Raw genomic sequence first — 57,671 nt, 5'->3', positions numbered from 1 at the left:
TGACGCGTGTGTCTGTGGTGACTTTCGCCTAGGGTGCGAACATGGCCTCCCGTTCGACTTCTCCTGCGCGCTCCCGCCCGGCCTCCGGTCGACCGGCGAACCGCCGCGCACCCGCCCGTCCCGCGAGCCGCAAGAAGGCCCCGGCCAAGGGCGGCACCCCCATGCCGGTGGCGGCCGTGCGCGGAGCCTGGATGGGCCTGGCCCACGCCACCGGAGGCACCGTCCGCAAGGTCTCCCACGCCGGACACGACCTCGAACCCGAGCACCGCCGCGACGGAGCCGGCCTCACCCTCATCGCCCTGGCCGTCGTCGTCGCCGCACGTGAGTGGTGGGGCCTCGCCGGCATGGTGGGCGACGCCACGCACGCCGTCGTCGCGGGCACCTTCGGCCGCGTCGCCTATGTCGTCCCGATCGTCCTGCTCCTCTTCGGCCTCCACCTGTGGCGCACCCCGCGCGAGCACCCCGCGACGAACCGCATGGCCATCGGCACCGCGCTCCTCGCCTTCGCCTCGACCGGCATCGTCCACGTCGCCGCCGGCATCCCGGAGCCGCCGGCCGGCGCCGACGGGATGCGCGCTGCCGGCGGCATCATCGGCTTCCTCGCGTCGAGCCCCCTCGAGACCGCGGTCTCCATCTACGGGACCATCCCGCTGCTCATCCTCCTCGGCATCTTCGGCCTCCTCGTGCTCACCGCGACGCCGGTGCATGAGATCCCGGACCGCTTCGACCAGCTGAAGGCCGCGCTCCTCGGCCACCCGGCACACACCGACGAGGACGATGCCGAGACTGACGCGTCGCCGGCCAAGAAGCCGCGCCGGAGCCGCGCCGTGCCCGACGAGCCGCTCGTCGGCGACGAGGCCTTCGAGCAGGCCGCGATCGTCGCCTACGAGGACCGCGTCGGCGGCAAGGGCCGCAAGAACCGTCCCGCCGACGCCGCACCCGTGACCGAGGAGGGCGGGCCGCGCCCCGGCGAGAAGCGACCCACGGCACCGGGCGTCCTCGCTCCTGGCGCGACCGCCAAGGCACCGCTGGAACCGACCCGGCTCGAGGCGCCGCCGACGACTCCGCTGCCGCAGCGCGTCGAGCAGCTCTCCCTCGCCGGCGACGTCACCTACACGCTCCCCGACAACTCCGTCCTCAAGCAGGGCGCGCCCCACAAGGAGCGCTCCGAGGCCAACGACCGCGTCGTCGAGGCCCTAACCACAGTGCTCGACGAGTTCGGCATCGACGCCCAGGTCACCGGCTTCACCCGCGGACCGACGGTGACCCGATATGTCGTCGAGCTGGGCCCGGGCATCAAGGTCGAGCGCGTCACCGCGCTGTCCAAGAACATCGCGTATGCCGTCGCGTCGGCTGACGTGCGCATCCTCAGTCCGATCCCGGGCAAGTCCGCGATCGGGATCGAGATCCCGAACCCGGACAAGGAGATGGTCTGCCTCGGCGACGTCCTGCGCAGCCGGGTCGCGCGCGACAACCACCACCCGATGGTCATGGGGGTCGGCAAGGACGTCGAGGGCGGCTACGTCATCGCCAACCTCGCCAAGATGCCCCACCTGCTCGTCGCCGGCGCCACCGGCTCGGGCAAGTCGAGCTTCGTGAACTCGATGATCACCTCGATCCTCATGCGCGCGACGCCCGACGAGGTCCGCATGGTGCTCGTCGACCCCAAAAGGGTCGAGCTCACGGCATACGAGGGCATCCCGCACCTCATCACGCCGATCATCACCAACCCCAAGAAGGCGGCCGAGGCCCTCCAGTGGGTCGTGCGTGAGATGGACGCCCGCTACGACGACCTCGCGGCCTACGGCTACAAGCACGTCGACGACTTCAACAAGGCGGTGAAGTCCGGCAAGGTCCAGCCGCTGCCGGGCTCGAAGCGGGTCATCCAGCCCTACCCCTACCTCCTCGTCGTCGTCGACGAGCTCGCCGACCTCATGATGGTCGCGCCACGGGACGTCGAGGAGTGCATCGTGCGCATCACGCAGCTCGCGCGCGCCGCCGGCATCCACCTCGTCCTCGCCACCCAGCGCCCCTCCGTGGACGTCGTCACCGGCCTCATCAAGGCCAACGTGCCCAGCCGCATGGCGTTCGCGACCTCGTCGCTCGCCGACAGCCGCGTCGTCCTCGACCAGCCCGGCGCCGAGAAGCTCCTCGGCCAGGGTGACGCGCTCTTCCTGCCCATGGGGGCCAGCAAGCCGATGCGCGTCCAGGGTGCCTGGGTCACCGAGACCGAGATCCAGGACGCCGTCGCGCACGTGACCGGCCAGCTGAAGCCGACCTATCGCGAGGACGTCGCCGTCGTCGCGCCCAAGAAGAACCTCGACGACGACATCGGCGACGACCTCGACCTGCTGCTGCAGGCCACCGAGCTCGTCGTGACGACGCAGTTCGGCTCGACGTCGATGCTCCAGCGCAAGCTGCGGGTGGGCTTCGCCAAGGCCGGTCGCCTCATGGACCTGCTCGAGTCCCGTGGCGTCGTGGGCCCGTCCGAGGGGTCGAAGGCGCGCGACGTGCTCGTGCGCCCCGACGACCTCGAGACCACGCTCGCGGTCCTGCGCGGCGACGAGATCCCCGACGACGACCCCGCCTTCGACAACGAGGCGACCGACGAGGTGCCCCAGGCTGGCGTTCCCTCGATCGACGCGCCGCCCATGTCGCCGGCGACCGCACCGACCCAGCAGGTCCCGACCGACCGCTACGGCCCCGATGCGGTCGCGGCCGGCCTCGAGAGCCGGCCCCAGGTGCAGGCCTGGGACGAGGACGAGGACGACAGCGAGGACGCGTGGGAGCTCACCGGTCGCCGGTGAGCTGTCCCTGCGACTGACCGACGTCGACGGCGGCTGGACCCGTGTCCGACGCCCCCGGCGCATCGCCGGCAGCAGGCGCCTCGCTCAGCGTCTGGGCGAGCTCGGCGACGAAGTCGCGGACGTCGTCGAATCCCGACACCGGCCCGCCCGCGAGGAATCCGTCGACGCCGAGGAGCACCGCGCTCGGTGATCCCGTGAGTCCGAGGGCTCGCCACGTCAGGCCTCGGTGGTCGACCAGGGTCAGCCGTGGGGTGCTCGGGAGGAGGGTCTCGACGAGAGGGACGGAGAAGACCATGCGCACGTCGACGAGCTGCAGCCCCTCCTGCCAGGCCTCGAGCTCAGTGATGATGCCCCGGGTCGAGACGCAGTAGCAGTTGACGAACACGAGCAGCTGGGCCCGCCGCGCCGAGAGCTCGAGCAGCGTGACGGGACCCGACGCGGGGTCGTGGAGCAGGAGCTCGGGCGTGGGGCTCCGGACGTAGTCGTCCTCGTCCACGGGGGACGGCTCGAAGGACTGACCGGGCGTGAGGGCATCGGCTCCCTCGAACGGCCCCGCCTGCTCGATCGGCGTTGACTGCTCGAACCTGCCGAGGACGAGCGCCGTCACCAGGCAGGCCAGGCCCGCAAGGGCGAGCCAGAGGCCGTCCTCGGCGGTGAAGTCCGCGACGAGCGACCACAGGGTGCGACCCGACCCCGCGAGGGCGAGGGCAGCGGCCGCGGCTGACACGAGGAGCGTGTTGCGCAGGAGGGTCCGTCCGGAGATGCGGTGGTCACCGGCCTGGCCGAAGCAGCCGCAGCTGGGCCGCGGGGTGATCGTCAGACCGCGCGCGATGAGGGCCCAGTAGGTGAGCATGAGGAGCAGGGTGGCGGCCGCGGCCACACCGAAGACCGGTCCCCACGGGGTGAGCAGGCCGGCGGCGAGTGCCAGCTCGATCCCCGGGACCGCCCGGGCCAGCGGTGCGGGGAGGACCCAGTCCGGAAGGTGCAGGTTGCCGATGATCCGCTGGAGCGAGGCGCCCTTGCCAAGCTTGGCCACGGCGCTGAACCCGAGGACGCCGACAAGGACGAGCGGCGCGATCACCCAGGCGGCATGGTGCATGTCGTCATCGTAGGTCGGAGCCCGTGCCCACGGAGGCGCTTAGAGTGACGCCATGGAGACCACTTCCTGGGACGACCTGCGAGAACCGCTGACCCGGACGCAGCGCTGGGCGGCAGTGCTCCGCAAGCAGCCGTCGGCGTTCCTCCTGGCGGTCCAGCTGCTCGTCATCGTGCTGCTGCCGTGGCTCCAGGACCTCGACTACGGTCGCGTGGCCCTCTCGGTCCTCAGTCTGTCCGCGCTCACCGTTGCCGTCTTCACCGTGCGGAGCACCCCGGCGCTCACGTGGCTCTCCGTCCTCATCGGTCTCCCGGCCGGGGTCCTCGAGGTCTGGACCGTCGTCTCACCTGACAACGCCGTCGTCGTCCCCCTTGCGCACACGGCGCTCTCGCTCTTCTACTTCTACACGGCCTACGGCCTGGTCGCCTACATGTTCGAGGACGCCTGGGTGACCAAGGACGAGCTGTTCGCCGTGGGGGCTGCCTTCACCGTGCTGCTCTTCGCGTTCGCCTATCTGTTCCTTGCGGTCCAGGAGCTGTGGCCCGGGTCGTTCATCGGGCACACGGAGGGGTCCGAGCGGACGTTCCTCGAGCTGCTCTACCTCTCCGGCGCCAACCTCACGAGTGTCGGGCTCTCGGACGTCCTGCCGGTCGGGTCCCAGGCCCGTGCCGTCGCGATCATCGAGCAGCTCGCGGGCGTCATGTATGTCGCCATGGTGATCTCGCGCCTCGTCGCGCTCACCGTCATGCGCAACCGGGGCTGAGCGGCTCAGACGCCGTCGAGGTCCTCGATCCGAGCAGTGCTGGGAGCGCGTCCGCTCAGGTCGCGTGCGGTCGCCTCGACACCCTCGAGCACGCGCAGGGCGTTCCTCCACGTCAACCGGCCGAGGTCGTCGTCGGACCAGCCGCCCTCGGCCAGGGCTTCGAGCAGCAGGGGGTAGCAGGACACGTCCTCGAGACCCGTCGGCAGCACACCCACACCGTCGTAGTCGCCGCCCAGACCGATGTGCTCGACCCCGGCGACCTCGCGGACGTGCTCGACGTGCGCGACGACGTCGTCGAGAGTCGCCTCCGGCTGCGGATGCGTCACGCGATGGCGCTCGAGGAACGGCGTGTATGCCGTGTGGTCGGCCCAGTGGACGCCCTCGACCGCCGCTGCGTCCGCCGCTTCCAGGTCCCACTCGCGCACGGCGGGGGAGACGAACTTCGGGACGAAGGTGACCATGCAGAGCCCACCGTTGGCGGGGAGCTGGGCGAGGACGTCGTCGGGGACGTTGCGCGGGTGGTCGCAGACGGCGCGAGCCGAGGAGTGCGAGAACATCACCGGCGCGGTCGTGGTGGCGAGGGCGTCGCGCATCGTGTCGGCCGAGACGTGGGAGAGGTCGACGGCCATGCCGACGCGGTTCATCTCACGCACCACCTCGCGCCCGAAGGGGGAGAGGCCCCCGAGCACCGGCTCGTCCGTGGCGGAGTCGGCCCAGGGGACGTTGTCGTTGTGGGTGAGGGTGAGGTAGCGCACTCCCAGCGCGTGGAACATGCGAAGTGCTCCCAGTGAGGAGTCGATGCTGTGACCGCCCTCGGCGCCGATGAGCGAGGCGATGCGGCCGTTCGCACGCGCTGCTCGCACGTCAGCCGCACTGACAGCGAGAGCAAGCTCACCGGCATACCGGGTCGTCATCGTCCGGACGAAGTCGATCTGCTCGAGCGTCGCGGTGACCGCGCGCTCGCCGGCCCACTTGGCGTCGACGTAGACCGACCAGAACTGCGCACCCATGCCGCCGCGACGCATGCGGACGAGGTCGGTGTGAGTCGTGGCGAGCTCGGTGCCCAGGTCCAGGCGGTCGAGGTCGTAGGCCACCTGTTCGCGAGCCGCCCACGGGAGGTCGTTGTGGCCGTCCCAGACGGGTTGGCTCGCGAGCAGGTCGGTGATGCGCTGGCCGGTCGACGTCATCGCCCCAACCTAGGACACGTCGACCCGGCACCGTCGGGAGCGCAGCGCGCGCGCAACTAGAGTGGGCCCATGCCTTCACCCGACACGACCACGCGCTCGGTGGCCGTCGTCACCCTGGGCTGCACGCGCAACGACGTCGACTCCGAAGAGCTCGCGGGGCGCCTCCAGGCCGGTGGTTGGACCCTCGTCGACGACGCAGCCGACGCCGACGTGGCCGTTGTCAACACGTGTGGCTTCGTCGAGCAGGCCAAGAAGGACTCGATCGACAGCCTGATCGAAGCGTCCTCCCTCAAGGAGACCGGCCGGACCCAGAAGGTCGTCGCCGTGGGCTGCCTCGCCGAGCGCTACGGCCAGACGCTGGCCGACGAGCTGCCCGAGGCCGACGCCGTGCTCGGCTTCGACTCGTATGCCGACATGTCGACGCACCTGCGCACCATCCTCGACGGCGGCAAGGTGGCGAGCCATGTGCCCAGCGACCGTCGCAAGCTGCTGCCGCTCTCACCGGTGACGCGCCAGGAGGCGTCGGCCGACGTCGCCCTCCCGGGTCACGCGGCGCCTCGCGCCCGTCTCGAGACCGGCCCGTGGGCACCGCTCAAGATCGCCAGCGGCTGCGACCGGCGCTGTGCCTTCTGCGCGATCCCGATGTTCCGCGGCTCCTTCGTGTCACGCCGACCCACCGACGTCATCGAGGAGGCCCGCTGGCTCGCCACCCAGGGGGTGCGCGAGCTCTTCCTCGTGAGCGAGAACTCCACCTCCTACGGCAAGGACCTCGGCGACCTGGCCCTCATGGACGCGCTCCTGCCCGAGCTCGCCGACCTCGACGGCATCGAGCGGGTGCGGGTGTCCTACCTGCAGCCGGCCGAGGTCCGGCCCGGCCTGCTGGACGCGATGGTGGCGATCCCCGAGGTCATGCCCTGGTTCGACCTGTCCTTCCAGCACGCCTCCGCGCCGCTGCTGCGTCGCATGCGCCGGTTCGGCGGCACCGAGGCGTTCCTCGGGCTCATCGAGGACGTCCGTCGGCGCTCGCCGCTCGCCGGGATCCGCAGCAACGTCATCGTCGGCTTCCCGGGTGAGACCGAGGCCGAGGTCGACGAGCTCGCCGAGTTCCTCACCGCAGCACGTCTGGACGTCGTCGGTGTCTTCGGCTACTCCGACGAGGACGGCACCGAGGGTGAGCTGCTGACCGGCAAGATCGCGCCCCAGGACATCGCCGACCGCGTCGACCGCCTCACCGACCTCATCGAGCAGCTCACCGCCCAGCGGGCGGAGGACCGCGTCGGCGAGAGCGTGCGGGTCCTCGTCGAGGGCGTGGACGACGAGAGCGGCGACGTGTTCGGGCGCGCCGAGCACCAGGGTCCGGACGTCGACGGGACCACCCGGGTCGTGGGCGTCGACGCCGCCATCGGCGAGACCGTCGTCGCCACCGTGGTCGCCACCGAGGGCATCGACCTCGTCGCGGCCCCGGCGTGAGGTCTGCGTCGTGACGCTTGCTCCGGGTGGAGCGCCGACCGCGGTGAGCACCTGGAACCTGCCCAATGGCCTGACCATGCTCAGGATCCTGCTCGTCCCCGTCTACGGCGTGCTCCTGCTGAGCTCGGACGGGACCGACCCGGCGATGCGCTGGTGGGCCGCGGTGGTCTTCGCCTTCGCGACGCTGACGGACCGCATCGACGGCGATCTGGCGCGCAGCCGCGGGCTCGTGACGAACTTCGGCGTGATCGCCGACCCCATCGCCGACAAGATGCTCATGAGCATGGCCTTCGTCGGCCTCTCGCTCCTCGGCGAGGTCTGGTGGTGGGTGACGATCGTCGTCCTCGTCCGGGAGTGGGCCATCACCGTCCTGCGGTTCTTCGTCATCCGTCACGGCGTCATGCCCGCGGGTCGTGGCGGCAAGATCAAGACAGTGCTGCAGAGTCTTGGACTGTTCTTCTTCAGCCTGCCCCTCGCCACGTTCCCCGAGCCCGACGTGTGGCGGTGGGGCGCCTCCACGCTGCTCGCGATCGCGGTGGTCGTCACGGTGGGCACCGGGCTGGACATCTCGATGAAGGCTCTGCGACTGCGGCAGACCAGCGAGCGCGCCGCCATGAAGCGGGCCAGCCGTGCTGCCCAGGGGCGGGTGGGAACGCGCGCCGCCGGCCCGGGCGCCCTCGTCCAGGCCCTGGTCGACCGGGGCCTGACGGTCGCCACCGCCGAGTCACTCACCGGGGGGCTCGTCGCGGCGACGCTCACCGAGGTCCCGGGGTCGTCCGCGACCGTGCGTGGCGCGATCGTCGCCTACGGGACTGACGTCAAGAGCGAGCAGCTCGGGGTCGACACCGCACTGCTGAGCGCCGGCGGTCCGGTCCAGGCCGAGGTCGCTCGGCAGATGGCTGCGGGCATCTGTCGGGTGTTGGACGCCGACGTGGGGATCTCGACCACCGGCGTGGCCGGACCCGGGCCGCAGGACGGCGTTCCCGTGGGCACCGTCTTCGTCGCCGTGGCGCACCGGGGGACGGTGACCGTGCAGGAGCTGCAGCTCTCGGGCAGCCGCGAGACCATCCGGGCGGCCTCGGTCGTCGCGGCCCTCGACCTGTGCGCGTCGCGCGTCACGGAGGAGTCCGTGGCGGACGGCCCCTGAGCCGTTCCCCGACGGGGCGTGGGCGACACGCCGGGCCCCCCTCGCACCGCCACGCCGAACCACCAGGAGGAATAGGACTTCGTACGGAACACTTCGACGTGATGGGACCCATGCGATGTAGCGTGGTCACAGACGAGTTGCCCGGACGCCGAAGGGAGGCACCCACCATGATCCTGCTCCGACACGAGCTCGGTGAGGTGCTGCGCGAGCGGCGGCAGGAGCAGGGCCGCACCCTGCGCGACGTGGCTGCGGCCGGGGCCGTCTCCCTCGGTTATCTCAGCGAGGTCGAGCGTGGCGTCAAGGAGGCCTCCTCGGAGCTCCTCGGGGCGATCTGCGAGGCGCTCGACATCCCGATGTCGGTCGTCCTCGACGAGACCGCCCAGCGCGTGGCCCGCGTCGAGTCGATCACTGCGCCGGTGTCGCTGCCCGTGGGCGACCGGGCCTCCGTGGTCTCCGCCTCCGCGGCCTGACCGAGCCGCTGGGGTCGTCGCGGGGATCTCGGTTCCTCTCCCTCGTCTGTCTGCGCGTGCCAGAGTGTGGGGCACGCCCTCAGCGCCCACCGAACGACACGGGACGACCCATGCGACGAGTGATGCAACGATCCAGCCGGCTGGCATGGGCAGCGGTGGCTGCCCTTGTGGTGGCCCTGGGCGCCGGCACCGGCGTCGAGGCATCAGCACAGACCTCGACCGTCGGCACCGACGTGCGTACGGCGGCACCGACCGCGCTCGCCGTGGCACCGCTGTTCGGGTTCCAGCCGATCACCCCGACTCGCCTCTACGACAGCCGATCTCCGAGCAACAAGCTGGCGACGGGCTCTGTCCGGACGGTGACCGCCGGCGGTCGTGCCGGGATCCCGACGTCGGGTGTGGGCTCGGTCGCGCTCAACGTCACGGCGACCCAGCCCACCGCGTCCGGGTGGCTCAAGGTGTGGCCGGCAGACCAGGTCGCCCCCGCGACCTCGACGGTGAACTTTGCACGAGCGGCGACAGTCGCGAACACGGTGGTCGTAGGCGTGGACTCCCTGGAGCGGTTCAGCGTCGGGAACTACGGCGGCGGCTCGACGCACGTCGTCGTCGATGTCACGGGGTGGTTCCCGACGGGATCGGGAGTCACCCCCGTGTCGCCGAAGCGACTGCTGGACACCCGTGGCACCAGCCAGATCGGGCCCGGGCAGACGAGGTCCCTCACCGTGACCGGCATGGGAGCAGGCGTGCCCGCGGACGCGATCGCGGTGGCCCTCACCATGACCGCCACTCGATCGACAGCACCCTCGAGCTGGTTGACCGTCTACCCGTCGGGGTCGGCCCGTCCCGGGACGTCGTCGGTCAACATGAGCCGCGGACAAACCGTCGCCAACAGCCTGATAGCCACCGTCGGCTCTGCCGGCGCGATCCAGGTCTACAACGCGAGTGGCTCGACCGACGTCATCGTCGACATCACGGGCTACTTGTCACCGACGAGCGGCTACATCCCACTGACCCCTGTGCGGATCATGGACACCCGTGCCCCGTATGGCGACTACTACCGGACCGGGGCCACATACGGCGACGGATGGGTCGGCGAGATGCCTGCGGAGTTCAATGTCACGCAGGCCAGGAAGGGGTCGACAGCCAAGGTGCCCTTCGGCCCCGCGGCCGCCGTCACCAACGTCACGGTGACAGGTTCCTACGCCGGCGGCTACCTCACCGTGTGGCCGGCGGAGCAGCCGGCACCGGCCTCGTCGACGGTCAACTACGGTGCCGGCCAGACCGTCGCCAACGGGGCCATCGTCGGGTCACCCCTCGGTGGGATCCAGGCCAGGACGGCTGCAGACGGTGTGACCCACGTGATCGTCGACGTGTCGGGCTACTTCCCGGTCGACGGCGTCGGGCTGACCCTGACCGTCCCACGGTTCAAGGCTTACGCCAACGGTGAGGACCGCATCGCTGTGTTGTTCTGCGCCCCTGCCGGGTCGCCGGCGATGAACCGGGCGAGCCTGCTGGCCACGCTCAACGGCACCGTGCGGCCGTACTTCGAGTGGCTGAGCCGCAACCGCTACGTCCAGACGTTCACCGACGTCGGCGCTCCGGTGCTCACGTCGCCGTCCTCCGAGTCCTGCCTCGACGCGTCCTCGACGCGTCCTCAGGCCGCTGGCCGGGAAGCCGCTCTCAACGTCTTCTACCAGGCCAATGCCTTCGGTGCGTCCGGTCTCGCCGGACCCGGCTACGCCCGCAGCGGCACTGCGACCTACCCCTCCAACCTCCGCGACGGGGTGGTCACGTCGACGACGCTCGCGAAACAGGGTGAACCAGAGCCGTTCTTCGATGTCGTCGACCACGAGCTCGGCCACATGCTCTCGTGGCGCCATTCCTACTGGGACGACGGCACCTTCGACGAGTACAACAACGCCGTGGACCTCATGAGCAGAGGTCACCTCGGAGCCGCGGGCCAAGGTGCTCCGGATGCGACGCTCGCCGTGAACCGCCTGATGGCCGGCTGGATCGACCCGCCCGAGGTTCGGGTCCACAAGGTCAGTGGCACCACTGAGAGCGTCGCTCCCGTCGGGGTGAGTGGTACGCAGCTGATCGCGGTGCCGAGTGGCCGAGCAGGCAAGTTCGTGGCCATCGACGCGCGGGTGAGAACCGGCTATGACCAGTACCTCGACAAGGAGGGCGTCACCGTCCACCTGGTCGAGATGTGGCAACCGTTCATCGGTGACTACCCCGACATCCGCCTGTCCCAGGCTGTGGGACCGGGCAGCTCGCTCAACCACGTCATCGCCCCCGGACAGTCCCTCACGCTCGGACCTCTGAAGATCACCGTCGGTGCCAAGGCGGCGTCGGGAACGTTCCCGGTCACCGTGGTCGGGACGACGTACGACTTCCCGTCGCTGCAGGGGAGTGCTGCTGCGGGAGCCGCCCGCCCGAGCGACGCTCCTGGCGTGACCACAGGCATCCGACCGCCGGCCGTGTGGGAGTAGCGAGAAGGTGCTGACCGCGGGAACCGGGCGCCGACGAGCCTCAGGCCCGACGGTAGGGGGTCGAACGGCCGCCCGACGACCCGAGGGGCCGCTGGCGTCGGCCGTCGTCGTTGGGAGCGAGCCCGCCCTGGCAGGTCGGGCAGTAGAACATCGTCCGCTCCTGCCCCGCGGGGCCCGTCATGGCCACGCGCACGGTGTCTCCACAGCGTCGGCACGGGCGACCCGAGCGCGCGTGGACGAACATCTCCTCACCCTTGCGCCGGACACCGGTGGGCGCCTGGATCGCGTGGAGCCTGCCGGTGTCGAGCAGGCGCTGGGCGCGCTCGATGATCGCGACGACCCGCTCCCGGGGCAGCTCGGCCACCGGGCTCCACGGGTGCTGGCGCTCGATGAACAGGGTCTCCGCGGCATACATCGTGCCGATGCCTGCGAGGTTGCGCTGGTCGAGCAGGGCCGACCCGATGGGACCACCAGCAGCGACGACCCGCTCGGCGGCGCTCTGGAGGTCCCAGTCGGGACCGAGCGTGTCGGGTCCGAGGTGGCCGACGACGTCGCCCTCGCGGTGGGTCGGTAGCAGCTCGAGCAGGCCGAGCCGGAGGCCGAGTCCCGTCCAGGCGCTGGTGCCGATGGCCGCCCTCAGATCAGCGCGGCGCAGCCATCGGGCCGTATCGGCCGGCGACTCGACGCGCCACTGGCCCTCCATCTTGAGGTGAGAGTGGAGGGTCACCCCGGAGTCGAACCGGTGGAGCAGGTGCTTGCCACGGCTCACGACCTCGATCGTCGTCGTCCCGCGCAGGTCGGCAGTCGCGATCTCGGGGAAGCGCAGGTCACTCAGGGTGACCACCTCGCCGGCCAGCGCCCGGTGCAGGCGGGTCGCGGTGCGCCAGACCGTGTCGCCCTCAGGCATCGAGGTCCCTCGTGGTCATGGCGTCAACGCCTCAGCCGGAGGCCACGCGGCGTCGCGTGGAAGCCGGCCTGCGCCAAGGCATCGACGAGGGGATGGCCCGAGCCGAGCAGGGCGCCACCATCGGCCTTCTCGACAGTGAGCCGACCCAGGGCTCCCTCGCGCACGGCCAGGGCGAGGGCGTCGGCGGCGGCCTGGAGGATCGTGGGGTCGTCGGTCCAGGAGAGCAGGGTCTTGCCACCCCGCTCCACGTAGAGGACGAGGTCGCCGTCGACGAGAATGACGAGGGCGCCGGCCTTGCGGGCGGGCTGGTGGCCTCGTCGACCGGTGGTCCCCGCACCCTCAGCCTCATCGGCACCCTCGGCGACGGGCCGGTCGGGCCACGGCAGAGCCGCGCCGTAGGCGTTGGCCGGATCGGTGGCCGCGAGCACGAGAGCGGGCTGCGCGACAGGATCGGGGGTGGCGCCGAGCTGCCGGGCGTGGGCCCGCAACCGGTCGATGGCTCCGGTCGTCGCGAACTGGGCGGCCCCCAGGGACTCGACGAAGTATCCGCGCCGGACCCGGCCGGACTCCTCGGCGGCGGCGAGGACGCGGTAGACGGCGGCGAAACCACCGGTGACGTCCTCGGCGACGACGCTGCCCCGGGTGAGGACGCCGTAGCGGTCCTGGAGGACCTCGGCCGTGGCCAGCAGGCGCACGGTGGCATCCTGCTCGACCTCGGGCAGGAGCGCCCAGCGCCCTGCGACCACCGCAGGTGCGGTCCGTGCGACGGACAGGGGTCGGGAGGCACCCCGACGGCCACCGAGGGTTCCCAGGGAACCGGTGCGACCGGCATACCGGGTGGTGCGTGGGCCGGCGGCGGAGCGCTTGTGCGAGGTTCGGCCACCGGCGAGCAGGGCTCGCACGGGCGCGAAGGTGTCGCCGGAGACGTGACCGGACCACACGAGGGACCAGAGGTCCTCGACCACCTCGTTGTCCGTGCCCTCGACCGTGTCGGCCAGGGCGCGGAAGAAGTAGGCGCCACCCCCCGAGAGCACGTCCAGCAGGGACTGGGCCCGGTCACCGAGCTCGGTGCCGTCCGGAGCGGCCATGGTCACGTCGGCGTTCTCGGCGAGGTGGAGGGAGACCCAGCCGTCGTCACCGGGGAGCGACCCGTGACCGCGCCAGAGCACCTCGCCCACGCTCATGAGCTCGTCGAGGAGCGCGGGGGAGTAGCCGGAGACCCGAGCGGGCAGCACGAGCGACTCGAGGGCGCTGGCGGGGAGGACGGCCCCGGAGAGCTGCTCGACGGCGCGGATGAGGCCCTCACGACCACGCAGGCCACCGCCCACCGACTGCCACTGCGGCAGGAACCGGGCGAGCTCGACGGCCGCCACGGGCTCGACCTCGGCACGCAGGGCCGCCAGGGACCGGCGGCGCAACGTGCGCAGGACCTCGGCGTCGCAGTGGTCGAGACCGTGCTGCCCGCCACCGCTCTCGGTCGGGAGGAGCTCACCCTCGACGACGCGGCCGGTCGCGACGAGGCGGCGGAGCGCATCGAGGGCGACGGCCGGGCCCACGCCCCACCACTGCGCCACGGCCTGGGTCGGGAAGGGCCCGTGGGTGCGGGCATAGCGGGCCACGAGATCACCGAGCGGGTCGGGCACGGGCTCGAGGAACGTCTGGGGGACGCCCACCGGGAGCGAGACACCGAGCGCGTCGCGCAACCGCGAGGCGTCCTCGATCGCGGCCCAGCGCTCCTCCCCGGCGATCCGGACCCTGATGACTCGGCGACTGCCCTCGAGGTCGACGAGCCAGCCGCCGATGTCGCGGGTCGGCACGGTGTCGCGGGTGCGCCGCTCGATCTCGGCGAGCGACAACGGACCCAGGGTCCGCAGGAGGTCAGCCACGTCCTCGCCGTCGCGGCACCGGCGGTCCTCGGCGAGGCGCTGCAGCTCGGACTCGGTCCGGGCGATGGCCTCAGGGTCGAGGAGGTCACGCAGAGACAGACCCTCGCCGCGACCGAGCAGCTCGGCGAGGAGAGTGGGGTCGAGCGAGAGCGCGGCAGCGCGCTTCTCGGCGAGCGGGGAGTCGCCCTCGTAGAGGAACTGTGCGACGTAGCCGAACATCAGCGACCGGGCGAAGGGGGAAGGCTGCGTGGACTCGACGTCGACGAGCGTCACCTCACGAGAGGCGATCGAGGACATGAGTGCGGTCAGACCCGGCACGTCGAAGACGTCCTGCACGCACTCGCGCACCGTCTCGAGGACGATCGGGAACGAGGCGTACTGGCTGGCGACCTCGAGCAGCTGGGCCGCGCGCTGGCGCTGCTGCCACAGCGGCTGACGGCGGTCGGGGCGGCGCCTTGGCAGGAGCAGGGCCCGCGACGCGCACTCGCGGAACCGCGCGGCGAACAGGGCCGATCCGCCGATCTCACCGGTGACGAGGTCGTGGACGTCGTCGGGGTCCAGCCGGACGAGCTCGAGCAGCTCGGCCGCCGCCCCGCGCCCGGACGAACCCTCACCGTCGAACTCGAGGTCGGGGAGCCGGAAGACGATGCCGTCGTCACCGTGCATGGCCTGCACGTCGACCCCGAACCGCTGGCGCATCCGCGCCGAGACGCAGAGGGCCCACGGGGCGTGCACCTGGCCGCCGAAGGGGCTGTGCACGGCGACTCGCCAGTCGCCGATCTCGTCGCGGAAACGCTCGACGACGATGGTCCGGTCGTCCGGGACGTGGCCGGTCGCGGCCCGTTGCTCGTCAAGGTAGCCGACCAGGTTGTCGGTGGCCCAGGCGTCGAGCCCGGCGGCCGAGACCCGGGCGCGAGCAGCCGCGGGGGTGGACCCGGCGACCTCGCGGACGAAGGCGCCGACCGCCTTGCCCAGCTCGGCCGGCCGACCCAGCTGGTCGCCCTTCCAGAACGGCAGCTTCCCCGGCTGGCCCGGCGCCGGGGTGACGAGCACCCGGTCGTGGGTGATGTCCTCGATCCGCCAGGTGGACGTGCCGAGGGTGAAGACGTCGCCGACGCGCGACTCGTAGACCATCTCCTCGTCGAGCTCTCCCACGCGGCGACCGGTGCCCTCACCGGTGGCCAGGAAGACGGCATACAGTCCGCGGTCGGGGATCGTGCCGCCCGAGGTGACGGCGAGGCGCTGGGCTCCGGGTCGTCCGGAGAGGACCCCACCCACGCGGTCCCAGACGATGCGGGGGCGAAGCTCGGCGAACTCGTCGCTGGGGTAGCGACCCGACAGCATGTCGAGGACCGACTCGAGGATCGACCGGGGCAGGCCCGCGAAGGGCGCAGCGCGGCGGACGACCTGCTCGAGGTCGTCGACCGTCCAGTCGTCGAGCGCGGTCATGGCGACGATCTGCTGGGCGAGGACGTCGACCGGGTTGGCGGGCACCCGGAGCGACTCGATGGCCCCGGCCCGCATCCGCTCGACGACGACGGCCGTCTGCACGAGATCGCCCCGGAACTTGGGGAACAGCACCCCGCGCGACACGGCTCCGACCTGGTGGCCGGCGCGACCGACGCGCTGCAGGCCGCTCGCCACGGACGGTGGGGACTCGACCTGGATGACGAGGTCGATCGCCCCCATGTCGATGCCGAGCTCGAGGCTGGAGGTCGCGACGACGGCGGGAAGGCGACCGGCCTTGAGGTCCTCCTCGATGAGCTGGCGGTGCTCCTTGCTGACCGAGCCGTGGTGGGCGCGCGCGAGGACGGGCGCAGCCCCTGCGGAGGCGCCGGACTGGGCCATCATCTGGGCGGGGGTGCGCGAGGGCAAGGAGGAGCCGGTATGCCGTCTGCCCGCCTCTGCGACCGGCTCACCGTCGCCGTCGTTGGCCGCTGACCCGGCCACCTCGGCGGCAGCGGCCTCGAGCCGCTCCTCCCAGATCTCGTTGAGGCGGGCGGTGAGGCGCTCGGCCAGCCGCCTCGAGTTCGCGAAGACGAGGGTGGACTGGTGCGACGCGACGAGGTCGACGATGCGCTCCTCGACGTGCGGCCAGATCGAGGCGCGTCGCTCGGCGCCGGCGGCGGGTCCGCTCAGGTCGCCCTCGATGACCTCACCGAGGGAGGACATGTCGGGGATGGGCACGACGACGTCGAGGTCCCACTCCTTGGTCGACGGCGGGCGCACGACGTCGACGGGCCGGCCACCGGCGAGGTAGCGGGCGACCTCGTCGACCGGCTCGACGGTGGCCGACAGCCCGATCCGCTGCGCCGGTCGGTCGAGGAGCGCGTCGAGGCGCTCGAGCGACAGGGTCAGGTGCGCGCCACGCTTGCTGCCGGCGACGGCGTGCACCTCGTCGAGGATCACGGTCTCGACGCCGCGCAGGGCCTCGCGCGCCTGCGACGTGAGCAGCAGGAAGAGGGACTCGGGCGTGGTGATGAGGATGTCGCTCGGTGCCCGGGCGAAGGTGCGGCGCTCGGCGGCCGGGGTGTCCCCGCTGCGCACCGACACGGTGATGTCGGGCTGTGCCACCCCGAGCCTGGTCGCGGCGTGACCGATGCCGACGAGGGGGCTGCGCAGGTTGCGCTCGACGTCGACGGCCAGGGCCTTCATCGGCGAGATGTAGAGGACGCGGCAGCGCCTGAGCTTCTCCTCCGGCGGGGGCTCGGTGCCGAGCCGGTCCAGCGCCCAGAGGAAGGCGGACAGCGTCTTGCCCGAGCCGGTCGGCGCGACGACGAGCGCGTGGTGCCCCGAGCTGATCGCCTCCCAGGCCCCGGCCTGGGCCTGGGTGGGCGCGCTGAAGGAGTCGCGGAACCACGCCGCGGTGGCCGGGGAGAATCGCTCGAGAACGTCAGCCGTCATGAGGGGACCAGCCTCTCACCCGGTGCCGACAGCCGCGTCGGTTGCGGGTCGCTGTTCGCGGGGGCGCCTTGGCAGGTGGAGCCGGGTGAAGCGCTCGTCAGGTGTCGACGTTCTGTCCCGCACCACGGATGGGGCGGGCCTGGTCCATGGCGCGCCACTCGGGTTGCAGGCCGGAGACCGTGGTGGACACGAAGTACACAGCGCCGGCGACTCCCAGTGCCGGGGCGACGCCCATGGCCGCGACCGCCACACCGCCGACGACACCACCCACCGGGAGACCGGCCCAGGCCAGGGCGTCGGCGAGCGAACCCACACGACCGACGATGTGGCGCGGCACGCGCTCGAAGAAGAGCGCGCTGATCGTCGGGTTGACGAAGCCGGCACCGAGACCGGCGACGACGTTGGAGACGATGATGAGCCACAGGGGGGCATCAAGGGCCAGCACGAGGTAGCGCGGAGCTCCCGAGAGGGTGAAGCCGACGAGGTAGGCCGTGCGCCGGCTGAACCGACCGGCCATCGTCGTCGCGACGAGGCTGGCGGCAACGGCCGCTCCGCCGTAGAGCACCCCGACCAGCCCGACGAGTCCGGCGTCGTAGCCGTTGGTCAGAGCCCAGGTGGGAAGCATGACCCCGAGATAGGCGGCTTCGAGCAGGTTGGTCACGGTGATCATCGCCAGGATGGACCGCAGCAGCCGGTCCTGGCGCAGGAACGAGGCTCCGGCCCTCAGGCGGGAGAGGTAGGACCCGCCCTCGCGCGAGTCGCCGAGCGTGACCCGGGGGATGAACAGGGCGACGACCAGGGCGCTGAACAGGGCCGCCCCTGCCGTCACGGCGACGGTCTGGGCGGCACCGAACGCCATGACGAGGAGTCCACCGAGTCCCGCGCCGAGCAGCCCGCTCGCGCGGTCGATCGTGCTGTCGAGGCCGGTGAGGCGTTCGAGGGGGACGCCCGAGGCGTCCGCGACGGCGGGGATCATCGCGTTGCGCGCCCCGTCGCCGGGGCCACGGAACGCCCCGGCCAGGGCGACGATACCCAGCAAAAGCGGTATGCGATCGGGCAGCGACAGGTGCCCGACGGCATACAGGATCGGGATGAGGCCGAGGAACACGCCACTGACGACGTCGCCCAGGACACTGACGACCCGTGGGCCGTAGCGGTCGATGAGGGGTCCACCCAGCGCCTTGGCGATGACGTAGGGCGCCATCTCCGCCGTGAGCACGAGTCCGGCGAGAGCGGGGGAGTTGGTCTCGGTGAGGACGAGCCACGGCAGAGCGATCGTCGCGACGCGGGTGCCCGCGATCGACACGCTCGAAGCCGCGAACATGCCGTAGAGACTGCGCCGGCTAGGGCGCCCGTGCAGGCTCACTCCGGTGACATCCCGGGAGCCAGGAAGACCTCCAGGTTGACCGACACCGGGCGTGCCGTCTCGGGTGCGTCCACCGTCCCCTGGTGCGGTCGGTAGCCACGGATCACGCTGATCACGTCGCGCATCAGCGAGTCCGTCTCCTCCGGCGTGAGCCGCAGGGTGTAGTTGCTGAAGGTCCCGGCGTCCTCCCACTCCGTGGGCAGGGTGGCGATCTCGGCGATGGCCCGCTGGGCGTTCTCGGCATAGCCGGCGGCCACCGCGGACAGGTATGCCGCAGACGTCACCTTGTCGGCGTCGTGCGTGTCGAAGTACGTGCGGGCGTGGGCAGCCCGCCACCACCGGTCCCGGGCGTTGCCGAGCTCGCTGGCCTCGACGACGAAGCCGGCCTCGGCGAGCTGTCGCACGTGGTAGCTCGTGGCTCCCGTGTTCACGCCGAGATGGGCGGCCAGGCGGGAGGCGGTGGCCGGTCCGTGGAGGCGGAGGGCGCTGAGGATGCGTGGTCGGAGCGGGTGCGTCAGCGCCTTGAGCGTCGTCGCATCGAGGACGACGTCCCGACGGGGGTCGGGCTCGAGAGGAACTGGCATGGCGTTGACCTTACAAAGGAATCTCTGTGATCGCTGGATGAGCACGGGGCCCGTGCGTCCGGGTCGCACGGGCCCGGTCGCCAGCATGCCGTGTGACAGACTCGCGGACATGCGAATCAGCCAGTTCTGGACGCTGATGAACGACGAGTTCGGCGAGACCTACGCGCCCACGCTGGCGCGCGACCACGTCCTCGGAGTCCTCGGCGGTCGCAGCGTCACCCAGGCCCTCGAGGAGGGCATGCACCCTCGACTCGTCTGGCTGGCGCTGTGTGACGACATGGACGTGCCGCCGGAGCGTCGACTGGGTCGGGTCGACGCACCGCGGCGCGGCTGACCGGTGACCCTCCTCGATCGACGGTTGGTGCTCGCGCCGATGGCGGGAGGGCCGAGCAGCGTCGACCTCGCCGCGGCGGTCACCTCGGCGGGAGGGTTCGCCTTCCTCGCCGGCGCCTACCTCGCACCTGACCGGCTGCGCGACGACATCGTCCTGCTGCGCGCGGCCGTCGGTGGTGCGGCGTTCGGGGTCAACCTCTTTGCCCCCAGCCCCTACGAGCCGGGGAGCGCCGCCCGGGTGCTCGAGTACGCGAACCGGCTCCAGCCACTCGCCGACAAGGCCGGCATCGGCCTCGGCGACGCGATCCACGACGACGACTCCTTCGACGCCAAGATCGAGGTGCTCCTCGCCGAGGGGCCGGCCGTGGTGTCGTTCGCCTTCGCCTGGCCACCCGCTCACGTCGTCGACCGCCTGCGAGGGGCGGGGATCGAGGTGTGGGTCACCGTCAACGACGCGAGCGAGACGGCCTGGGCCGACGAGCTCGGCGTCGACGGCATCGTGGCGCAGGGCTGGGAGGCCGGTGGGCACCGTGGCGGCCCGGTCGACAGCGGCCACCACCAGGCCCCCACCCGCATGCTCCTGCAGAGCATCCGGTCACTGACCTCCCTGCCGGTCATCGCGTCCGGGGGTGTCGCCGACCCGGCACACCTCGCCGGGCTCCTCGCTGCGGGCGCCCACGCCGTCGCCTGCGGGACGGCCTTCCTCCGTGCCGACGAGGCAGGCACGGTCGAGGTGCACCGTCACGAGCTGACCCGGCGTGCTGACACGGTCGTCACGCGGGCCTTCACGGGGCGCAGCGCCAGGGCCCTGGTCACCTCGTGGACCGAGGTCTTCACCGAGGTCGCACCCGCGGCCTACCCCCAGGTCCACCACCTCACGGCGCCCCTACGCGCACACGGCAAGGCGACCGGCCAGCCCGACCTCGTGCACCTGTGGGCCGGGACCGGGCACCGCAGCGCGCGGCAGGGCCCGGCGAGCGAGATCGTCGCGCACCTGCAGTCACGCGTCTGAGCCTCGTCCCTCAACCCCGCCCCCCGCCGCATCATCGGGTCACCCGATAATGGCCAGCTCGACCCGAGGTGGCACCTCGGGTCAGGCGGCACAAAGTCGGGTTGAGCTGCGGCGCACTTCGGAAGGCCCGGTTCAGCCCTCGGGCGTGCCCTGGTGGAACAGCTGCTGCCAGTGGCCGCTGGTCCGGACCCAGAGGGAGGACCGCAGGGTCGTCTCCGTGTCGCGCACCGCCCGCCAGGTGAGGAGCAGCGTGTCGGGACCGACCGGCATACAGGCGATGACGTCCAAAGTGACCGGCTCCGCGAGGGGAGCGATCTCGTCGAGGATCTCGTCGCGTGTCCAGAGGCGGCCCGAGCGGCCGATCTCGGACCACTGCGGGTGGAGGAGTGCGGCGACGGCGGCGCTGTCGGAGCGGGTGTCGTCCTCGAGGAGCTGGCGTTCGAGGGCGATGACGTGCTCGGCATCCGAGAGCACCGGGGCGTCGGCCAGCTCCGAGAAGAGGTCCGGCTCGGGTGCCCGAGGCGCCGCCGAGGGAGCGGCTGCCGGGTCGGAGCGCTCGGGCGCGGCGGTGCCCCGTCCGGACCACCCGGGGCCGGGGTCGGGAACCCTGCCCTTCTGGTATGCCGTCGCGGCACCGTTCGCGAGGCGGTCCGCCTCCTCGTTGAGCGCATGGCCGGAGTGGCCCTTGATCCACTCGAAGCGCACGTCGCGACCGGCCATCGCGCGATCGAGCGCCTGCATGATCTCGACGTTCATGACGGGCTTGCCGTCGCCCTTCTTCCAGCCCTTGCGCTTCCAGCCGGGCATCCACTGGGTGATCGACTTGATGACATAGGTGCTGTCGCAGTAGATGACGAGCTCGTCGTCCACGCCGGCGGTCTGCTCGAGCAGGTCGAGGACGGCCGTCAGCTCACCCTGGTTGTTGGTGCCGTGCGGCCAACCGCCACAGGCCCAGTGGTCCTCGTCGACGAACCAGCCCCACCCCGCGGGTCCCGGATTGCCGAGGGCCGAGCCGTCTGCTGCCGCGATGATCGTCACGGCGCAGGAGTCTGCCAGTTGCCTAGGCTGGCGGCGTGGACCAGTTCCCCGTGCAGATCCGCCGCCAGCGTTTCGCCGACCTCGACCCGGTCGTGGCCTACCGGCTCTGGGCGCTGCGCTCCGAGGTGTTCGTCGTCGAGCAGGGTGCGGCCTATCTCGACCTCGACGGCGGTGACACGGAGTCAGGGACGTGGCACCTCTGGTGCGCCGACGACGCCGGTATGCCGGTCGCCACCCTGAGGGTGCTCGACGACGATGGTGGGTGGCGCGTCGGTCGGGTGGCGACCGCTCGGTCGGCTCGGGGCCGCGGTCTGGCGGCCGCGATGATGCGAGAGGTGGTCGCGACGGCGTCGGACCGCACGATCGTCCTGGACGCGCAGACGCAGCTGAGGGACTGGTATGCCGCGTTCGGCTTCGTCGTGACCGGCGCCGAGTACGCGGACGAGGACGGCATCCCGCACGTGCCGATGCGTCGCGAGGCGGGAAGCAGCTGACCTCGCGGCGTGTCGTGGACGCGCCTCCCCACGTCGAACACGTGTTCGTCTACTGTTTGTCCACAGGTCGCCGGACCGGCAGCATCTGTCCACAGCTTCACGGCAGCTGCAGACGGTTGTCGGTGCGACGACCTAGCGTCTGACCCGAGATCGCGACGAGACCGACCGCGAGACGGGTCGCCGGCGGACGCGCACATCGAACGACACAGGAAGAGCAGGTGCGACATGGCAGCAGCAGCCGTCAGGAACGCGAATGACCGCGACAAGTCCCTCGGCATGGTCCTCGGCCAGATCGAGAAGCAGCACGGCAAGGGCGCGATCATGCGTCTGGGCGACGACGTGCGGGCCCCGATCGAGGTCATCCCCACCGGGTCGATCGCGCTCGACGTGGCCCTCGGCATCGGCGGGCTCCCACGCGGCCGTGTCGTCGAGATCTACGGCCCCGAGAGCTCGGGCAAGACCACGGTCGCCCTCCACGCGGTGGCCAGCGCCCAGCGCGCGGGTGGCATCGCGGCGTTCATCGATGCCGAGCACGCCCTCGACCCCGAGTACGCCGCGAAGCTCGGTGTCGACACCGACAACCTGCTTGTGTCGCAGCCCGACACGGGGGAGCAGGCGCTCGAGATCGCCGACATGCTCATCCGGTCCGGTGCGCTCGACATCATCGTCATCGACTCCGTCGCGGCTCTCGTGCCGCGAGCCGAGATCGAGGGTGAGATGGGTGACAGCCACGTCGGTCTCCAGGCCCGCCTCATGAGCCAGGCACTGCGCAAGATCACCGGTGCGCTCAGCAACACCGGGACGACGGCGATCTTCATCAACCAGCTCCGCGAGAAGATCGGCGTCATGTTCGGTTCGCCCGAGACGACGACCGGTGGCAAGGCGCTCAAGTTCTACGCCTCGGTCCGCCTCGACGTGCGCCGCATCGAGACCCTCAAGGACGGCACCGACCCGGTCGGCAACCGCACCCGCATCAAGGTCGTCAAGAACAAGGTCGCCCCGCCCTTCAAGCAGGCCGAGTTCGACATCCTCTACGGGCAGGGCATCTCCCGCGAGGGTGGCCTCATCGACATGGGGGTCGAGCACGGCTTCGTCCGCAAGGCCGGCGCCTGGTACACCTACGAGGGCGACCAGCTCGGCCAGGGCAAGGAGAACGCGCGCACCTTCCTCAAGGACAACCCGGACCTCTCCGACGAGCTCGAGAAGAAGATCAAGCAGAAGCTCGGCATCGGCCCACAGGTCGACACGCCGCTCGAAGTGGTCCCCGAGGTGCCGGTCGACTTCTGAGTCGCCGCGCGCACCTGATCGCCTCGAACCGGTTCTGTCACCGTGGGATTCGCTGACTCGGACGCACCTCCGCCCCCGTGGGTGGAGGTGCGTCCTCCCGCGCCCGGCCCTGCACCCACGGGAGACCCGTCTCCCGTGCGCGAGGTGGCTCGCGCGCTGGAGGCCCAGCTCACGGCGAGGTCGGCCGCCGCCGCGAAACGGGGGAAGATCACTGCTCCACCGCCGCCTGACGTTGCTGTCGAGGGCGTCGAGCCGGATGCCCATGACGTGGCGCGCCAGATCGTGCTGCGACAGCTGACCAATGCCCCGAAGTCCCGCGCCCAGCTCGAGCAGGCCTTGGCCAAGCGGGACTGCGACCCGGCGGTGGCGGCGGCCGTGCTCGATCGCCTGGAAGGGGTCGGCCTCGTCGACGACGAGGCCTATGCCGGCATGCTCGTCAGATCCCAGCAGGCCGGTCGGGGGCTCGCGCGGCGGGCCCTGGCCCAGACGCTGCGACAGAAGGGCGTCGCCGACGACGTGGCCGAGTCCGTCCTGGACGAGGTCGACCCCGCAGCCGAGGAGGAGCGGGCCCGCGAGCTCGTCGAGAAGCGGTTGCGACGACTCCACGGCCTCGATGCGGTGGTGCAGCAACGCAGGCTGGCCGGCATGCTCGCGCGCAAGGGGTACCCGTCCGACGTGTCCATGCGAGTGATCCGAGACGCCACCGCCGTCACACCTGAGCACCAGCGCGACTGACCCAGTCGGGCTCTGGCGCCCGCTCCGCACATGGGCAACGGTGGAGGTCCGGTGCGCGGGAAGGGCGGTGCGGTGATGTCCGACGTGGCACGCAGGGTAGCCCCCGCTGATCGGCTGACCACCCGACCTCGATGGGTGACCGACGGTGGTCTCGAGACCGACCTCATCTTCCACCACGGGGTGGATCTGCCGGGCTTCGCCGCCTACCCGCTGCTCGACAACGCCGAGGGTCGCGCGCTGCTCGCGAGCTACTACACCGGCTTCTCCCGGGTGGCCAGCCGAGCGGGCGCCGGACTCCTGCTCGAGACGCCCACCTGGCGGGCCAGTCCCGACTGGGTGCGTGTGCTCGGCGGGTCACGCAGTGATGTCCGCCGGATCAACCTCGAGAGCGTGCTGTTCCTGGCCGGTCTCGCTGAGATCCTCGTCGACGACGGGGTCGCTCCGGGTGGCGCCGAGGGCTACGACGGCAGCGGGCACGGGCCGGACGTCCGGGTCTGCGGGGTGCTAGGGCCTCGTGGCGACGGCTACGTGCCGGGAGATCTCACCAGTGCCGAGGAGTTCGGTGACTACCACAGCGCCCAGATCGCGGCGTTCGCCGAGAGCGGCGCGGCGCGGGTCACGGCCTACACGCTGACGACGGTCGCGGAGGCGGTTGGCGTGGTGCTGGCGGCCCGGGCCGCGGGGGTCGCGGTCGCGGTCTCGTTCACGGTGGAGACCGACGGGAGACTGCCTGACGGGACGCCCCTCGGAGAGGCCGTCGAGTCCTTGCGGCAGCAGGCCGCGCCGGACGGACTCCTCCTCAACTGCGCCCACCCGAGCCACATCGCGGCGGCGCTGACGGTCGACGACAGCTGGACCGCACACATCACCGGTCTGCGCGTCAACGCCTCACGTCAGTCGCACGCCGAGCTCGACAACGCGACCGGGCTCGATGAGGGGGACATACCCGAACTCGTGCGGGACCACGCGCAGCTCGCTGCCCGCCTGCCCCGACTCGACATCGTCGGGGGGTGTTGCGGCACCGACGTCAGGCACGTGGCCGCCCTGTGGGGCGTCGAGGCGTGACGTGTTCCGGGCTGGGGGAGCACGTACCCTTGGGGGGCGATGAGTGAGCTGAAGACCTACGACGTGCGCACGCACGGCTGCCAGATGAACGTCCACGACTCGGAGCGCCTGGCGGGCCTCCTCGAGACAGCGGGCTATGTCGACGTCGCCAGTGTCGGGCTGGACGAGCGGCCCGAAGCGGCCGACGTCGTCGTCTTCAACACGTGCGCGGTGCGTGAGAACGCGGACAACAAGCTGTACGGCAACCTCGGCCAGCTGCGTCAGGCCAAGAAGCTCAGCCCCGACATGCAGATCGCCGTCGGTGGCTGCATGGCGCAGAAGGATCGGGCCACCATCGTCCAGCGGGCGCCCTGGGTCGACGTCGTCTTCGGGACCCACAACATCGGCAGCCTCCCAGCCCTGCTGGACCGGGCGCGCCACAACAAGCGCGCCGAGGTCGAGATCCTCGAGTCCCTCGAGCGCTTCCCCTCGACGCTCCCGACCCGACGAGACTCCGCGTATGCCGCGTGGGTCTCGATCTCGGTCGGGTGCAACAACACGTGCACGTTCTGCATCGTGCCGAGCCTGCGCGGCAAGGAGGCCGACCGGCGACCCGGCGAGATCCTCGCCGAGGTTCAGGCCCTCGTCGACCAGGGCGTCGTCGAGGTGACGCTGCTCGGCCAGAACGTCAACACCTATGGCGTCGAGTTCGGCGACCGGCTCGCGTTCGGCAAGCTGCTGCGGGCGTGCGGGGAGATCGACGGCCTGGAGCGGGTCCGCTTCACCAGCCCCCACCCGGCGGCCTTCACCGACGACGTCATCACGGCCATGGCTGAGACGCCCAACGTCATGCCGAGCCTGCACATGCCGCTGCAGTCCGGCTCCGACAAGGTCCTCAGGGACATGCGGCGCTCCTACCGCAGCGCGAAGTTCCTCGGGATCATCGACCGCGTCCGGCAGCAGATCCCGGACGCCGCGATCACGACCGACATCATCGTGGGCTTCCCTGGTGAGACGGAGGCTGACTTCTCCGAGACCCTCCGCGTCGTCGAGCAGTCGAGGTTCTCGAGCGCCTTCACCTTCCAGTACTCCATCCGCGCTGGCACGCCTGCCGCCACGATGGACGACCAGGTCCCCAAGGCCGTGGTGCAGGAACGGTTCGAGCGGCTCGTCCGGCTGCAGGACGAGATGTCGTGGTCCGAGAACCGAGCCGTCGAGGGCCGCACCGTCGAGGTCCTCGTCGCGCCGTCGGAGGGCCGCAAGGACAGCCAGACAGCACGCATGAGTGGGCGCGCCCGCGACAACCGGCTCGTCCACTTCTCGATCCCCAGCGGGGGCGAGGTCCCGCGTCCCGGCGACGTGGTGAGTGTCGACGTCACCTACGGAGCGCCGCACCACCTCGTCGCCGATGGTGCCCTGCACGGCGGGACGTATGCCGTGCGCCGCACCGCCGGTGGCAACGCCTGGGCGGCCCTGCAGGACGCACCCGTCCCTGGCAAGCCGGGGGTCAGCCTCGGGATGCCGTCGATCGGGAAGCCGGCGACCGCGCCGGCGAGCGTGCCCGCCTGCGGCACCTGACCGGCATACCGGGCATGTCCCGCACGGATGGAGAGGGCCGCAGCCGGGGTCGGACCAGCCGGGGGAGTTTGGCAGGCCGGGCCGTGGGTCGGATCACCACCTCACGGTTTGCGACAATGACTGCATGACGATCCGCGCCATCACCATCACGGGCGAGCCGGTGCTCCACCGGCGCGCCGAACCCGTCGAGGTCATCGACGACGCCATCCGCGAGCTCGTGGCCGACATGTTCGAGACGATGGACGCCGCGCGCGGTGTCGGCCTGGCCGCGCCGCAGGTCGGGGTGGGTCTGCGGATCTTCACCTGGCAGATGGACAACCACGACGGCGTCCCGCCGCGAGGGGTCGTCATCAACCCGTTCGTCACGGCGAGCAAGCCGGTGGCCGGCGACCCCAGCCCGAGCGACGAGTCCGAGGGCTGCCTCTCCGTGCCCGGTGAGTCGTTCCCGCTGCGCCGTGGCGAGACGGCCACGCTCACCGGTCTCGACCTCGACGGCAACGAGGTCTCGTATGCCGCGACGGGCTGGTTCGCGCGCATGTTCCAGCACGAGTACGACCACCTCAACGGCTTCCTCTATGTCGACCGGCTCCAGGGCAAGTGGGCTCGCAAAGCCAAGAAGGCGGTCCGGGCCAACGAGTGGGGGACGCCGGGGCTGACCTGGATGCCGGGCCGGGACCGCGACCCCTTCGGCCACGACGACGTGGACGATGAGGACACAGCCGAGTTCGACAACTACGCCGAAGGCGGTGGGCACGCGGAGGACCACGCCCGGTCCGAGGACGAAGTTGCCCGCTGACGACCCGCTCGTCATCGCGGTCGTCGGCCCGACGGCCAGCGGCAAGTCGGAGCTCGCCCTGCGGATCGCCGAGAGCGTGGGTGGTGAGGTCGTCAGTGCCGATGCCATGCAGCTCTATCGCGGCATGGACATCGGCACGGCCAAGCTCCCCGTCAGCGAGCGACGTGGAGTGCCGCACCACCAGATCGACGTCCTCGAGGTCATGGACGATGCGACCATCGCGCGCTACCAGCGCGAGGCGCGGCAGTCGATCGACGACATCCGCGGCCGCGGGCTGCACCCCGTCGTCGCGGGTGGATCCGGGCTCTATGTCCGCGCGGCGCTCGACCACCTCGAGATCCCGCCCACCGACCCGGACGTGCGGGCCCGCCTCGAGGCAGAGGCTGACGATCGGGGCACCGCGGCGACGTATGCCGCGTTGTCCGAGCGCGACCCTGCTGCGGCCCGGTCGATCGGTCGCCACAACGTGCGGCGGCTCGTCCGCGCCTTGGAGGTCATCGAGCTCACCGGTCGACCGTTCAGCGCATCGATGCCCGATCGACGTCACCTGCATCCGACCGTGATGGTCGGCCTGCGCCCGCCACGGGAGCTGCTCGACGAGCGCATCGTGGCGCGGGTCGCACACATGTGGGCCTCTGGTCTCATCGACGAGGTCAAAGGCCTTGTGCCACAGGGGATTCGCGAAGGTCGCACGGCTTCTCGGGCTCTGGGGTATGCGCAGGCGTTGGCCGAGATCGACGGCACGATGACCGAGACTGCAGCCCGGGACGAGACCGCCCAGCTGACTCGCCGCTACGCGCGCCGCCAGGAGTCGTGGTTCCGACCCGACCCGCGGATCGACTGGTTCGACCCGAGCACCACGACCGGCGTCGATGATGCCGTGGCGCACGTCGAGCGGGCCATCGCCGACAATGGCTGACATGACCGCGCAGCGTTTCACCAAGGGGCATGGCACCGAGAACGACTTCGTGCTGCTGCCCGACGTCGACGGGCGCCTTGACCTCGACGCCGACCTGGTGCGTCGGCTGGCCGACCGGCGGGCGGGCATCGGCGGTGACGGTGTCATCCGCGTCGTCCCGACCGCCTCGTCGACCGAGAAGGCCGTGCGGGCCCAGGCCGACCGGGCCCCGTGGTTCATGGACTACCGCAACGCGGACGGCTCGGTCGCGGAGATGTGCGGCAACGGCACACGGGTCTTCGCGGCATACCTGCGCCGTGAGGGTCTGGTGAGGGCCGACGAGTTCGAGATCGCGACCCGCGGCGGCACCAAGGGCATCCGCTTCGAGGGCAGGGGCGAGAGCGCGACGATCGCCACCAACATGGGGCCCTGGCGCTTCCTCGACTCCACCAAGGCTGAGGCCGACGGGTTCGACTCCATGGTGCTGCTGCGCGACCGGCCGCTGGCTGAGGACCCGTGGTCGGCTCTCTCCGTCGACCTGGGCAACCCCCACACGGTCGTGGCCCTGCCCGAGTCCGTCGACCTGGCCACGCTCGACCTGTTCCACGCTCCCGAGGTGCGGCCGGTCCCAACCCACGGCACCAACATCGAGTTCGTCCGCGTCATCGGATCCGCGCACATCGCCATGCGCGTCCACGAGCGTGGCGTCGGCGAGACCCGCTCCTGCGGCACCGGCGTGTGCGCGGCAGCCCTCGCCACGAGCTTCTGGTCCGGCCACTCCGAGCCCACCCAGGACTGGACGGTCGACGTGCCGGGCGGCCGCCTCCGGGTACGAGGGCTGCCCGACCACGAGGTCGAGCTCGCGGGCCCCGCAGCCCTGGTCGCCGACGGCACCGTGGACCTCTCCGCCCTCTGACCCGCGACCTAGCGAAGCGCATGCCTGCGTGTGCGTTCGACCGCAGGGCGTAGCGCGCCACTCAAGCGGAGGCGCACCCACCGGGGATATGGCGCGCGTAGCCCGAAGGGAGACTGAGCGCACGCAGGTATGCGCGAGCGGGGCCCTGCGGTCGAACGCACGCACGGCCATGATCAGGGTCGGCGATGGCGTGGTCGTGGAGACTCCGGGTGCGGTACTCGCGAGTCAGTCGTAGCGTCGACGCATGAAAACTCCCACGACTGTCCTCGCTCTCGTTGCTGCAGGTGGTGTGGTGGCCGCACTTGCCGGCCCGGCCACTGCAGCGCCAAACCCGACCCGAGGTGGGCCACCACCCGTCGGGCATGAGATCCCCAAGGTTCCGGTGATGACGGGCGGTGGGGGAGCGGTCGCCTCTGTCGACCCCATCGCCTCGCAGGTCGGGATCGACATCCTCGAGAAGGGCGGCACTGCTGCGGATGCTGCGGTGGCCACGGCGGCGGCGATCGCGACGGTCGAGCCCTACTCGTCGGGCATCGGTGGTGGAGGGTTCTTCGTGCACTACGACGGGCAGAGCAAGAAGGTGACCACGCTGGACGGTCGGGAGACGGCGCCGGCGACGTTCCACGAGAAGGTCTTCCTCAACCCTGACGGAACGCCGATGGACTTCAACACGGTCGTGAACTCCGGCCTCTCCGTGGGTGCCCCAGGCACGGCGGCCACGTGGGACGTGGCCCTCAAGACGTACGGGTCGATGTCCCTCAACCAGATCCTCAAGCCGGCCGAGGAGATCGCCCGCAAGGGGTTCGTCGTCGACCAGACCTTCCACCAGGACACGCTCGACAACGCCAAGCGGTTCTCGATGTTCCCGGCGACGGCGCAGATCTACCTGCCGGGAGGCGCGCCCGTCCCGGTCGGGGGCGTGCAGCGCAACCCCGACCTCGCCAAGGCCTACCGCGAGCTGCGCACCCACGGCATCGCCTCGCTCCACACCGGACGCATGGGAGCGGCCATCGTCGAGGAGGTCCAGGACCCGACGACGGCGCCGGGGGTGACGGTCCCCAAGGGGCAGCTCACGGCAGCCGACCTCGCGGCATACAAGGTCAGGCCAAAGGCTCCGACGCACTCCGAGCACAAGGGTTTCGACGTCTACGGCATGGACACCCCGAGCAGCGGTGGCATCGCGGTCTCCGAGATCCTCAACCTGCTCGAGTCGTTCGAGGAGCGGACGGGAAGGCAGGTCAAGGACCTGTCCGAGGCGGAGTACCTCCACTGGTTCAGCGAGGCCTCGGCGATGGCGTTCGCCGACCGCAACCGCTACGTCGGCGACGTCCCCGGCGTCCCGACCGCTGAGCTCACCTCGCAGGAGTTCGCCGACGAGCGCTCCTGCCTCTTCGACCCCGAGAAGGCGCAGGCGCGGCCCGTGCCGTTCGGCTCACCCGACGGCAGCTACGCCGGGGAGTGCGCAGGCTCCGGCACGTCGCTGCTGCCCGGTGACGGTGGTTCCACGACCTCGCTCACCGTCGCCGACAAGTGGGGCGACGTCGTCACCTACACGCTGACCATCGAGCAGTACGGCGGCTCCGGCATCGTCGTCCCGGGCTGGGGCTTCCTGCTCAACAACGAGCTCACCGACTTCAACTTCGCACCGACGACGCCCGGCGTCCCGGACCCCAACCTCCCGGGCGCGGGCAAGCGGCCCCGCAGCTCGATGAGCCCGTCGATCGTCCTCAAGGACGGCCGGCCCTACCTCACCGCCGGCAGCCCCGGTGGCGCAACGATCATCACCACGGTGGCGCAGATCATCGCCGGGGTCGTGGACCGTGGCCTCAGTGTGGGTGACGCCGTCGCTGCCCCGCGCCTCTCCTCACGCAACGGTGCGGAGGAGGCCGAGCGGGCCATCTTCGCCACCGAGATCGGCGCCGAGCTGAGGTCCAAGGGTCACGTGCTGCGCGACCGTCCGGTCATCGGCAACGGCACGGCCATCCGCAGCCTGTCGCCGTCGCTGTGGACGGCCGCTGCCGAGCCCACGCGCCGCGGTGGCGGCTCGGCCATGGTGGTCGACCCGCAGAACTGAGAACCCGCCGCCTCGTGTGTATGAGAACACGCTCTGGCGTGCTTTCATACACACGAGGCATCAGGCGTGGTCGACGCGCAGGACGCGGAAGCCCTTGTTCGACGCAAAGCGGGCACACGGCATACGCAGGTCCGACTCGATCCAGCGCTGCAGGCTGTCGGAGCCGAGGTTCCGCTGCACGACGAGGTAGGCCGTCCCACGGGGTGCCAGGCTCGGCAGCCACCGCCGAAGCAGGTCATGCAGCGCTGCCTTGCCGATGCGGATCGGCGGGTTGGACCAGATGAGGTCGTATGCCGCGTCGCTGCCGACCTCGTCCGGCGTCGCCGCACGGACGTGGTCGAGTCCCAGGGCGGCCGCGTTGCGGTTGGTCAGCTCGACGCTGCGCTCGTTGACGTCGACGCCGAGCACCTCCGCGTGCTCCGAGAGCAGCCCGAGGGTGAGGGCGATCGGACCCCAGCCGCAACCAAGGTCGAGGAACCGACCGGAGGGCGGGGGATCGGGCGCCTCGTCGAGGAGGACGGCCGTGCCCTTGTCGAGCCCACCGGGGCTGAAGATGCCGGGCGCGACCTCGACGGTGAGCGTCCGGCCGGCGAGGCTGACGGTGAGCGGGCGGCGCTCGTCCGGGCTCGCAGGGGAGGCGGTGAAGTAGTGGTCCCCCGAATCCGTTGGCCCCGAGTCGGTCATAGATGAGACCCTAGACGCAACATGACTGCGAGACATCACCTCTTCACGGGCCAGGCCGACGCCCTCTCCGACGATGCTTTCGACGAAGACGGGTTCTTGGTCGAGGGCGACAGCGACGAGGCCGCACCCTCTGCCCTCTATGACGGAGACCAGCTCGAGCGCGAGGAGCGCGCGGCCCTGCGCCGCGTCGCGGGCCTCTCCACCGAGCTCGAGGACATCAGCGAGGTCGAGTACCGCCAGCTGCGGCTCGAGCGCGTCGTCCTCGCCAGCGTCTGGTCCGAGGGGACCCTGCTCGAAGCCGAGAACTCCATGCGCGAGCTCGCGGCGCTCGCCGAGACCGCCGGGGCCGAGGTGCTCGAGGGGGTCATGCAACGCCGCCAGAAGCCCGACACGGCGACCTACCTCGGCAAGGGCAAGGCCGAGGAGCTGCGTGAGATCGTCATCGCCGAGGGTGCCGACACCGTCATCTGCGACAGCGAGCTCGCGCCCAGCCAGCGGCGCGCCCTCGAGGACGTCGTCAAGGTCAAGGTCATCGACCGCACCGCCCTGATCCTCGACATCTTCGCCCAGCACGCCAAGAGTCGTGAGGGCAAGGCCCAGGTCGAGCTCGCCCAGCTCCAGTACCTCCTGCCACGTCTGCGTGGTTGGGGTGAGTCCATGTCCCGCCAGGCCGGTGGACAGGCCGCCGGCGGCCAGGGCATGGGCTCGCGTGGACCGGGTGAGACCAAGATCGAGCTCGACCGTCGACGCATCAACACCCGCGTCGCCAAGCTCAAGCGCGACATCGCAGGGATGAAGACCCACCGCGACACCAAGCGTGGAAGCCGCCGAGCCAACGCCATCCCCAGCGTCGCGATCGCCGGCTACACCAACGCGGGCAAGTCCTCGATCCTCAACCGGCTCACCGGTGCCGGCGTCCTCGTGCAGAACCAGCTCTTCGCCACCCTCGACCCGACGGTGCGTCGCAGCGAGACGCCCGACGGTCGCGAGTTCACGTTCACCGACACGGTCGGCTTCGTGCGGCAGCTGCCGCACCAGCTGGTCGAGGCCTTCCGCTCCACGCTCGAGGAGGTGGCCGAGTCCGACCTGCTGCTCCACGTCGTCGACGGCTCGCACCCCGACCCCGAGGGCCAGATCTCCGCGGTACGCGCGGTGCTCGCCGACGTCGACGCGACCGACGTGAAGGAAGTCATCGTCGTGAACAAGGCCGACATCGCCGACACCGAGGTGATCGACCGGCTGCTGCGCCAGGAGAAGCACGTCATCGTCGTCTCGGCGCGCACCGGCGAGGGCATGGACGCCCTGCGCGCGCTCATCGCCGACGAGCTGCCGCAACCCGACATCAGTGTCGACGTCCTCGTGCCCTACGACCGGGGCGACCTCGTCAGCCGTCTTCACGAGGAGGGCGAGGTCCTCGCCAGCGAGCACGTGGGCGAGGGAACGCACGTCACCGCGCGGGTGAACGCCGACCTCGCAGCAGAGCTCACGGCATACCGCGCCTGAGTGCTTGTTGCGAACTCCTTGCAATAAGATGTGCGTATGCCGCCCGCTCCTGTCGTCGAGACCGCTCGCCTGACGCTGCGCCCCCCTGTCGCAGGTGACCGCGACGCCTGGGTGGCGCTGCATCGGGACCCGCGGACCTACTGGCACGCCCCGCACGCGATGGCGGAGAGCGACGAGGCTGCCGAGGAGTTCTTCGAGGCGACCCGCCAGCACTGGGACGACCGCGGGTTCGGGGTCTGGGTGGCGAGCTCTCATGGGTCCGGCGACGTCGTCGGAGTGTGTGGGCTCAGGGAGGTCGACCGAGACGCGCACTTCCTCAACCTCTACTACCGGCTCGGCTTCGAGCACCAGGGCCACGGGCTCGGCAAGGAGATGTCCCGCACCTCCGCCGCCCACGCGGTCGAGTTCCTGCCCCGGTTGTCCGTGCGAGCCCTGGTCAAGGAGGTCAACACCCCGTCGGTGCGGACCGCCCTCGGCGCGGGCCTCGAGCGGGTGGGGACGCGAGTGCTCCACGACGACCTGCCGGACGAACCGCCGTCGACCGTCTTCGAGGCGCCGAGCGCCGAGGCCGTGGGTTCGTTCGACGAGGCCACCCGCGAGCAGATCCTCGACCTGTGGGTGCGCACCAACGACGCCGGGGGAGCGGTGGGCTTCACAGCGGGAGCGTCCCGCGCGGACGTCGACGCCCGCCTGTCCGCGGCCGAGAGCGAGATGGAGTCCGGGATGAGGGTCGCCGTGGTCCAACGCTCAGCAGCCGACGAGCGCGTCCTGGGTCTGGCGTTCCTGTCCGAGGGCCCGAATCCCCTTCTTTCGCACACCCGTTGGGTCTACACCGTCATGACCGACCCCGCAGCCCGTGGTCGCAACCTCGGCCGCCTCCTCATGGCCGGGACCCACCGCGTGGCCCGCAAACTCGGTGTCGAGATCCTCTCGCTCGGCGTGCGCAGCGGCACCGGTACATCGCGCTTCTACGAAGCCTGCGGCTACCACGAGAGCGGCCGGGTGCTGGGCGCCATCCGCGTCGCCCCGGGCGACGAGCGCGACGACATCACCATGACCCGCCGTCTGGACGACCGCGTGCTGCGCCCCGACCCCCGCAACTAACGAGCGGGGACAGGGCTGGGAGCGAACGGAACACTGCCGATTCGCCGCTGGCTGGGCCTGGCGGGAGCCCGAAGGGCGCCCAGCGCCCGAGGGCGGATGGGACTGCGGCGAATCGGCAGTGGTCCGTGAGCGGGGCCAGCGGCGAATCGGCATTGCTGCGGTCGCTCCGGGATCAGAGGCGGCCGGCGTTCATGGCGAGGAGCCGGTCGAGGACGTCCGCGCTCTGACGGAGGCCGTCGTGCTCGAACTCGTTGGTGACCCACGTGCGCAGCCCGCGGACGCGCCGCGCTGTCTCGAGACTGTGCTCGCGCACGACGTACATGTCGTCGTGATAGATCGCGGCGGCGACGGGCACGTCGTTGGCGGCGAGGGCCTCGAGGTCATAGAGCGCCGGCCAGTCGGTGCGCTCGGCGAGGAGGTCGGCGGCGTCGGCGAGGTCGGCGAGGGCCGGGTCCTGGCGGAGCTGGAAGGGATAGGTCATCTCCCCGGTGAGCAGGGGCTCATCCAGCTGCGGGTCGAAGTCCGGGCGTTCACGTCGGACCCGGTCTGCCGCCCACCGTGTCGCCTCTCCCTGCCCGTAGCTCGGCTCGTGCATGACGGGGAACAGCGGGCGGGTGGCGTAGGAGACGACGGCATGGACCCCGGCGAGGAAGGTTTCGGAGAGGACCGGGGTGTCGCTGCCCGGGACGAACGCCTCGTCGAGGAGGTAGTGCAGGGGATCGAAGCCGCTCGTCGCGCCGAGCTCGACCCCGATGGTGAGGAAGCGCTCGGGGGAGAGCTGCTCGCCGGTCGGCAGGCGCACGTCATGGGTGCGCAGGTGCTGCACCACGGCCGTGACCCGGTCGCGGTCCTGCGGGAAGGTGTCGAAGAACCTGGCGTTCTTCTCGGCCACCCGGTCGTAGCTGATGCGGTAGACCTCCTCAGCCGGCGCCGTCAGGGGAGGGAGCCCACCGGTGATGGCGACCGATGCAAGGAACTCTGGTGCCTGCGACAGGTAGGTGAGGGCGCAGAAGCCGCCGTAGCTCTGGCCGAGGACGTGCCAGGCCGACTCCTCGCCTACGAGCTCGCGTCGCAGGACCTCGGCGTCCGCGACGATCGAGTCGGCCCGGAAGTGGGCGAGGTGCTCCGCCTGGAGCTCGGGCCAGCCGACCCGGGGAAGGGTCTGGCGCGTGATCGGGGCCGAGCGACCGGTGCCGCGCTGGTCCAGCAGGAGCACCCGGTGGTCCTTCAGGGCGCGGGTCAGCCACGACGCCGGGCTGGCCGGGCGTGGACCCTTGCCTCCCGGACCTCCCTGCAGGAACAGCAGCCACGGCTGGTCGAGACCGGTCCGCTCGGCTGCGACGACCTCGCGCGCGAAGACGGAGATCGTGGCGCCGTCCGGCTCGTCGTGCGCCAGGGCCACTCGGACCTCGTGGTCGGTGACGGTCATGCCTGCGTGACGGAATCGGCTGATCTGCATCTGCGTCTCCAAGCGGCTCTCAGGCTCGGTGGTCAGGTGCTGGTGGGCATGGGGCTCGGTCGTGGCCGGGTCTCAGAGGCGACGAAGGGCCGTGGCGGTCATGACGAGCTCGCCAGCCGCGTCGCTGGCATCGAGGTCGGCGACGGCCTCGATGACCCATTCCCGGTCGTCGGCGGGGTCGGCGAGGACCTGGCGGACCCGCCAGATGCGGTGCTCCTCGTCGTCCTCCAGCCCCGGGACCTCGGCCTTGTCCGGCTCGATCTGGAGGAGCTGTGGGCTTCGCGCATCACCGTCCAGGCCGATCGACCCGTGCTCGTCCCAGTAGGCAGCGAGCGACTGGTCCCAGGCGGCATACGTCATCACTGCACTTCGGCCGTCCTCCGGAACGGCAGCGGCGGCCGACTCCAGCAGGGCCAACGCGTTGACGTCGTCGCGGTCAGCCAGCTCGACCCTGCGCCACATGGCCTGTCGAACCATCGCTCGGAAGGCCCTCTCGTTGGCGGTGATCGGACGCGGAGGCGGCGGGGCCTCGCCATGGGTCGCAGCGGCGTTGCGCACGGACTCGGGATCGGTGAGCGCGGCCCATTCGTCGATGAGCGAGGAGTCGGTCTGGCGGATGGTCTCGCCGAGCCACTCGATGAGGGTGTCGAGCTCCTCGCCGCGGTGCGCCTCTGGGACCGTCTGGCGCAGCGTCCGGTAGGCGTCGGACAGGTAGCGCAGCACCACTCCCTCGGAGCGGGTCAGCCCGTAGCGGCGGATGAGGTCACCGAAGCTCATGGCCTGTTCCCACATCTCACGGACGATGCTCTTGGGGTCGAGCGCCTCGTCCGGGAGCCAGGGGTGCGTCTGTCGGTAGGTCTCGTAGGCCGGCTCCAGCAGCTCCAGGAGCGGGCGCGGCCAGGTGATCTCCTCGACGATCGCGGTCCGCTCGTCGTAGTCGACCCCCTCGGACTTGAGCTCGGCGATGCGTTCGCCGCGGGCGCTCCACTGCTGGGCCCGCAGCACGGGCCGCGGTGAGTCGAGCACGGACTCGACGACCGACACGACGTCGAGGGCGTGGGTGGGGGATTCGGCGTCGAGGAGGTCCAGCACGGCAAGGGCGAAGTGGGCCAACGGCTGGTTGAGGGCGAAGTCGGCGGGCAGGTCGACGGTGAGCTCGACCGTGCGGCCGTCGGCTGCAGGCTCCGGCAGTCGTACGACGACGCCGGAGTCGAGCAGGGAGCGACCCAGCCGGATGGCCCGGCGGGCCAGCCGCGCCTGACCGGGGAGGCTCTCGTGGTTGTCGCGCACGAGCCGGCTCAGGGCCGCGACCGGGTCCCCGGGGCGAGCCATGAGCGCGAGGATCATCGAGTTGTCGATGCGCATCTTGGAGGTGAGGGCCTCGGGCTCGCTCGACACCAGCTTGTCGAAGGTCTGCTCGGTCCACACGATCGAGCCCTCGGGCGGCTTGCGGCGCTGGACCTTGCGCAGCTTCTTGGGGTCGTCACCGGCCTTGGCGATGTTGCGCTCGTTCTCGATGATGTGGGGTGGTGCCTGGACGACGACCGAGCCGCTCGTGTCGTAGCCGGCGCGTCCCGCCCGGCCGGCGATCTGGTGGAACTCGCGGGAGCGGAAGACGCGGTCGCGCTGTCCGTCGAACTTGGCGAGCCCGGTGAAGAGCACCGTCCTGATCGGCACGTTGATGCCGACGCCCAGGGTGTCCGTCCCGGCGATGACCTTGAGCAGGCCGGCCTGCGCGAGCTGCTCGACGATGCGCCGGTAGCGGGGGAGGAGTCCGGCATGGTGCACACCGATCCCCTTGCGCAGCAACGCCGAGAGCGTCTTGCCGAAGCCTGCCGCGAAGCGCACCGGCGCCAGTCGCTCGGCGATCGCGAGCTTCTCCTCCGAGGTGAGCAGCTTCAACGTGGTCAACGATGCTGCGTGCTCGGCGGCCAGCTGCTGTGTCGGGTGCACCACGTAGACCGGCGCCTGGTGCGTCGTGACGATCTCCTCGACCATCTCGGGGAGGGGGGTGAGCGACCAGGTGAAGGACAGCGGCACCGGTCGCTCGGCTGTCGTCACGACCGCGACCTCCCGGCCGGTGCGCCGCACCAGGTCCTCGCGGATCTGCGTCATCTCGCCGAGCGTCGCCGACATGAGGAGGAACTGCGCCTGCGGCAGCTCGAGCAGCGGCACCTGCCAGGCCCAGCCGCGCTGTCCGTCGGCGTAGTAGTGGAACTCGTCCATGACGACGAGCCCGACATCAGCCAAGCCGCCCTCTCGCAAAGCGATGTTGGCGAGCACCTCGGCCGTGCAGCAGATGATGGGGGCGTCCGCGTTGACCGCCGCGTCACCGGTCAGCAGACCGACGTTCTCAGCGCCGAACACGTCGCACAGCGCGAAGAACTTCTCGTTGACCAGGGCCTTGATGGGCGCGGTGTAGAAACTGACGCGGTCACCCGACAGGGCTGCGAAGTGCGCGGCCACGCCCACGAGCGACTTGCCGGAACCGGTCGGCGTCGCCAGCACGACGTGCCGCCCGGACACGACCTCGATCACGGCCTCGTCCTGGTGCGGATAGAGCGCGATCCCGGACTCGACCGCCCAGTCCGAGAACACGGCATACAGCTCGTCGGCATCCGTCGTGACGGAGGACAGGGCGCGCTCGGCCAACGGGTGCGAAGTCATTGCGTTCATTCTCGCAGCCCCGTGCCAAGGTGGGCTCCATGACGTCTGTCGAGCCCGAGGGGCGACCCCGGACCGAGGAGCACCGGCGACTCGACGCCTCACCGCAGGACGGAGACGCCTGGCGGGCCTGGGGTCCCTACGTCTCCGGGCGCCAGTGGGGGACCGTGCGTGAGGACTACTCCGCCGACGGTGACGCGTGGTCGTTCTTCCCGTTCGACCACGCCCACGCCCGCGCCTACCGCTGGGGTGAGGACGGCATCGCCGGGCTCTGCGACCGCTACGGGTTCCTCAACCTCGCGATCGCGATGTGGAACGGGCAGGACGACAGGCTCAAGGAGCGCTACTTCGGCCTGACCAACGGCGAGGGCAACCACGGCGAGGACGCCAAGGAGTACTGGTGGCACCTCGACGCCACGCCCACCCACAGCTGGGCACAACACCTCTACCGCTACCCACAGGCCGCCTTTCCGTATGCCGCGTTGCGCGAGGGTGGGGTGGCGCGGGGACGCGACGTCCCCGAGCTCCAGCTCGTCGACACCGGTGTGCTCGCGGAGGACCGGTTCTTCGACGTGGTCACGACGCATGCCAAGGCCGCGGCGGGGGACGTCTGCATCACCTACGAGGCGACGAACCACGGACCCGAGGCGGCACCGCTCGATCTCATACCTCAGCTGTGGTTCCGCAACACCTGGGCCTGGGGGCGTGACGACCGCAAGCCGGTCATCGAGGTCCTCCCGGAAGCTCCCGCCGACACCGTCGTCTTGCGAGCCACGCACGGCCACATCGGCGTCATCCACGTCCTCGCGCAGGGCTCGCCCGAGGTCCTGGTCTGCGACAACGAGACCAACGTGCCGGAGGTCTTCGGCGACGGCGAGAGCCTAGGCAGACACCCCAAGAACGCCATCGACCGCGCCGTCGTGGACGGCGATCCGAGCCTGCTCGCCACCGACGGTCGTGGGACCAAGGTCGCCCTGCGCTACCGCTTCGACGCCGTCGCGCCCGGCGAGACGGTGAGGGTGCGACTACGGCTGCACGACGACGCGTGGGTCGAGGGTGCGTCTGACGCTCCGCCGCTCGAAGGGGCGTTCGGCCAGGGCTTCGACGACGTCCTCAGCGCCCGCCGCAGGGACGCCGATGCGTTCTACGGGTCCGTCATCCCGGAGCACACCGGCGACGAGGAGCGGCTCGTGGCCCGCCGCGCCTTCGCCGGGCTCAACTGGGGCAAACAGCTCTACCGCTACGACGTGCGCGAGTGGCTCGAGGGCGATCCGGCCGGCCCGCAACCGCCGGCCTCGCGCCGGGCCCGCGAGCCCCATGGCCGCAACACGTCGTGGTCCCACCTGGCGCTCGCCGACGTCATCTCGATGCCCGACGAGTGGGAGTACCCCTGGTTCGCCTGCTGGGACCTCGCCTTCCACACCGTCGCGATCGCCCACATGGACCCGGCCTTCGCCAAGAACCAGCTCCTCCTCATGTGTCGGGAGTGGAGCCAGCACCCGAACGGCCAGCTCCCGGCATACGAATGGCAGTTCGGTGACGTCAACCCGCCCGTGCACGCCTGGGCGGCGTGGCACGTCTACGTCCTCGACGGTTGCCGGGACCGCGGCTTCCTCGTGCGGGTCTTCACCAAGCTCCTCTTCAACTTCTCGTGGTGGCTCAACCGCAAGGACTCCGACGGCTCCAACCTCTTCGAGGGCGGCTTCCTCGGCATGGACAACATCAGCGTCTTCGACAGGTCTCGTGAGGTCCCCGACGGGTGGCGGCTCGAGCAGTCCGATGCGACGAGCTGGATGGCGTTCACCTGTCTGCAGATGCTGCGGATCGCGCTCGAGCTGAGTCGCCTCGACCGCGACTGGGACGGTCTGGCGACGACGTTCCTCGAGCACTTCTTCTCGATCGCCGAGGCGATGGAGACGTTCGGGACGCAGGGCATCTCGCTGTGGGACGAGACCGACGAGTTCTTCTACGACGTCCTCGTCGACGAGGAGGGCAACGGGTCCCCGGTCCGGGTCCGCTCGCTCGTCGGACTGCTCCCGCTCATCGCCGTCGCCAACGTCCCGGCGTGGGCGTTCTCGGAGCTGACCGACTTCACCTCACGCCTGCGGTGGCTGCAGGAGCGGCGCCCCGACCTCACCGACTCGCTCCTGCACAGCCAGGACGGCGACGTCGTCCACAACAGCCTGACCCCGGTCGTGCGGTCACGACTGGAGGCGATCCTGCGTCGGCTCTTCGACGAGGACGAGTTCCTGGCGCCGCACGGCATACGTTCGCTGTCGGCCGCCTATCGGGGCGGGACCGACCTCGAGGTGGGTGGGACGAGCGTGCACATCCAGTACGACCCCGGTGAGTCCTCGACCGGCATGTTCGGCGGCAACTCCAACTGGCGAGGACCCATCTGGTTCCCGACCAACGTCCTCATCCTCGACGCGCTGCTGGTCCTCGCGGAGGGGGCCGGCGGGGACGTCGAGGTCGAGTTCCCGACCGGCTCGGCTCACTCGATCGCGCTGGCGGAGGCGGCAATCGGCATCCGCGAGCGACTCATCTCGCTCTTCCTGCCCGGCGGGGACGGCCGGCGTCCGGGCACCCCGCGCGAGCACCCGGCCGGTCCGCTCTGGGACGGACACCCGACCTTCAGCGAGCACTTCAACGGCGACACCGGCGTCGGCCTCGGCGCCTCGCACCAGACCGGGTGGACCGCGCTCGTGGCCCACCTCATCTGCACGACCCCTGACACCCTGCGCGAGGAGATCGAGACATGAGCCCGACCGACAAGCAGGACACCACGCCGACGCCGCAGAGGCCGCTCGAGGGCAAGGTCGTCATCGTCACCGGCGGCAACAGCGGCATCGGCGAGGGCATCGTGCGCGAGGCAGCCGCGCAGGGCGCGAAGGTCGTCATCGACTACGTGTCGCACCCCGAGGCGACGGACGCGATCGTCACGGACATCGAGGCCGCCGGGGGAGAGGCCGTCGGCTGCGAGGCCGACGTCTCCAAGGTCGCCGACCTCGAGAGGCTCGTCGCGACGGCCGTCGACACCTACGGGCGCCTCGACGTCATGGTCAACAACGCCGGTGTCGAGTTCGGCGAGACGCTGGCCACCCTCACCGAGGAGAGGTACGACCTCCTCATGAGCATCAACCTCAAAGGTGCGGTCTTCGGCTCGAAGCTCGCCGCCGAGCAGATGCGCCGGCAGGGGGACGGCGGCGTCATCATCAACATCACCTCGACCCACGAGGACTGGCCCATGCCGAGCGACCTCGCCTACTGCATCTCCAAGGGTGGCATGCGGATGCTGACCCGCACCACGGGTGTCGAGCTCGGCGCCGACCGGATCCGCGTGGTCGGTGTCGGACCGGGCGCGATCAACACCTCGATCAACGACGACGACACCCCCGCCGAGACCAAGGCGCTCACGGGCGCGATCCCGCTGTCCTACATCGGTTCACCCCAGGAGATGGGCCGGGTCGTCTGCTTTGCCGCGAGCGAGGCGGCGTCCTACGTCACGGCGACGACGATCATCGCCGACGGCGGACTCATGCAGAAGCCCGGCGCCGTCTGACCCCCAACCCGTCCCGTCCCGAGCTCGCCCAAGAGGACGCTTGCGGACATTCCGCCGTCAACGTCCCCAACCGTCCTACTGGGTGAGAAGGGGACAGACACGCCGGTATGCCGTCGGCTCGCGTCCCTGGACCGGTCACCGCCGTCCGACTCGCCTGTGGATGGACGGCGCAGGGGTGTCCGCCCGTCGGCATAGGCTGTCTCGGTGCCGACCCTCGACGACCTCCTCGCCGCAGCGGTCAGCGGTCTCAAGGGCAGCGAGCGCCCCGGGCAGGTGAGCATGGCCAAGGCCGTCGCGCACGCCGTCGACACCGGTGAGCACCTCCTCGTGCAGGCCGGCACCGGCACCGGCAAGTCCCTCGCCTACCTCGTCCCCGCGGTGCAGCACGCCATCGACGCCGGCAAGCCTGCCGTTGTCGCCACGGCGACCCTCGCGCTCCAGGCACAGATCGTGGACCGGGACATGCCCCGGGTGGCCGACTCGCTGGAGCCGCTCCTGGGCCGGCGACCGACCTACGCGATCGTCAAGGGCCGGCGTAACTATCTCTGCGCCCACAAGCTCGAGGGCGGCTTCCCCGACGACGAGGAGGGCCTCTTCGGCGTCGGCGACGTCGACCAGCAGGCCGGGCGCCTCGGCAAGGAGGTCGTCCGGCTGCGGGAGTGGGCCGACGAGACCGAGTCCGGCGACCGGGACGAGCTCGTGCCCGGGGTCTCCGAGCGGGCCTGGCGCCAGGTGTCGGTCAGCGCGCACGAGTGCCTCGGCAGCAAGTGCCCGATGGTCGCCGAGTGCTTCGTCGAGCGCTCGCGAGAGGCGGCCAAGGGTGTCGACGTCATCGTCACCAACCACTCGTTCATGGCGATCGACGCGTTCGAGGGACGGCAGATGCTCCCCGAGCACGACGTCCTCGTCATCGACGAGGCTCACGAGCTCGTCGACCGCGTCACCGCGACGATCACCGACGAGGTCACACCGGCCATGGTCCGCAACGCGGCGAAGCGCGCCGGCAGGCAGGCGGACTCCAGCGAGCTGGTCGATGACGCAGGGACGTTCCTCGAGTCGGTCCTCGACGAGATCCCCGAAGGGCGACTCTCCGGCATACCCGACAACCTCGGACTCGCCCTGGCGCGCCTGCGTGACACCACACGTCAGGTGCAGACCGAGCTCAAGCCGCCTCCCGGCCAGGAGGTCGACGGCGCCCGCCAGATTGCTCGCGCTGCCATCGACGAGCTCAACGACAACGCGTCGCGGGTGCTCGAGCAGCGCGAGCTCGACGTCGTCTGGGTGAGCAAGGACCCGCGACGCGGGAGTGTCCTGCGCGTCGCGCCCATGAGCGTCGCGATGCTCGTGCGAGACAAGATCTTCGAGGACCGCACCGTCGTGCTCACCTCGGCCACGCTCGAGCTCGGCGGCACCTTCGACGCGGTCGCCGGCACGATCGGCCTCCGTGGCGAGGGCTCGCCGAAGTGGACTGGCCTCGATGTCGGCAGCCCCTTCGACTACCCGCAGCAGGGCATCGCCTACGTCGCCAAGCAGCTGCCGCCGCCGGGGCGCGATGGCGCGGCACCCGAGACGATGGACGAGATCGAGGCGCTCGTGCGCGCTGCCGGCGGCCGCACCCTGGGTCTCTTCTCGTCCATGCGTGCCGCCCGCGCCGCCACTGACGAGATGCGCGAACGGCTCAAGGACCTCAACGGAGAGATCGCCGTGCTCTGCCAGGGCGAGGACCAGATCTCCACCCTCGTGCGGCAGTTCGCCCGCGACCCCCGCACCTGCCTCTTCGGCACCCTCAGTCTCTGGCAGGGCGTCGACGTCCCCGGCTCGTCCTGCCAGCTCGTCATCATCGACCGCATCCCGTTCCCACGCCCCGACGACCCGCTGGCCTCCGCACGCTCGCAGGCGATCGCCCGCATGGGCGGCAACGGCTTCATGGCGGTCAGCGCGACCCACGCCGCGCTGCGCCTGGCGCAGGGCGCCGGTCGCCTCATCCGTCGCGGTGACGATCGCGGTGTCGTCGCCTTCCTCGACTCCCGCATGATGAGTGCCCGGTATGCCGGGTTCCTCCAGCGTTCGCTCCCGCCCTTCTGGCCCACGTCGGACCGTGCCCTGGTGCTCAACGCGTTGAAGCGACTCGACGAGACGGCCCCACCACCGCTCGACGTCGCCGACCCGGCGCTGCGCGGTCTCACCGGCGCGGTCAAGGGCACGGCGATGGGCGACGCGGAGACGAGCGGAGCGGTCGACGCGACCGACACGCGTCCCGTCGCCGTCGCTCCGCCGCCGGCCCCGTCGTCGCGCACGGCAGTGACCCACGGACACCCGTGGACGGAGCAGGAGGACGAGGAGCTGCGTGACGGTGTCGAGCTCGGCCTCAACGTCGAGGAGCTCAGCGAGTCCCTCGAGCTCCCTGCCGACGCCATCGCTGCCCGACTCGAGGGGCTCGGCATCAACGCCGGCTCCGGAGCCACCCTGAGCTTCGACTGACATGGCGACCCACGACGATCCTCGACCGGCCACCCCGTCCCGGCGACCCCGCCGGGTGATGCGGAGTGCGCTGCTGACCGCAGCCGTGGTCGTGGCGGTCGTCGCACTGCTCGTGGCAGTCCTCGTCGGGATCTCGATGGTTGCGGGCCCGTGGTTCCCCAAGGGTGGTGACGGCAGCATGACGACGGGTGCGCCCGAAACGACCCAGGGACCCGTCGTACCTCCGTGGCAGAGTGACCGCCGTGAGTGATCTCGTCGAGGTGCAGCGCCGCGTTCCGCCGCTCGTCCTCATCGCAGGACCCGAGCAGGTCCTCGCCGAGCGGGGACTCGCCGAGACGATCCAGCTGATCAAGGAGCACACCCCCGACGTCGAGGTGATCCGTCTCCACGCCAGTGCCTACGAGCCGGGCGAGCTCATGGTCCACTCCAGTCCGTCGCTCTTCGGTGGGGACAAGGCCGTGGTCGTGCACGACCTCGACGAGGCCACCGACGAGCTCCAGCAGGACCTCCTCGCCTACCTCGCAGCGCCACCCGAGGACGTCACCCTGGTCGTCATCCACAAGGGCGGCAACCGCGGCAAGAAGGTCCTCGACACGCTGAAGAAGTCGCGCGCGCGACTCATCGACGCCCCTGCCATCAAGACCGACCGCGACAAGGCCGACTTCGCCATGAACGAGTTCCGCCGAGCCAGGAGACGCGCGACCGGCGAGGCCGTCCAGGCTCTCGTCGACGCCATCGGCCGGGACCTGCGCGAGCTCGCCTCGGCCTGCCAGCAGCTCATTGCCGACACGACAGGCACCATCGACGAGCAGGTCGTCCTGACCTACCACGGAGGGAAGGTCGAGGCGACCGGCTTCAAGGTGGCCGACGCCGCCGTCGCCGGAGACGCGGGCGAGGCGCTGCGCCTGCTGCGTCACGCCATCGCCGTCGGCGTCGACCCCGTGCCGATCGTCGCGGTCCTGGCCCAACAGCTGCGCCAGCTCATCAAAGTCGGTTCCGCGGGGCGAGGTCGCTCGGCCGACCTGGCCCGCGACCTGGGCATGGCTCCGTGGCAGGTCGACAAGGCCCGGCGCTCGCTCCAGGGCTGGACCGCCGAGGCGCTGGCTCGCTCCCTGCAGGCGGTCGCGGCCGCCGACTTCGAGGTCAAGGGCGGCGGGCGCGACCCGGTCTATGCCGTCGAGCGAGCCGTCCTGACGATCACCCGCGAGAAGGCGGCCGGTGACGGTTGAGCGGCTGGGGAGCACGCGGCATACCCGCGTTTTGCTCATCTCTGTCGCCCGCTGGTAGATTTGCTCCCTGCGTGCGCGCTCAGGTCGTGCGCGCACGTTGCTCCATCCAGAAGCGGTTCACGCAAGGGTGTCCCCACTCCCGGTCCCGAACCGCGTCTGCCGCCCTCTACGGCAATTACCGACCTCACCAGAGAGATATTTCTTCGTGGCAAACATCAAGTCCCAGCTCAAGCGCATCAAGACCAACAAGGTCGCGACCGAGCGCAACAAGGCCGTCAAGTCCGACGTCCGCACCGCTGCCCGCAAGTTCCGCGACCTCGCGGAGGCCGGCAAGGTCGACGAGGCCAAGGACGCGCTCAAGGTGGCGTCGACCAAGCTCGACAAGGCCGTCAGCAAGGGCGTTCTGCACAAGAACAACGCGGCCAACAAGAAGTCGGCCATGGCCAAGAAGGCCGCCAGCCTCTGAGCTGACGCACAGCTGACCCGAGCCGCTCCGGCTCCACAGCGCACGAGGGCCCGTCACCACCACGGTGACGGGCCCTCGCACGTGTCGCCCGGCTCAGCGCTTGAGCGTCGTGGCACCGTGCTCGCGGTGGGAGACCACGACCTCGTCCCACCGCTCCCGGTCGAGGACGGCACCCTCGCGCCGGATCGTCGCCGGGTCGACGCGGACGATGCGGTTGACCCTCACCTCGGAGGGGCGTCCCTTGCTGTCCCAGCCGCCCGGCCCGACGTCGACCCAGTGGCGGCCGGCGCGGCGTTCCTGGTCGTGGTCGCGGTCGTGGTCCTTGCTCGTGAGATACATCCCCAGCACCCAGCCGCCGTCCCAGCCGAGGACGAGCACGGGTCGGTCCTTGCCCTGGGTGGCGTCGTCCTCATAGGGCACGTGGGCCCACACGACCTCGCCGGCATCAGGTGCCCCGTCGGGCTCGGGGTGGTAGGCCGGGTCCAGCGGTCCGACGAAGTCTCCGGGATAGACAGGCATGGCCCGAGGCTAGCCGTGACCCGGACTGTCGGGGTTCGGGCAGGTGACGTAGTCGTGGGAGACTGTCCCGACTCCCGTTCCACCACCTCGAGGACCTAACCGACTGTGTCTCCCCGTGCCCGCACCGTGCTGCAGCCGCACGCCACGCCGCCGGAGGCGATCCGCAACTTCTGCATCATCGCCCACATCGACCACGGCAAGTCGACCCTCGCCGACCGCATGCTCGGGATCACCGGCGTCGTCGACGACCGCGCCGCCCGCGCGCAGTACCTCGACCGCATGGACATCGAGCGCGAGCGCGGCATCACGATCAAGAGCCAAGCGGTGCGTATGCCGTGGGAGAGCGTGGGTGCCGACGGCACCTCCGGCAACTACATCCTCAACATGATCGACACCCCGGGCCACGTCGACTTCACCTACGAGGTCTCGCGCTCGCTCGCGGCGTCCGAGGGCGCCGTGCTCCTCGTCGACGCGGCACAGGGCATCGAGGCCCAGACCCTCGCGAACCTCTACCTCGCGATGGAGAACGACCTCACGATCGTCCCGGTCCTCAACAAGATCGACCTTCCCGCGGCGCAGCCCGAGAAGTACGCGGAGGAGCTCGCCCACCTCATCGGGTGCGAGCCCGACGACTGCTTCCGGGTCTCCGGCAAGACCGGTGTCGGCGTCGAGACGCTTCTCGACGCGATCGTCACCCAGATCCCGCACCCGGTGGGCGACCCCGACGCTCCGGCGCGGGCGATGATCTTCGACTCGGTCTACGACACCTACCGCGGCGTCGTGACCTACGTGCGCGTGGTCGACGGCAACCTCAACCCGCGCGAGAAGATCATCATGATGTCGACGCGGGCGACGCACGAGCTGCTCGAGATCGGTGTCATCTCGCCAGAGCCGGTGCCCGGCAAGGGCCTCGGCGTGGGTGAGGTCGGCTACCTCATCACCGGGGTGAAGGACGTGCGGCAGTCGCGCGTCGGTGACACGGTGACCAACGAGCGCAAGCCGGCCGACCAGGACCTCGGCGGCTACCGCGACCCCAAGCCGATGGTGTTCTCGGGGCTCTTCCCGATCGACGGCTCGGACTACCCGCTCCTGCGGGACGCCCTCGACCGGCTCAAGCTCAACGACGCGGCGCTGGTCTACGAGCCGGAGACCTCGGTCGCGCTGGGCTTCGGGTTCCGCTGCGGCTTCCTCGGCCTGCTCCACCTCGAGATCGTCCGCGAGCGCCTCGAGCGCGAGTTCGACCTCGACCTCATCTCGACCCAGCCCAACGTCATCTACGACGTCACCATGGACGACGGTTCGGTCATCGTCGTGACGAACCCGAGCGAGTTCCCCTACGGCAAGGTCGCCGAGGTGCGCGAACCCGTCGTCAAGGCGACGATCCTCGCGCCGAGCGAGTTCATCGGCGCGATCATGGAGCTCTGCCAGGGCAAGCGTGGCCAGCTGCAGGGCATGGACTACCTCTCCGAGGACCGCGTCGAGCTGCGCTACACCGTGCCCCTGGCCGAGGTCGTCTTCGACTTCTTCGACCAGCTCAAGTCACGCACGCGGGGCTACGCGTCGCTGGACTACCAGGAGGCCGGTGACCAGGTCGCCGACCTCGTGAAGGTCGACATCCTGCTCCAGGGCGAGAACGTCGACGCGTTCAGCTCCGTCGTCCACAAGGACAAGGCCTACGCCTACGGCAACATGATGGCCGGCAAGCTCAAGGAGCTCATCCCGCGCCAGCAGTTCGAGGTGCCGATCCAGGCCGCCATCGGTGCCCGGGTCATCGCGCGAGAAAACATCCGCGCCATCCGCAAGGACGTCCTCGCCAAGTGCTACGGCGGTGACATCAGCCGCAAGCGCAAGCTGCTCGAGAAGCAGAAGGCCGGCAAGAAGCGGATGAAGAACATCGGCACCGTCGAGGTCCCGCCCGAGGCCTTCATCGCCGCCCTGTCCTCCGACGACGGCGACACCAAGAAGAAGTAGGACGCCTGCCCACGTGGGAGGTGAGGCAGCCCACGGGTGGCGGACGGACGGCATACCGAGCAGTAACATGACGGTATGCCGGACACCTTCGCGCTCTACCGCAAGCTCACCTCGCTGCCCCTGGGCAAGCAGGCCTTCTCCTTCCTCTTCGCGCAGAAGGCGCCGTACTTCTGGACCGTGCGGCCCCGGGTCCGTGAGGTGCGCCCGCACCACGCCGCGCTCGTCATCAGGAAGCGGCGCGCGGTCCAGAACCACATCGGCACGGTCCATGCGATCGCCGTGTGCAACGGACTCGAAGCGGCGATGGGACTGCTCGCCGAGGCGACGACGCCCCAGGACCGCCGCTGGATCCCCAAGGGCATGGAGGTCGCCTACACCGCGAAGTCGACGACCGACCTGCTCTGCACCGCCGACACCGACCCGGCGGACTGGGACCACCCGGGCGACGTGCCGGTGCGGGTCAGAGCCATCCGCGAGGACGGCGCCGTGGTCGTCGAGGGAATCATCACGATCTATGTGAGCGAGAAGAAGTCGTAGCGAATAGTTCGGCCGAGTGTGGTGTTGTGGTGGGCATGACCATCACCGGCACATACGTCCCGAGCCCCAGCGAGTGGGTCCGCCAGCAGGTCGACACGATCGAGGAGACCGGCACCACCGAGTCCGTGGACATCCAGGGTCGCCCGGTCGTGCTGCTCACCATGAACGGCGTCACCGGCACCGTCCGCAAGGTCCCCCTCATGCGGGTCGAGCACGACGGCGTGTATGCCGCCGTGGCCAGCAAGGGTGGGGCACCCGAGCACCCCAAGTGGTACGCGAACCTGCGCAAGAACCCCGTTCTCGAGGTCCAGGACGGCGACCGGACGTGGGTGGCGAAGGCCCGTGAGCTGGAGGGCGCCGAGCGTGACGAGTGGTGGGCGCGGTGCGTCGAGGCGTTCCCGAACTACGCCGAGTACCAGCGCAACACCGAGCGGCTGATCCCGGTCTTTGCGCTCGAGCCGCACGACCCGAGCTGACGCCGACGGTTCGTGCTCAGCCCGGCGCGACCGTCGACTCGTCGACCTGACCCAGGTCCAAGGGCTCGGCAGCGGCAGTGTCGTCGGCAGCCGCGTGGTCCCAGATCCGCAGGATGTCGCGCGGCCAGATGTCCTTGTCGGTGACCTCGAGCTCGGACCGGGTCCACCAGTGGTGTGCGGTCATCGTCGCGATCTCGACCTCGGTGTGGCCGTCGGTCGAGACCTCGAACGGTGCGCAGCGCACGAACCAGAACAGCTCGTCCTGGGTCGTCACGACGTCGCTGTAGCCGTGCACGACGACTCGCTCGGCAAGGGGGCCCACGAGGTCGGACTCGGCGATCGAGAGGCCGGTCTCCTCGGCGACCTCACGCACGGCCGCCTGGAGGTCGGTCTCCCCGGGGTCGACGCCGCCGCCGGGAGTGATCCAGAACGTCGGCCTCGGGACGATGCCCGGGTCGCTGTCGCGGAAGAGGAGCAGCCGGTCGTCGGAGTCGACGAGCAGGACCCGCATCGCCCGTCGGCGGTTGCGGCTCCGCTCGTCCGGAGCAGGAGCGGACAGCACCGGGTGGGCCATGGTCACGACGTGAGCCGCTGACGCAGCCGGTCGATGTCCGTGTCCGTCCAGCCCTGGTCACGCAGCCATCCCCGGGCCCCACCGAACTCGTCGCGCACCGTGTCCAGGATGGTGCGCATGGTCTCGGGGCGCGGCCGCTGGTCATCGACGCTCTGCTGGCGCAGGGCGGTGCCATAGAGGTCTCGGGGCATGAGGCGGGCGATGATCCGCTCGATGCGCTCGCCGGTCAGGGCGTAGTCCTCGACGATCGCGTCGTGGGGGACTCCGACCGCGTCGAGGGCGAGAGCGACCACGGTGCCCGTGCGGTCCTTGCCCGCGGCGCAGTGGATGACGGTGGCACCGGTGCTGCGAGAGACGACGTCGAGGGCGGCAGAGATCGAGTCGGGGCGGGTGGCGAGATATCCGAGGTAGTGCTCCGACCAGAACTGCGCATCGCGGGTCGGACGCCGAGAGTGCTCGGGCATCGCGAGGGCCTGCTCGGCCGTGACCGCCCGGCCGTCGCCGAAGAGCGAGTGGTGGTGGTGGGTGAGCGACTCGACGGCCCAGAGCGGGCCCGGGCCCTCGGTGCTCACCTCGGTGTCGCTGCGCAGGTCGACGATGTCGCTCACGCCCAGGACGTCGACCACCTCGCGGACGTCGGCCTCGCTGAGGTCCTGCAGGTTGTCCGAGCGCAGCAGCCGGCGCGGCTGGATCACCCCGCCGTCGCGCGTCGGGAGCCCGCCCGAGTCGCGCATGTTGACGACGCCCTCGAGGTGGATCCACCGGTCGGTCGCAGGCTCGTCCGGGGGCGCGTCAAGAGTCGGGTGCTCGCTCGGGTCGGTCACCTCGCCATCGTAGGTGGATCACAGGGCGATGAGCTGACCTGTTCCTGTCGCCTCGGCCCAGTCGGCGACGGCGCTCGCGACCACGAGGTCGCTGATGCCCGTGCCGAGGTTCTGGATGACGAGCCGACCGTCTGGACGTGGCGCGTGGAGGAGGTGCCCCGTCCACGCGGTGGGTGTCGGGTAGCCGTCGAGCTTGCCCCGCACTGTCCGGACCGCCGCGAACTGCGGGAGGTGGTCGGCCGCGAGCACGGCGCTGTCGGCGAGGTCGGCGCCCACCGAGCTCGCGTAGTCGATGGGCAGGAGCAGCGCGTCCTCGCGCGGCCAGGTCACCGGGATGGCCATGTCGGTGAGCCCGATCGAGAGCCCGGTGATGACGACGACCTTGTCTCGGACGGCTGCCTCCCGCGACGGGCAGGCCACGACGCGTATGCCGGGTGCGACCTCTGCCGTCTCCCTGGCCAGGGCGTCGATCGCCTCACGGCGGCGCGCCCAGACGTGGACCTCGGTGTGGCCGAGGGCCTCGAGGACGCGGAGGTGGGAACGCGCCTGGAGGCCGGCTCCGAGGTAGGCGATGGGGCCGTCGGCATCTGCGAGGGCGCGCACGCAGGCGCCCGTCACGGCGGCTGTCCGGATGGCCGTGAGCTCGTGGGCCGGCAGCAGGGCGCGGGGCACACCGGTGGTCCCGTCATTGACGACCATGACGCCGCTGGCCGTCGGCAGACCACGGACGGGGTTGTCGGGCACGATGCTGATCCACTTGCAGCCCAACAGGTTTCGTTCGGGATAGGCCGCCGGCATGGCGTTGGCGAACATTCCGGGCGAGGTCCGCACGGTGGGCTTGGGCGGGACGTCTGCACGGCCCTCCGCCAGGGCGCAGAGGGCGTCTGCGACGAGGTCGACCACCTCGACCAGGGGCGGGAGGCAGGCGCGGACGTCGTCGTCGGTGAGGATGCGCACGAGCGCCAACTTATCGGCGGACATGGATGGGGCCGCGGAAAGTGGTCCGGCGAGGGGAGCGCTCGGTCCGGGAGCGTTCCCTGGCGCCGCCCTGCGCTGATGTGTCTGGCGGAGAGGGAGAGGTCGGGGGATGGGAGGATCTGCGGCATGCCCCGCCTGCCCGATGGAGACCCTGCCCCGGACTCGGGGCAGCTGCCGGCTGGGGCCCTGGAGTTGCTCGGCAGGCGCCCGTTCGGGATCTACCTGCACGTCCCGTTCTGCCGGGTCCGCTGCGGATACTGCGACTTCAACACCTACACCCTCACCGAGCTCGGGCCGGGCGCCAGCACGTCGACCTTCGTCGACACGACCTTGGCCGAGCTCGACCTCGCGCGGGCCGTGCTCGGGGAGTCGGCACCGCCCGTCGACACGATCTTCGTCGGCGGTGGGACGCCCACGATGCTTGCCGCAGCCGATCTCGTGAAGGCCGTGGACGGCATACGCCAAAGGTTTGGTCTGGCGGATGACGTGGAGGTGACCACGGAGGCCAACCCCGACTCGGTCACGCCGGACTCGTTGCAACAACTCGCCGACGGTGGCTTCACCCGCATCTCGCTCGGCATGCAGTCGGCCGTCCCGCACGTCCTCGCGACGCTCGACCGGACCCATGACCCCGCGGGCGTGGGGACGGCTGTGCGCGCCGCGCAGGACGCCGGGCTCGTGACGAGCGTCGACCTCATCTATGGCACGCCGGGGGAGTCGGTCGACGACTGGCGACGCAGCCTCGACCAGGCGATCTCCCTCGGGTCAGAGCATGTCTCGGCCTATGCGCTCGTCGTCGAGGAGGGCACCAAGCTGGCTGCCCAGGTGCGTCGTGGTGAGGTCGTGCGGCCCGATGACGACGACGAGGCGACGAAGTACGAGATCGCCGACGAGGTGCTGACCGCAGCCGGCTTCGACTGGTACGAGGTGAGCAACTGGACGCGAACCCCGGCTGGGCGGTGCCGGCACAACGACGGCTACTGGACCGGCGGCGACTGGTGGGGCGTGGGTCCCGGTGCCCACAGCCACGTCGGCGGCGTGCGTTGGTGGAACGTCAAGCACCCCAGGGCGTATGCCGGCCGGCTGGCCGAGCGCCTGTCTCCGGCTGCGGGGCGCGAGACGTTGACTGCGGAGCAGGTCCGCGACGAGCAGGTGCTGCTGCGGGTGCGGGTGCGTGATGGTCTCGGGGTCGATGACCTCGACGAGGTCGGTCGACTCGCCGTCGCGGGACTCGTCGCCGACGGGCTGGTCGACGGGACGGCGGCAGTGCGCGACCGTCGGGTCGTGCTGACGTTGCGGGGCAGGCTCCTCGCCGACACCGTCGTCCGCCGACTCCTGGGCTGAACTCCGGCCTTGTGTGCCTGAGCCCACGCTCCACCGTGGCCTCAGGCACACGAGGCCGGATCTAGGGTGGCGCTCATGACTGCCACACACAGCCGCCGGCTCGAGGGCCGCACCGCCATCGTCACCGGCGCCAGCCGCGGGATCGGCCTAGCCATCGCCGAGCGCCTCATCTCGGAGGGCGCACGGGTGTGCATCACCGCACGCAAGCAGGAAGCACTCGACGCGGCCGTCGCTGCCCTCGGGAGCCCTGAGGTCGCCATGGCCGTCGCTGGAAGGGCGGACGACCCGGCCCACCAGGACGAGGTCCTGGCCAGGGTGGCCGACACCTTCGGCTCTGTCGACCTGCTCGTCAACAACACCGGGATCAACCCGGCATACGGACGGCTCGTCGACCTCGACCTCGACGCGGCCCGCAAGATCGTCGAGGTGAACTGCATCGCTGCGCTCTCCTGGATCCAGAAGGCTGTCGCCGGTGGTCTGGAGGAGCGCGGAGGTGCGATCGTCAACGTCTCGTCGGTGGCGGGGGTGCGCCCGGCGCCGGGCATCGGGTTCTATGGCGCGAGCAAGGCGATGCTGACCCACCTCACCGAGGAGCTCGCCGTCGAGCTGGGGCCGACGGTGCGGGTCAACGCCGTCGCCCCGGCGGTCGTGAAGACGCGGTTCGCCACGGCGCTCTACGAGGGCCGCGAGGAGAAGGTGGCCGCTGGCTACCCGCTCGGTCGGCTGGGCGTGCCCGAGGACATCGCCGGGGTGGTCGCCTTCCTGCTGTCGGACGACGCCGCCTGGATGACCGGCCAGCTCGTCGTCGTCGACGGTGGCCTGCTCCTCAAGGGCGGCGTCTGAGGCGCTCTCGGCGGGCGCGCAAGGGACCCGTGGCGCGCACATCACGATGGGCGCTCAGTCGGGACTTCGTCCCGAACGCACCCATCGCGATGTGCTCACGCAACGGGTCAGTGTGGCCTCGTTCCGCTTCCAGCGGCTTACTTGACGAACTGCGGAGTGAACGGTGGGGACCACTGCTGGCCCTCGTTGGCGCGCATGGCTCCGATGACGTGGAGGACGAACGCGAACGCGAGAGCGAGGAAATAGGTCGCGAAGCCCACGAGGAGCAGCATCAACGGGAACGAGACGAGCAGGAAGATCCCCGTGATGATCTGGATGTTGAGCGAGTTGGCTGCGTGCTGGCGCACGAAGTCACCGCGGTCCTTGTACATCACGTAGATGACGAGCGACCCGACGAAGCCGAGGAGGCCGGCGCTCAGCACCATGGCGATGAGCGGGACGAGGTGGGCGAACATGCCCCACTGGCGCTGCTGGGCCGGGTCGAGGACCTGTTGACCGGTAGCCGTCGGCTGGCCCGGGTACGCCTGATGGGCGGCGGGCTGCTGGTAGGGCTGCTGGGCCGCGGGCGGCTGCTGGTACGGAGGCGGTGTGGTCTGCTGCTGCCCGTAGGGCGCCGGCGGAGGCGGGGGGGTCTGCGAGTTCTCCGGGTGGTGGCCCTGCGGGACTTCGGGGGGCGGGGTGGTCATGGTGTCCTCCTTCAGGGGACGGGGTGCTGTCACCCAGTCAAACCCATGCCGAACCGGATTCATCCCCGCTTCGGGGTGAGATCAGGGTGAGGTCAGGGGTGACCCTGCTGCGGAGGGCGGGCGCAGGTCCCACGCGCTGCGTGGGCCGGCATACCCGGGTCGGCGCAGGGAACTGCGTCCCTCAGGGCGCGGTGACGAAGTCGATGAGCTCCTCGACCCGGCCGAGCAGCGACGGCTCGAGGTCGGCATAGGACCGCACCGTGCCGAGGATCTGCTTCCAGGCGCGGGCGATGTCGGCCTGCTCGGCGTGGGGCCAACCGAGGTGGGCGCAGATGCCGTGCTTCCACGACGTGCCGCGTGGGATGACCGGCCACTGGCCCATGCCCAGCCGCTCCGGCCGGACCGACTGCCACACGTCGACGTAGGGATGGCCGACGATGAGGACGTGCGACGCAAACGGCTGCAGCCGCGAAGCCGCCTCCACGACGCGGGTCTCCTTGGTGCCGGGCACGAGGTGGTCGACGAGGACGCCCATCCGTCTACCCGGTCCCGGGGCGAAGTCACGGATCGCGGCCTCGAGGTCGTCGACCCCGTCCAGCATCTCGACGACGACACCCTCGACGCGCAGGTCGTGGCCCCAGACCTTCTCGACGAGCTCGGCGTCGTGTCGACCCTCGACGAAGATCCGGGACGCGCTCGCGACCCGGGCGGGCGCGTTCGCGACGGCGCGTGAGCCGCTCGCCGTGCGGGAGGCGGTGGCGCGGGCGGCCGTGAGCCGGGCGTCGGCGGCGGTGGACGGCTTGGTGAGCGTGACCGGCGAGCCGTCGACGTGGAACCCCGGTCCCAGAGGGAAGGCCCTGGTCCGTCCGCGCCGGTCCTCGAGATGGACGACGTGGATGCCCCCGGCCTTCTCCACGCGGACCACGGCGCCCACCCAGCCGGTCTCGACGTCCTCGACGACGACGCCGAGCTCGGCCGCGAGAGGGACGGACCGGCCGCCGCGAGGGGCCTTCCAGTCGCCGGAGAGCACGTCCCGGCCGTAGCGATCAGTCACCTGCGCGAGGGTAGACGTAGAATTGGCACTCACCAAGGATGAGTGCCAGTGAGGACGGAAGGTGTCGGTCATGAGTGATGAACGTCGGCTCGCGGTGCTGCGCGCCATCGTCCAGGACTACGTCGAGACGTCCGAGCCCGTCGGCTCGAAGGCGCTGCTCGAGCGTCACCGGCTGGGCGTCTCGGCGGCCACGGTGCGCAACGACATGGCGGCCCTCGAGGAGGACGGCCTCATCGCGGCTCCGCACACCAGCGCCGGACGCATCCCGACCGACGCTGGCTACCGCTTCTTCGTCGACCGTCTCAGCGGGGTCAAGCCACTGAGCGGTGCCGAGAAACGCGCCATCAGCACCCTGCTCGACGGTGCGATCGACCTCGACGACGTCGTCGACCGCACCGTGCGGCTCCTCGCCTCACTGACCCGCCAGGTCGCGGTGGTCCAGTACCCGTCGCTCACCCGTTCGTCGGTCCGGCACATCGAGCTCGTGCCGATCGGCGGCTCGCGTCTGCTCGTGGTGCTCATCACGACGACGGGTCGGGTCGAGCAGCGCGTGCTCGAGACGGGGACGGACCTCGCCGAGCCCGCGGCCGAGCGCATGCTCGCGTCGCTGCGATCCGACGTCAACGGTGCGACGGTCGGCAAGACGCTCGCCGACGCGGCCGGTGGGCTCGGTGAGCTGCCGACCCAGGTCGACCCTGGCGCACGCGGTCTGCTCGCCGCCATCGCGGCCGAGCTGACCGAGGTCCTCGTCGAGCAGCGGGAGGAGCGGGTCGTCATGGCCGGCGCCTCCCACCTCGTGCGCGCCGGAGAGGACTTCCCCACCTCGATCGGGCCGGTCCTTGAGGCACTCGAGGAGCACGTCGTCCTCCTCAAGCTCCTCGGCACGGTGACCGAGCAGGGAGACGCCGTCGCCGTGCGCATCGGAGCCGAGAACCCGTATGCCGGGTTGCAGTCGACCTCGCTCGTCACCTCGGGCTACGGCGCCGGGAGCGACCTCGTGGCCGGGCTCGGCGTCGTCGGTCCGACCCGCATGGACTATCCGACGACCATGGCGGCTGTTCGTGCCGTCGCCACCTATGTCAGCCGCATCCTCGCCGACTGAGCACCGAACACCGCCTGACCGCCTGCCTGCCCCAGCCCGACACGTGACCCCACCAGCCCCCAGCGAAGGACGTCCACCGAAGTGAACGACTACTACGCCGACCTCGGCGTGGCCCGCGACGCAACCGCCGACGACATCAAGAAGGCCTACCGCCGCGCAGCCCGCAAGCTCCACCCCGACGTGAACCCCGGCCCCGAGGCCGAGGAGCAGTTCAAGAAGGTCTCGCAGGCCTATGACGTGCTCTCCGATGCCGAGAAGAGGCGCAACTTCGACATGGGAGCCGACCCGTATGCCGGCGCTGCTGCCGGCTTCGGACAGGGCTTCTCG

At 70.7% G+C, this 57,671-nt stretch carries 47 protein-coding genes and 1 pseudogene (1 of these 48 running past the window's edge); 32 read left to right on the top strand and 16 right to left on the bottom strand.

Annotated elements, in window-relative coordinates:
* The first annotated feature begins 41 nt into the window (after positions 1-41).
* Positions 42-2,807 carry an FtsK/SpoIIIE family DNA translocase gene (locus tag ACFQW8_RS00800; RefSeq protein WP_380085073.1) on the top strand — a complete coding sequence of 922 codons (2,766 nt, stop codon included), beginning with the start codon at positions 42-44 and terminating at the stop codon, positions 2,805-2,807.
* Here the strand turns inward: ACFQW8_RS00800 and ACFQW8_RS00795 are convergent.
* The gene (locus ACFQW8_RS00795; protein WP_380085072.1) at positions 2,791-3,906 is read right to left on the bottom strand and encodes a MauE/DoxX family redox-associated membrane protein; all 1,116 of its coding nucleotides are present in this window, start codon (positions 3,904-3,906) and stop codon (positions 2,791-2,793) included. The genes ACFQW8_RS00800 and ACFQW8_RS00795 overlap by 17 nt on opposite strands.
* Positions 3,907-3,958: 52 nt before the next feature.
* Here ACFQW8_RS00795 and ACFQW8_RS00790 point away from each other — a divergent pair, with 52 nt between their 5' ends.
* Positions 3,959-4,666 carry an ion channel gene (locus tag ACFQW8_RS00790; RefSeq protein ID WP_380085071.1) on the top strand — a complete coding sequence of 236 codons (708 nt, stop codon included), beginning with the start codon at positions 3,959-3,961 and terminating at the stop codon, positions 4,664-4,666.
* 5 nt (positions 4,667-4,671) lie between these two features.
* Here ACFQW8_RS00790 and ACFQW8_RS00785 read toward each other — a convergent pair whose 3' ends face one another.
* Positions 4,672-5,853: a dipeptidase gene (locus tag ACFQW8_RS00785; RefSeq protein WP_380085070.1), complete on the bottom strand. Its 1,182-nt coding sequence runs from the start codon at positions 5,851-5,853 to the stop codon at positions 4,672-4,674.
* Between the two features lie 69 nt (positions 5,854-5,922).
* Between ACFQW8_RS00785 and rimO the strand changes: the two genes are divergently transcribed.
* The 4 genes from rimO to ACFQW8_RS00765 all read left to right on the top strand — a co-directional run bounded on the left by rimO (position 5,923) and on the right by ACFQW8_RS00765 (position 11,432).
* Positions 5,923-7,323, top strand: coding sequence for a 30S ribosomal protein S12 methylthiotransferase RimO (gene rimO, locus ACFQW8_RS00780; RefSeq protein WP_380085069.1), 1,401 nt, complete (start codon positions 5,923-5,925; stop codon positions 7,321-7,323).
* Positions 7,324-7,333: 10 nt separating this feature from the next.
* Positions 7,334-8,470, top strand: coding sequence for a CDP-diacylglycerol--glycerol-3-phosphate 3-phosphatidyltransferase (gene pgsA / locus ACFQW8_RS00775; protein WP_380085068.1), 1,137 nt, complete (start codon positions 7,334-7,336; stop codon positions 8,468-8,470).
* Between the two features lie 167 nt (positions 8,471-8,637).
* Positions 8,638-8,940, top strand: coding sequence for a helix-turn-helix domain-containing protein (locus ACFQW8_RS00770; protein WP_380085067.1), 303 nt, complete (start codon positions 8,638-8,640; stop codon positions 8,938-8,940).
* Between the two features lie 155 nt (positions 8,941-9,095).
* Positions 9,096-11,432 carry a hypothetical protein gene (locus ACFQW8_RS00765; protein ID WP_380085066.1) on the top strand — a complete coding sequence of 779 codons (2,337 nt, stop codon included), beginning with the start codon at positions 9,096-9,098 and terminating at the stop codon, positions 11,430-11,432.
* A 40-nt stretch (positions 11,433-11,472) separates the two neighbouring features.
* Here the strand turns inward: ACFQW8_RS00765 and ACFQW8_RS00760 are convergent, their stop codons facing one another.
* From ACFQW8_RS00760 to ACFQW8_RS00745, 4 genes are all read right to left on the bottom strand, one after another.
* Entirely contained in the window at positions 11,473-12,339 is an 867-nt protein-coding gene (locus ACFQW8_RS00760; RefSeq protein ID WP_380085064.1) for a DNA-formamidopyrimidine glycosylase family protein, read from the bottom strand.
* 23 nt (positions 12,340-12,362) lie between these two features.
* Positions 12,363-17,129, bottom strand: coding sequence for an ATP-dependent helicase (locus ACFQW8_RS00755; RefSeq protein ID WP_380085063.1), 4,767 nt, complete (start codon positions 17,127-17,129; stop codon positions 12,363-12,365).
* A gap of 97 nt (positions 17,130-17,226) precedes the next feature.
* Positions 17,227-18,453: an MFS transporter gene (locus ACFQW8_RS00750; RefSeq protein ID WP_380085062.1), complete on the bottom strand. Its 1,227-nt coding sequence runs from the start codon at positions 18,451-18,453 to the stop codon at positions 17,227-17,229.
* A 38-nt stretch (positions 18,454-18,491) separates the two neighbouring features.
* Positions 18,492-19,079: a helix-turn-helix domain-containing protein gene (locus tag ACFQW8_RS00745; protein WP_380085061.1), complete on the bottom strand. Its 588-nt coding sequence runs from the start codon at positions 19,077-19,079 to the stop codon at positions 18,492-18,494.
* Positions 19,080-19,188: 109 nt separating this feature from the next.
* Here ACFQW8_RS00745 and ACFQW8_RS00740 point away from each other — a divergent pair, with 109 nt between their 5' ends.
* Both ACFQW8_RS00740 and ACFQW8_RS00735 read left to right on the top strand, forming a co-directional pair.
* Positions 19,189-19,413 (top strand): DUF3046 domain-containing protein, encoded by a 225-nt coding sequence (locus ACFQW8_RS00740; protein ID WP_380085060.1) that lies wholly within the window; start codon positions 19,189-19,191, stop codon positions 19,411-19,413.
* Positions 19,414-19,416: 3 nt separating this feature from the next.
* Entirely contained in the window at positions 19,417-20,424 is a 1,008-nt protein-coding gene (locus ACFQW8_RS00735; protein WP_380085059.1) for a nitronate monooxygenase, read from the top strand.
* Positions 20,425-20,556: 132 nt separating this feature from the next.
* Here the strand turns inward: ACFQW8_RS00735 and ACFQW8_RS00730 are convergent, their stop codons facing one another.
* Positions 20,557-21,462 (bottom strand): RNase H family protein, encoded by a 906-nt coding sequence (locus ACFQW8_RS00730; RefSeq protein WP_380085058.1) that lies wholly within the window; start codon positions 21,460-21,462, stop codon positions 20,557-20,559.
* A gap of 35 nt (positions 21,463-21,497) precedes the next feature.
* On the opposite strand from ACFQW8_RS00730, the gene ACFQW8_RS00725 reads away from it, so the two are divergent.
* The 9 genes and pseudogenes from ACFQW8_RS00725 to ggt all read left to right on the top strand — a co-directional run bounded on the left by ACFQW8_RS00725 (position 21,498) and on the right by ggt (position 31,284).
* On the top strand, positions 21,498-21,956 hold the full coding sequence (locus tag ACFQW8_RS00725) for a GNAT family N-acetyltransferase (protein ID WP_380085057.1): 459 nt from the start codon (positions 21,498-21,500) through the stop codon (positions 21,954-21,956).
* A gap of 225 nt (positions 21,957-22,181) precedes the next feature.
* Positions 22,182-23,186, top strand: a pseudogene (gene recA / locus ACFQW8_RS00720) (recombinase RecA); the annotation flags it as partial.
* Between the two features lie 201 nt (positions 23,187-23,387).
* On the top strand, positions 23,388-23,978 hold the full coding sequence (locus tag ACFQW8_RS00715; protein WP_380085056.1) for a regulatory protein RecX: 591 nt from the start codon (positions 23,388-23,390) through the stop codon (positions 23,976-23,978).
* Positions 23,979-24,113: 135 nt separating this feature from the next.
* The gene (locus ACFQW8_RS00710) at positions 24,114-25,043 is read left to right on the top strand and encodes a homocysteine S-methyltransferase family protein (RefSeq protein WP_380085055.1); all 930 of its coding nucleotides are present in this window, start codon (positions 24,114-24,116) and stop codon (positions 25,041-25,043) included.
* A gap of 39 nt (positions 25,044-25,082) precedes the next feature.
* Positions 25,083-26,600 (top strand): tRNA (N6-isopentenyl adenosine(37)-C2)-methylthiotransferase MiaB, encoded by a 1,518-nt coding sequence (gene miaB, locus ACFQW8_RS00705; protein ID WP_380085054.1) that lies wholly within the window; start codon positions 25,083-25,085, stop codon positions 26,598-26,600.
* Between the two features lie 124 nt (positions 26,601-26,724).
* Entirely contained in the window at positions 26,725-27,396 is a 672-nt protein-coding gene (gene def / locus ACFQW8_RS00700; RefSeq protein WP_380085053.1) for a peptide deformylase, read from the top strand.
* The gene (gene miaA / locus ACFQW8_RS00695) at positions 27,386-28,315 is read left to right on the top strand and encodes a tRNA (adenosine(37)-N6)-dimethylallyltransferase MiaA (protein ID WP_380085052.1); all 930 of its coding nucleotides are present in this window, start codon (positions 27,386-27,388) and stop codon (positions 28,313-28,315) included. The genes def and miaA overlap by 11 nt, the downstream gene beginning before the upstream one ends.
* Positions 28,308-29,210: a diaminopimelate epimerase gene (gene dapF / locus ACFQW8_RS00690; protein WP_380085051.1), complete on the top strand. Its 903-nt coding sequence runs from the start codon at positions 28,308-28,310 to the stop codon at positions 29,208-29,210. The genes miaA and dapF overlap by 8 nt, the downstream gene beginning before the upstream one ends.
* Positions 29,211-29,454: 244 nt before the next feature.
* Positions 29,455-31,284, top strand: coding sequence for a gamma-glutamyltransferase (ggt, locus tag ACFQW8_RS00685; protein WP_380085050.1), 1,830 nt, complete (start codon positions 29,455-29,457; stop codon positions 31,282-31,284).
* A 60-nt stretch (positions 31,285-31,344) separates the two neighbouring features.
* Here ggt and ACFQW8_RS00680 read toward each other — a convergent pair whose 3' ends face one another.
* Positions 31,345-31,968 (bottom strand): class I SAM-dependent methyltransferase, encoded by a 624-nt coding sequence (locus tag ACFQW8_RS00680; protein WP_380085049.1) that lies wholly within the window; start codon positions 31,966-31,968, stop codon positions 31,345-31,347.
* A 21-nt stretch (positions 31,969-31,989) separates the two neighbouring features.
* On the opposite strand from ACFQW8_RS00680, the gene hflX reads away from it, so the two are divergent.
* Together hflX and ACFQW8_RS00670 are read left to right on the top strand one after the other, a co-directional pair.
* Positions 31,990-33,471 carry a GTPase HflX gene (gene hflX, locus ACFQW8_RS00675; RefSeq protein WP_380085048.1) on the top strand — a complete coding sequence of 494 codons (1,482 nt, stop codon included), beginning with the start codon at positions 31,990-31,992 and terminating at the stop codon, positions 33,469-33,471.
* Positions 33,472-33,507: 36 nt separating this feature from the next.
* Positions 33,508-34,575: a GNAT family N-acetyltransferase gene (locus ACFQW8_RS00670; protein WP_380085047.1), complete on the top strand. Its 1,068-nt coding sequence runs from the start codon at positions 33,508-33,510 to the stop codon at positions 34,573-34,575.
* A gap of 172 nt (positions 34,576-34,747) precedes the next feature.
* Here the strand turns inward: ACFQW8_RS00670 and ACFQW8_RS00665 are convergent, their stop codons facing one another.
* Together ACFQW8_RS00665 and ACFQW8_RS00660 are read right to left on the bottom strand one after the other, a co-directional pair.
* Positions 34,748-36,034: an alpha/beta fold hydrolase gene (locus ACFQW8_RS00665; protein WP_380085046.1), complete on the bottom strand. Its 1,287-nt coding sequence runs from the start codon at positions 36,032-36,034 to the stop codon at positions 34,748-34,750.
* 72 nt (positions 36,035-36,106) lie between these two features.
* Positions 36,107-38,701, bottom strand: a complete 2,595-nt coding sequence (locus ACFQW8_RS00660) for a DEAD/DEAH box helicase (protein ID WP_380085045.1) — start codon at positions 38,699-38,701, stop codon at positions 36,107-36,109.
* 38 nt (positions 38,702-38,739) lie between these two features.
* On the opposite strand from ACFQW8_RS00660, the gene ACFQW8_RS00655 reads away from it, so the two are divergent.
* The 6 genes from ACFQW8_RS00655 (at position 38,740) to rpsT (ending at position 46,436) form a co-directional block, all read left to right on the top strand.
* Positions 38,740-41,460, top strand: a complete 2,721-nt coding sequence (locus tag ACFQW8_RS00655) for an MGH1-like glycoside hydrolase domain-containing protein (RefSeq protein ID WP_380085044.1) — start codon at positions 38,740-38,742, stop codon at positions 41,458-41,460.
* Positions 41,457-42,260: an SDR family oxidoreductase gene (locus ACFQW8_RS00650; RefSeq protein WP_380085043.1), complete on the top strand. Its 804-nt coding sequence runs from the start codon at positions 41,457-41,459 to the stop codon at positions 42,258-42,260. Before ACFQW8_RS00655 ends, ACFQW8_RS00650 begins: the two co-directional genes overlap by 4 nt.
* 204 nt (positions 42,261-42,464) lie before the next feature.
* Positions 42,465-44,741, top strand: coding sequence for an ATP-dependent DNA helicase (locus ACFQW8_RS00645; RefSeq protein WP_380085042.1), 2,277 nt, complete (start codon positions 42,465-42,467; stop codon positions 44,739-44,741).
* A gap of 1 nt (position 44,742) precedes the next feature.
* Positions 44,743-44,991, top strand: a complete 249-nt coding sequence (locus tag ACFQW8_RS00640) for a hypothetical protein (RefSeq protein WP_380085041.1) — start codon at positions 44,743-44,745, stop codon at positions 44,989-44,991.
* Positions 44,975-45,970, top strand: coding sequence for a DNA polymerase III subunit delta (gene holA / locus ACFQW8_RS00635; protein WP_380085040.1), 996 nt, complete (start codon positions 44,975-44,977; stop codon positions 45,968-45,970). The genes ACFQW8_RS00640 and holA overlap by 17 nt, the downstream gene beginning before the upstream one ends.
* Positions 45,971-46,175: 205 nt before the next feature.
* Positions 46,176-46,436 carry a 30S ribosomal protein S20 gene (gene rpsT / locus ACFQW8_RS00630; RefSeq protein WP_009775331.1) on the top strand — a complete coding sequence of 87 codons (261 nt, stop codon included), beginning with the start codon at positions 46,176-46,178 and terminating at the stop codon, positions 46,434-46,436.
* Positions 46,437-46,529: 93 nt separating this feature from the next.
* Here the strand turns inward: rpsT and ACFQW8_RS00625 are convergent, their stop codons facing one another.
* The gene (locus ACFQW8_RS00625; RefSeq protein ID WP_380085039.1) at positions 46,530-46,955 is read right to left on the bottom strand and encodes a type II toxin-antitoxin system PemK/MazF family toxin; all 426 of its coding nucleotides are present in this window, start codon (positions 46,953-46,955) and stop codon (positions 46,530-46,532) included.
* Between the two features lie 105 nt (positions 46,956-47,060).
* Between ACFQW8_RS00625 and lepA the strand changes: the two genes are divergently transcribed.
* The 3 genes from lepA (at position 47,061) to ACFQW8_RS00610 (ending at position 49,939) form a co-directional block, all read left to right on the top strand.
* Complete coding sequence (lepA, locus tag ACFQW8_RS00620) at positions 47,061-48,926, top strand: translation elongation factor 4 (RefSeq protein WP_380085038.1); 1,866 nt, start codon at positions 47,061-47,063, stop codon at positions 48,924-48,926.
* Between the two features lie 75 nt (positions 48,927-49,001).
* A complete protein-coding gene (locus tag ACFQW8_RS00615; RefSeq protein WP_380085037.1) occupies positions 49,002-49,463 on the top strand; it encodes a hotdog fold domain-containing protein in 462 nt (153 codons plus the stop codon).
* Positions 49,464-49,498: 35 nt separating this feature from the next.
* The gene (locus ACFQW8_RS00610; protein WP_380085036.1) at positions 49,499-49,939 is read left to right on the top strand and encodes a nitroreductase family deazaflavin-dependent oxidoreductase; all 441 of its coding nucleotides are present in this window, start codon (positions 49,499-49,501) and stop codon (positions 49,937-49,939) included.
* Positions 49,940-49,955: 16 nt separating this feature from the next.
* Here ACFQW8_RS00610 and ACFQW8_RS00605 read toward each other — a convergent pair whose 3' ends face one another.
* From ACFQW8_RS00605 to ACFQW8_RS00595, 3 genes are read right to left on the bottom strand one after another with little or no spacing between them, the layout of a single operon-like run.
* The gene (locus ACFQW8_RS00605) at positions 49,956-50,513 is read right to left on the bottom strand and encodes an NUDIX hydrolase (protein WP_380088545.1); all 558 of its coding nucleotides are present in this window, start codon (positions 50,511-50,513) and stop codon (positions 49,956-49,958) included.
* 2 nt (positions 50,514-50,515) lie between these two features.
* Positions 50,516-51,337, bottom strand: coding sequence for a tyrosine-protein phosphatase (locus tag ACFQW8_RS00600; protein ID WP_380085035.1), 822 nt, complete (start codon positions 51,335-51,337; stop codon positions 50,516-50,518).
* Positions 51,338-51,355: 18 nt separating this feature from the next.
* Positions 51,356-52,318: an ornithine cyclodeaminase family protein gene (locus tag ACFQW8_RS00595; RefSeq protein ID WP_380085034.1), complete on the bottom strand. Its 963-nt coding sequence runs from the start codon at positions 52,316-52,318 to the stop codon at positions 51,356-51,358.
* Between the two features lie 123 nt (positions 52,319-52,441).
* Here ACFQW8_RS00595 and hemW point away from each other — a divergent pair, with 123 nt between their 5' ends.
* Both hemW and ACFQW8_RS00585 read left to right on the top strand, forming a co-directional pair.
* Complete coding sequence (gene hemW, locus ACFQW8_RS00590) at positions 52,442-53,659, top strand: radical SAM family heme chaperone HemW (protein WP_380085033.1); 1,218 nt, start codon at positions 52,442-52,444, stop codon at positions 53,657-53,659.
* 75 nt (positions 53,660-53,734) lie between these two features.
* Positions 53,735-54,502, top strand: a complete 768-nt coding sequence (locus ACFQW8_RS00585) for an SDR family oxidoreductase (RefSeq protein ID WP_380085032.1) — start codon at positions 53,735-53,737, stop codon at positions 54,500-54,502.
* A 137-nt stretch (positions 54,503-54,639) separates the two neighbouring features.
* Here ACFQW8_RS00585 and ACFQW8_RS00580 read toward each other — a convergent pair whose 3' ends face one another.
* Both ACFQW8_RS00580 and ACFQW8_RS00575 read right to left on the bottom strand, forming a co-directional pair.
* Positions 54,640-55,188: a DUF4870 domain-containing protein gene (locus tag ACFQW8_RS00580; RefSeq protein WP_380085031.1), complete on the bottom strand. Its 549-nt coding sequence runs from the start codon at positions 55,186-55,188 to the stop codon at positions 54,640-54,642.
* A 181-nt stretch (positions 55,189-55,369) separates the two neighbouring features.
* Positions 55,370-56,242, bottom strand: a complete 873-nt coding sequence (locus ACFQW8_RS00575) for a DUF3097 domain-containing protein (RefSeq protein ID WP_380085030.1) — start codon at positions 56,240-56,242, stop codon at positions 55,370-55,372.
* Positions 56,243-56,312: 70 nt separating this feature from the next.
* Here ACFQW8_RS00575 and hrcA point away from each other — a divergent pair, with 70 nt between their 5' ends.
* Both hrcA and dnaJ read left to right on the top strand, forming a co-directional pair.
* A complete protein-coding gene (hrcA, locus tag ACFQW8_RS00570; RefSeq protein ID WP_380085029.1) occupies positions 56,313-57,344 on the top strand; it encodes a heat-inducible transcriptional repressor HrcA in 1,032 nt (343 codons plus the stop codon).
* Between the two features lie 81 nt (positions 57,345-57,425).
* On the top strand, positions 57,426-57,671 hold the start of the coding sequence (gene dnaJ / locus ACFQW8_RS00565; protein ID WP_380085028.1) for a molecular chaperone DnaJ. The gene runs 885 nt beyond the window's last position; only the first 246 of its 1,131 coding nucleotides appear in the window; it begins with the start codon at positions 57,426-57,428; its stop codon lies off the right edge, out of view.

The organism is Knoellia altitudinis (assembly GCF_042666355.1).
Lineage (GTDB): Bacteria > Actinomycetota > Actinomycetes > Actinomycetales > Dermatophilaceae > Knoellia > Knoellia altitudinis.
Note: the sequence above shows the minus strand (reverse complement) of the source record. Positions and strands in the feature narration are given on the sequence as shown.

Bases quoted from the DNA above. Each gene is read 5' to 3' on its own strand.
- ACFQW8_RS00605 (WP_380088545.1), bottom strand. From the start codon at position 50,513: ATGGCCCACCCGGTGCTGTCCGCTCCTGCTCCGGACGAGCGGAGCCGC.
- ACFQW8_RS00640 (WP_380085041.1), top strand. From the start codon at position 44,743: ATGGCGACCCACGACGATCCTCGACCGGCCACCCCGTCCCGGCGACCC.
- ACFQW8_RS00755 (WP_380085063.1), bottom strand. From the start codon at position 17,129: ATGACGGCTGACGTTCTCGAGCGATTCTCCCCGGCCACCGCGGCGTGG.
- hemW (WP_380085033.1), top strand. From the start codon at position 52,442: ATGCCCCGCCTGCCCGATGGAGACCCTGCCCCGGACTCGGGGCAGCTG.
- ACFQW8_RS00580 (WP_380085031.1), bottom strand. From the start codon at position 55,188: ATGACCACCCCGCCCCCCGAAGTCCCGCAGGGCCACCACCCGGAGAAC.
- ACFQW8_RS00750 (WP_380085062.1), bottom strand. From the start codon at position 18,453: ATGTTCGCGGCTTCGAGCGTGTCGATCGCGGGCACCCGCGTCGCGACG.
- ACFQW8_RS00670 (WP_380085047.1), top strand. From the start codon at position 33,508: ATGCCGCCCGCTCCTGTCGTCGAGACCGCTCGCCTGACGCTGCGCCCC.
- ACFQW8_RS00760 (WP_380085064.1), bottom strand. From the start codon at position 12,339: ATGCCTGAGGGCGACACGGTCTGGCGCACCGCGACCCGCCTGCACCGG.
- ACFQW8_RS00740 (WP_380085060.1), top strand. From the start codon at position 19,189: ATGCGAATCAGCCAGTTCTGGACGCTGATGAACGACGAGTTCGGCGAG.
- rimO (WP_380085069.1), top strand. From the start codon at position 5,923: ATGCCTTCACCCGACACGACCACGCGCTCGGTGGCCGTCGTCACCCTG.
- ACFQW8_RS00785 (WP_380085070.1), bottom strand. From the start codon at position 5,853: ATGACGTCGACCGGCCAGCGCATCACCGACCTGCTCGCGAGCCAACCC.
- ACFQW8_RS00770 (WP_380085067.1), top strand. From the start codon at position 8,638: ATGATCCTGCTCCGACACGAGCTCGGTGAGGTGCTGCGCGAGCGGCGG.
- hrcA (WP_380085029.1), top strand. From the start codon at position 56,313: ATGAGTGATGAACGTCGGCTCGCGGTGCTGCGCGCCATCGTCCAGGAC.
- ACFQW8_RS00625 (WP_380085039.1), bottom strand. From the start codon at position 46,955: ATGCCTGTCTATCCCGGAGACTTCGTCGGACCGCTGGACCCGGCCTAC.
- ACFQW8_RS00680 (WP_380085049.1), bottom strand. From the start codon at position 31,968: ATGACCGACTCGGGGCCAACGGATTCGGGGGACCACTACTTCACCGCC.
- ACFQW8_RS00655 (WP_380085044.1), top strand. From the start codon at position 38,740: ATGACGTCTGTCGAGCCCGAGGGGCGACCCCGGACCGAGGAGCACCGG.
- ggt (WP_380085050.1), top strand. From the start codon at position 29,455: ATGAAAACTCCCACGACTGTCCTCGCTCTCGTTGCTGCAGGTGGTGTG.
- ACFQW8_RS00595 (WP_380085034.1), bottom strand. From the start codon at position 52,318: ATGTCCGCCGATAAGTTGGCGCTCGTGCGCATCCTCACCGACGACGAC.
- ACFQW8_RS00795 (WP_380085072.1), bottom strand. From the start codon at position 3,906: ATGCACCATGCCGCCTGGGTGATCGCGCCGCTCGTCCTTGTCGGCGTC.
- ACFQW8_RS00665 (WP_380085046.1), bottom strand. From the start codon at position 36,034: ATGCAGATCAGCCGATTCCGTCACGCAGGCATGACCGTCACCGACCAC.
- ACFQW8_RS00790 (WP_380085071.1), top strand. From the start codon at position 3,959: ATGGAGACCACTTCCTGGGACGACCTGCGAGAACCGCTGACCCGGACG.
- ACFQW8_RS00585 (WP_380085032.1), top strand. From the start codon at position 53,735: ATGACTGCCACACACAGCCGCCGGCTCGAGGGCCGCACCGCCATCGTC.
- ACFQW8_RS00745 (WP_380085061.1), bottom strand. From the start codon at position 19,079: ATGCCAGTTCCTCTCGAGCCCGACCCCCGTCGGGACGTCGTCCTCGAT.
- ACFQW8_RS00650 (WP_380085043.1), top strand. From the start codon at position 41,457: ATGAGCCCGACCGACAAGCAGGACACCACGCCGACGCCGCAGAGGCCG.
- hflX (WP_380085048.1), top strand. From the start codon at position 31,990: ATGACTGCGAGACATCACCTCTTCACGGGCCAGGCCGACGCCCTCTCC.
- def (WP_380085053.1), top strand. From the start codon at position 26,725: ATGACGATCCGCGCCATCACCATCACGGGCGAGCCGGTGCTCCACCGG.
- miaB (WP_380085054.1), top strand. From the start codon at position 25,083: ATGAGTGAGCTGAAGACCTACGACGTGCGCACGCACGGCTGCCAGATG.
- ACFQW8_RS00800 (WP_380085073.1), top strand. From the start codon at position 42: ATGGCCTCCCGTTCGACTTCTCCTGCGCGCTCCCGCCCGGCCTCCGGT.
- ACFQW8_RS00610 (WP_380085036.1), top strand. From the start codon at position 49,499: ATGACCATCACCGGCACATACGTCCCGAGCCCCAGCGAGTGGGTCCGC.
- ACFQW8_RS00660 (WP_380085045.1), bottom strand. From the start codon at position 38,701: ATGACTTCGCACCCGTTGGCCGAGCGCGCCCTGTCCTCCGTCACGACG.
- dapF (WP_380085051.1), top strand. From the start codon at position 28,308: ATGGCTGACATGACCGCGCAGCGTTTCACCAAGGGGCATGGCACCGAG.
- ACFQW8_RS00615 (WP_380085037.1), top strand. From the start codon at position 49,002: ATGCCGGACACCTTCGCGCTCTACCGCAAGCTCACCTCGCTGCCCCTG.